Here is a 57,671-nt window from a genome sequence, read left to right as displayed (position 1 = left end):
ATGACACCAAGCATGTTTGCTACCCTCATCTAGAGCCTGTTCTGTCCGCACGGCGATGTTGTGCATCATCTGGACGGCGGCGATGGGATATTGCCCGACAGCGGTTTCACCAGAAAGCATTACCGCATCCGTACCATCTAAGATGGAGTTGGCAACATCGGTTGCTTCGGCGCGGGTGGGGTCAGGGGCGCTAATCATCGACTCTAGCATTTGGGTGGCTGTAATCACCGGCTTGCCAGCACGATTGCAACGGCGAATGATATCTTTTTGAATTAAGGGTACTTCGTGAATTGGCACTTCTACCCCTAAATCGCCACGGGCAATCATAATCGCGTCCGCAACCTTCAGAATTGAGTCAAAATTCTCTACTGCCTCTGCTCTTTCGATTTTGGCAATTAGGCGAATGGAAGCACCAGCAGCTTCAATCATTCGTCTAGCGGGTTCTAAGTCTTGTGGCGATCGCACGAAGGACACCGCTACCCAGTCTACACCCAACTGAATCCCAAAGCGGAGATCCAGCAAGTCTTTTTCGGTGATGGAACTGACAGGTAAAGGAGTTTGGGGTAGGTTCACTCCCTTGTGGGTGGAAATTAACCCGCCAATTTTCACTTGGGCGCGAATGTGATCGGCATCGCGATCGGTCACAATCAATTTGACGCGACCATCATTAATTAAAATTGGTTCACCTGGTCGCACCATTGCGAACAAAGTCGGCAAAGGTAGGGGGAGTTCGTCAATACTCTCACCCTTTTCTTGCAAAACAAAGGTGACTTCACTACCGGCTTCTAAATTTAACCCTTCCGGTGGTAAAGTTCCCAAACGAATCTTGGGACCACATAAGTCTTGCATAATTGCGATCGGCTTTTGCTGCTCATTACTAATCTGTCTGAGATAGTGAGCAGTTTGGGCATGGAATTCATAAGCCCCGTGGGAAAAATTCAGCCGTGCCACATTCATTCCGGCTTTTACCAAGGCTTGCAGCTTTTCAGGTGCAGATGTAGCGGGCCCAACAGTACAAATGATTTTGGTTCGACGCATAGGGATTGGGGGTTGAGGAGTAACTTGCAAATTTGGATGCTTTGTACCAATTCGTAATTCGTAATTCAGAGACTTCAGATTTTATTGGGGTTTCCCAGTTTAAATCTTTGCGTCATCGCACAAAACATCCAAATTTACACGTGCTTCATATCACTGGTTTGCTAAATAAAAATACTAGATTGCGTTTTATTTTCAGAGTATTTACCATTTGACCCAAATCCCAAATTGGGTACTGGGTACTGGGGATTAGAGATTGGGGAAGAAACTTAATTACTAATGCCCCATGCCCAATGCCCCATGCCCAATTCCCAATTCCTAATCAAACCACAGCCGCTGTCGGTGCGAGTTTTTCCTTCTGTGACATAGACAACATTAGGTCAATCACGCGATTCGAGTAGCCCCACTCGTTGTCATACCAGGCAATTACCTTGAAGAAGTTGGAGTTCAACTCAATCCCAGCACCTGCATCGAAGATACTGGAATGGGTATCTCCTTGAAAATCTGTGGAAACTACTTCTTCGTCTGTGTAACCCAAAATACCGGCTAGTGAACCTGCGGCAGCCTCCTTCATGGCAGCACAGATTTCCTTGTAACTGGTGGCTTTGGCAGTTTTGAAAGTTAAATCAACTACAGAGACATCGGGAGTCGGAACTCGTAATGCCATCCCAGTTAACCTGCCCTTCAATTCTGGTAAAACCAGTGCCACGGCTTTTGCTGCGCCTGTGGAGGAGGGAATAATATTTTGGGATGCACCTCGACCACCCCGCCAGTCTTTCTTGCTGGGCCCGTCTACAGTTGGCTGAGTGGCAGTCATGGCGTGAACTGTGGTCATCAACCCTTCAGTCAACCCAAAATTGTCATTGATGACCTTAGCGATGGGAGCTAGGCAGTTTGTAGTGCAGCTAGCATTGGAGACAATGATATCCTTGCCAGGATCAAATAGGTGATGATTGACACCCATTAACAGGGTAGTAACTCTATCTGGATCTTTGGTGGGAGCGGAAATTACCACTCGCTTTGCACCTGCCTTCAGATGGTTTGCAGCTCCTTCGTAGTCGGTGAAGAGTCCGGTCGCTTCCACGACATAATCTGCACCTGATTTTCCCCAAGGTAACTCTGCTGGATTTCTAACTGACACACAAGGAATGAAATGTCCGTCAATCAGAATGCCGTCTTCCTTAGCTTCAACCTTGTGCTTTAATTTACCGTGGGTTGAATCGTACTTTAATAGATAAGCGAGGTTATCTGGTGGTACTAGATCGTTAATGCCCACAAACTCGATATTGGGGTTATCGATGCCGGCGCGAAGCACAAGTCGCCCAATTCGACCGAAGCCATTGATACCAACTTTCAATTTAGTCAAGATTAAACCTCCCGTTGTGGAAGTTGAACAAAAGGAGAAAGTTAAAAGTCAAAATAGATTGCCTTTTACTCTTTACTCTCTGATCCTGACAGTCTCAGTCGGCTAAGGCATATTTACTTGGCATCTTTTAAGGATTGGGCATGGGGCATGGGGCATGGGGCATGGGGGATTGGGCATTGGGCATTGGGCATGGGGCATGGGGGATTGGGCATTGGGCATGGGGGATTGGGCATTGGGCACTTGTAATGAGCAAAGCCTTTGGCGCAGCCTCTCGTAGAGAAGTATTCAGTATTGTATTGGTTCTTCTCCCCTTGCTCCCCTCTGTCCCAATTCAAGTGGGTTGGACAAATCGCTTAATTTCACCACAGGCAATATAAGACTTGCCATCGGGTGCGGTTTTGACTTCATCAACGACGTAAAGCATACCTTCCTCGCGAACCGATCGCGGAAAACGCATGTTCCAATCCGGTTCATATCCGTCGGAAACTACCCTAGCACGTAGCTTACTGCCATCTTTAACACACTGAACTAAAATGCTGTCCCCTACAGTGTCAGTTGTGGGAAGATCGGCGGCACTGGCTGGGCCTTTGGAAGCTTTGCCTGTGTTAGTTGGATGCGATCGCCTAGGAGCAACGAAAATATCTGCTTCACCTGGTTGAGCAAAACGGGTGATATTACCACGTACACGGTAGAAAGTGGCATCAGTTGAGAGTTCCAATCCCTCAACAACATAGCGTGCCCCCTCGGCACGAATGGCGCGGGGAAATTGGACGTTTTTGGTTGAATCGTAGCCTTCGGACATGACCTTGACCCGCAGTTTACCGCCTTCACGAACGCAGTACAATTCAACACCTGAACCGACTTCATTCACAATCGGCATTGCGTACACTTCATCGCCAGCAGTGACACCGCGACCCGCCAAATCGCTGCGATTGCGCGTCATCGTCTGGTAAGTCTGATCGCGCATCTCTTTCCGTCCGGCATTGCCTAGAGCTTTTTGGGCGATGCGACCTGCAAAATACTCAAGCTGATCGATCTCTTCAGCAATTTCAAAATTCTCATTTAACCCTTTATCCCGCAAATCTTTCACCAGCGCACGCAGGATTTGTTCAGCTTCCTCATGTCTGCCATGTTCAGCTAGATTGAGTCCTGTCTCTTTGGCCTTAGCGATGTTGAGGCGACTCAGTTCAAGAATGATATGGCTTGTAGAAGCAAAAGCTGCTTCCTCAATGGTGCCAACTTTGGCGACGATATCGGCTGTACCTGATACGCTTTGAATCAGGTTATTCTGCACAACATCGGCGCTGTAATGCAACTTCATTACTGGTAAATTACCAATTTGAGCGCTTGATATCTCCAAACTCAAGCCGAGAAGTTTGTCTTCACCCTCGTAAAGCTCTCCCAAGGTGAGAACAGCTTGACCAGCGTCATTCTGGGTAACTTTAGCAAGACTTAAGGTATCAACAAGGCTGACACCATCAGCTAATTCCAGCGTCACCTTGAGATTCTGTCCCACTACTGCTCTGAGACTGTCTAGCTCAATACTAAACACTTCAGTTGCTTCATCGATGCTTTGAATGAAGTAGAAGTTGCCCGTGGCGGCTCTTGCCATCCCAATCAGCAGGTCTTCATTAAAACCCTGAGCAAAACCTAACGTAGTTGTAGTAATGCCTTCCTCAGCTTTTTGCCCCGATGTCGCTGTCAGTACCTTCGGGTCTTGAATGCCCATATTGGCGTGACCATCGGTAAGCAGGAGAACACGGTTGATTTTTTGCGGATCAAGTCGTGTCTTTACGTGTTCACAGCCTTTGAGCCATCCCCCTGATAAATTGGTAATACCACCTGCTCTCACCTTGCGGATAGAATTTTTCAGTGCGGCCTTGTCAGTCACAGCTTGGGGTGGTACAACACTGTTCACTTCATCGTCGTAAACAACCACTGAGAGAATGTCATCTGGCTCAAGTTGATCGACCACAGACTCAGCGGCTTTGAGCGCGTGATGCAAGGGAGCGCCGGCCATCGAGCCGGAACGGTCAATTACAAGAGAAAGGTTAAGGTTACGTCGGGGAGATTCAGCTATATCAGCACGAAAACGTAGCAGGATATTAGTCTTTAATGAAGATCCTGTGGGGAGGATAGACTGGTCAAATTCGTAACTTGTCTTAATCATTTTTTATATCCCTCAAAATTGTCTGTGATAAGCTACAAGCCCTATGATGACGAGATAGTAAGTGCTTTCCTTAGTTTACCCAAAAATTAGTTTGTTCAGTGTCAAAATAGAATTTAATGTAAGATTTTATAGTTTTGATATCTCGTCAGTAATCGCTTTTTTGGGAAAAGTTTGTGATCTACTGACTTGATCCTTCTCGACTCTCCGGTACTAAAAGGCGATCGCACTGGTCACTATTGCGGGAAACTGAAAGCAGATATATTAGGAGAGGAGAACCTAATGAGTTGGACTAAAGTTCTTGCAGTCGCAGCACTTTCCCCAGGTGCGCGAGAAGTGGTGAAAGTTGGGAACCGGAAAATTCTGCTTTTGAATCACGAAAATCAGCTTTATGCTGTAGATAACACCTGTCCTCACTTAAAATTGCCTCTGAAAAGTGGCAAAATCAATGAAAGTGGGGCAATTGTTTGTTCTTTCCATCGCAGTGCTTTTGACCTGCGGACTGGTGAGGTAAAAGACTGGTGTTCCTGGCCACCTGGTGTAGGTAAGGTACTGTCGTTGGTTTCACAACCAAAGGCACTACCAGTGTTTCCAATTCGTGTGGAAGAAGGTAGCATCTGGGTTGATGTACAAGAGGAATAGCACCCTCTCCCTGAATTTACCGAAACAGTACTGAGTAAAAAAGCATTGAAGAAGAATTCAGAAGTCAGAATTCAGGAGTCAGAATCAAGACGCTCGCGGACTCGCTCTAAGCGAAGCCATGCCGCAGGCTTTACGCTGCGCTATCAGTCGGGGATTCAGACCCGCGACTGACTGAAGACCACTAAATTTTCAATTTAGTGGGGGTGCAAAAACGCCGATTATTCATCCACCAGTCGTACAGAATTCATTCTGAATTCTGACTCCTGACTCCTGAATTCTGTTCGATAAAAACCCCAGCAGATGAGTTTAGCTGGGGTTTATATCTAAATTTACCTATTGCAGAGATATAGAAACCATTGAATGAGAAAATAGAACATCTTCTCAAGCAGTTTGAACACTTTGCTGTGATGTAATGTTGGGTTGTGTGTTACCGTTGCCGGCTTCTATAGAAGCTGTAGCACTTTGAGATTGTCCTAAATTCACTTTGAATACCTTGCTTTGCTCTTGCTCAAGCTTGGGTAAAGTCAAAATTAAAATCCCATCTTTCAAGTCTGCCTTAACTTGTTGATTCTGAACTTTGCTTGGTAGAGCAATTACTCTGGTGAAGTTGCCATACCGGAATTCAGAATGAACTTTAGCATTAGATTGGGAATGTTTTTCGTAACGATGTTCACCTGTAATTGAAACTGCATCTTGAGTGACTTGAATATCCAAGTCTTTAGCTTCTACGCCTGGAATCTCAACTCTTAATAGCCACTCTGAACCATTGTCGTATAATTCAACAGCAGGAACCCATGCTGTTCTAGGTGATGGAGAAGAAATATCTGAGTTGCCACGCTCGGCTGCTGTAAGCTCAGAGAAAAGTTGATCCATTTGACGACGCAGAATCTCCATTTCACGGAATGGTTCCCAACGAATGAGTGCCATATCTGAATCTCTCCTTAACTTTCTAATTCAATTTTGGGTAATCAAACAAAGTTTTAGAGGTATTTAGAGGTTTTAGATATTTAAGCAATCATCGAACCTCTATTTTGTTTAGAGAGGAGCTTTATTTGCTTTGTTTCTTCTCTCTAGTAAGTAATTTAATAAAATCAAAATCTAAAAACAGTCGGGTAAACCGTACAGACATAGGTTGGATTTACCGTATCAAACAAAAGAAGGGTGAAAAGTTTGAGAATAGTTGATATCAAGGTAAGTAGGCAATAAGAAATTAAACTATAATTACGTAATGTAAAGTTAATTAAATTCACTTGTATTCAAAGGCTCCAGGCTATTCTAAGGGCTAGAGCCGCTGATTTTTCTCTTGACGGTGACGCTGCACGTAGCCAGGATTTACGCAAAACTATAGGTAGTAGAGACACGCTGTCTTGTAGAGAAACGGCTACTCGTGCGAGAGAGAACGCTTTTAGCGTTAGCGCAGCGGTAGCGACGTTCGCGCAGCGTCTCGCAGAGAAGGAGCGTCACCTGCAAGGTATGGCCCCTATAAGCCTCGTTAAGGCTTACCCACCTTTGGCTACGGGCGGGCGAGACGCCCACCCCACAATATTGGATAATTTATTTCTTGGAGTTCCCTTATATCGTGTATCTTTCTATTCCGATTTTTCCACCGCAGAGATTTGGCAGTATTAACCACTTCTTCTACTTAATCTGCAACTTTTCCATACACCTTGGGCTGAAGTATGGTGGTAAGCAACGATGATTTTATTTACAATCTGGTAACAGAGTTTTGCTTTCTGATTTTATGTTCAGTTTGATTCAACAAATTAGTCTTGATTGAAAATTAACTTAGGAACTGATATGGATGCTCAAAAAATCAAAATTTTATTAGTTGATAGCAACTTAGAGAATTTACATTTTTTATCAGACATCCTTCAGCACCAAAGTTATCAGGTGCAAAGTGTCATTTCGAGACAATTGGCAATTAATACAGCGCTTGCTTTTCTCCCTGATTTGCTTTTGCTAAACGTTCTTATGCTAGATATGGATGGTTATGACATTTGTCAACATTTGAAAGCTAACAATAAAACTCAAGATATTCCAATAATATTTTTCGGTATTTTAGATGAATTACCTGAAAAGATAAATATCTTTGATTTAGGCGATATTGACTATATTACTCAACCATTCCAAACTACAGAAGTTTTATTACGCGTACAAAATCAACTCACCATCCAAAGACTGAAAAAACAGTTAAAAGAGCAAAATGCTCAACTGCAACAGGAGATTGAAAAGCGTCAACAGATTGTAGCTAATTTAAATATTTGTAACAGACAAATAGAAGATATTTTTAAAGAAATTCCCCCTAACATTAGCAAAGCCTTTTGCAGAGAAGTTTATCAAAGCGAATGCCTTTTAGTCGAAGCTGCCCTGAAGAAGAGTGAAAGTCAATATCGCCACCTAGTAGAAACATCCCAGGATATGATTTGGTCGGTAGATATTGATGGACTAATTACCTTTGTTAACCCGGCAGTGAAGCAGATTTATGGCTACGAACCCCAAGAAATGATCGGGCGTGCCTTGACTGATTTCATCTCGCCTACACAAGTTGCTCAAGATAAAGTAGCCTTTGACTGCGTTCTTCAGGGAAAACCGATCTTTCAACATGAAACTAGCTGTGTAGCTAAAGATGGTACCTTACTTTATCTGATGTTTAATGCGATCGCATTACACAATGAAGAAGGTCTGGTTATAGGTATGACAGGCACTGCTAGTAATATTACACAGCGTCGAGGAGTAGAAAAATTACTCCAAGAAAGCACGATTAAGCTCCGCAATCATAATCTAGTGCTAACACAACTGGCGCAAAATCAAACACTTTATCAGGGTGACTTAAAAGCAGCTTTGTGTAAAATCACTGAAACGGCTGTCAAGAATATTGGGGTGGAGCGAACCAGTATTTGGCTCTATGACGAAACAGGCATGAAAATTCAGTGTTTTGATCTATTTGAGGCCAGTCGCAATCAACATAGTGAAGGACTTTCCTTATCAGCAGCCGACTATCCAGCTTATTTTGCAGCTTTGCAGCAAGACCAACCAATCGCCGCGGATGATGCTCATACAGATTCTAGAACTAAAGAATTTTCTGCGTCTTACTCAAGATTAAACATCACTTCTATACTCGATACACCCATTAGGCTGGAGGGAAAGACTGTGGGAGTTTTATGTCTGGAAGCAGTGGGAGTTACTCATCATTGGACGCTAGAAGATCAAAATTTCGCTCGCTCTCTGGGCAATTTAACATCCTTGGTGTTGGAGGCAAAAGAACGCCAACGCGCAGAAGCAGCGCGACGGGCTTCTGAAGAAAAGTTAGCATCAGCTTTTCGGTCATCTCCCGATCCAATTGCCTTAATTACTGTTCTCAATAAACGCTATGTCGAAGTTAACGACAGCTTTTGTCGATTTTTTGGTTATTCTCGTTCTCAGGTGATCAATCGCACCGATCAAGAATTGAATATTTGGGTGAATCCAGAAGAATATAATTTTCTCACCCATATCTTGCAACAAACAAAAGCCATCCGCAACTATGAGATTGATGTCTGCACTTCAACAGGAGAAATCAGGACAACACTTTTGAGTGCGGAAATGATCAAGATTTATGGGCAATGGTACGTACTAGGCACCGCCAAAGATATTACTGAACGCAAGCAGGCAGAAAATGAAAGTCGTTTGTTACTGTTGACAACCCAAGCCATCACTCGCAGTAGTAATGTCAACAGCGCCTTAATGGTGGTATTGCGCTTAATTTGTCATACCATTGGCTGGGATTTTGGTGAAGCGTGGACACCTAATGAAGACAGAACTGTTTTAGAACACAGTCTGGGCTGGTACGGTGAGCAGAGCAGCTTAGAAGAATTCTGCCGCCAAAGTCAAGCCGTGAAATTTCCTTTGGGAGTGGGACTACCAGGAAGAGTTTGGCAGAGCCAGGAACCAGAATGGATAGAAGATGTTTCTAAAGTTACACAACCAATTTTTTTGCGATCGCGACAAGCAGCCAAAGTAGGATTAAAAGCTGGTTTTGGTGTTCCCATAGTCTCTGGAAAGCAAGTATTAGCAGTTTTAGTATTTTTTAAACGTAGTTCAGTATTGGTAGATCGACGTTTGCTTTTGCTAGTCAGTGCTGTTGCTGCTCAGTTGGGTGGGTTGATTGAGCGCAAAACCCTAGAACAAGAACTAGCACTCAGAGAAGCTCGCCTCAATGCCTTTTTTAGTAGTGCCCCCGTTGGCATGAATATCGTAGATAATCAACTGCGGTTTGTGCAAATCAACCAACTGCTAGCGGAGATTAATGGACTACCCCAGCAAGATCATATTGGCCAGAGAATTTATGAAGTCTTACCCCAGATGTCCCCCCTAGTAGAACCAATTTATCAACAGGTTTTATTGACAGGTAAACCCATTCTCAATCAAGAATTAAGCAGCGCATCAATTCAACAACCAAATGTTATCCGCCACTTCTTAGCTTCTTATTTTCCGATTCCTGGAGAAGACGATCGCCCCTCTGGTGTCGGCACAGTTTTAGTAGAAATTAGCTATCGTAAACAGGTCGAACAAGAACTGCGTTTAGCTAACGAACGCCTACAATATCTGCTCACCTCTAGCCCTGTAGTCATTTATAGCAGCAAAACATCAGAGGATTGTAGCACGACCTTTATCAGTGAGAACGTTAAAGAAATGGTGGGCTACGAAGCGCGTGTTTTTATTGAAAATTCTAGTTTCTGGCTTCATCACGTCCACCCACAAGATATTAAACTCATCTCAGAAAAATTTAAGGAGCTGATTGAGCAGGAATACATTTCCTACGAATACCGCTGGTTACACGCTGATGGAACTTATCACTGGTTCTACGAAAAGATGAGGTTAATTTATGACGAAGCTAACTATCCTATAGAATGCGTTGGTTATTGGGCAGACATTAACGATCGCAAATTAGCAGAACTAGCTTTGCAGTCAGGTCAGCAGCGATATCAACTTCTAGCAGAAGCCTCACCAGCTTGTATATTTCACGCTGACGTAGATGGCAATGCCTTATATTTTAATCAACGCTGGAGTGAGATTACTGGATGCAGTTTAGAAGAATCTCTGGGAACAGGTTGGGCAAATGCCGTACATCCAGACGACCGAGAACAGTTCTTGTTGTTATGGAATCAAGCAAGAACCGCTCAAAAAATGTATAAGTACGAGCATCGTTTTTTGCGTGCTGATAGTGCAGTCGTCTGGGTAATTTGTCAGGCTCTACCAGAATTTGGCGAAGATGGAAAAATTAAAGGTTACATCGGTACAATTACAGATATTACCGAGAGAAAGTTAGCCGAAGAAGCCCTGCGTGAGAGTGCAGAACGCGAAAGAGCGATCGCCCAAGTGATTCAAAGAATGCGCCAAACACTGGATTTAGAGACGATATTTGCGGCTACAACCGAAGAATTACGCCAAGTACTCAACTGCGATCGGGTTGTTGTCTATCGTTTCAATCCCCAATGGAGTGGCGAATTTGTCTCCGAGTCGGTGGGTAACGGTTGGATTTCTCTAATAGAAGAACACAACAATCATCCACATCTCACAGAGGGTGTCTTACAAGATGGCCATTGCCTAGCGAAAATTTTGGATAGCGCGGATAACCAACTGGAAGATCCTTATTTGCAAGCAACCCAAGGTGCAAGTTTCCGCTGTGTCCCAGACATTTACAACGCTGAGTTTCATCCTGCTTATATCAAACTCTTAGAGCGCTTTCAGGCAAAAGCCTACATTATTGTCCCCATTTTGTATGGTACTCAGCTTTGGGGATTACTGGCGAGTTATCAAAATTCCGATTCCCGCCAATGGAAATCAGAAGAAATCAACATCGTAGTTCAAATTGGTAATCAGTTAGGTGTTGCTTTACAGCAGGCACAATTACTAGCGCAAACTCAAAGGCAGTCACAGGCATTGCAAGAAGCTGTGATTATTGCTGATGCTGCCAACCGCGCCAAAAGCGAATTCCTCGCCAACATGAGCCACGAACTGCGTACCCCACTCAATGCCATCCTTGGTTTTACCCAAGTCATGAGCCATGATCGTAATTTATCTACTGAAAATCAGCAAAATCTAACAATCATCAATCGGGCCGGCGAACATCTCCTCAACTTGATTAACGACATTCTGGAAATGTCTAAAATTGAAGCCGGCAGAATCACATTAAATCTCAACAGTTTTGACTTAATTCGCCTGTTGGAAAATCTCAAAGAGATGTTGCGCTTCCGTGCCACATCTAAAGGATTAGAATTGGCCTTTGAATATACATCTCACCTTCCCCAATACATCCAAGCTGACGAAAGTAAACTGCGTCAAATTTTGCTTAACCTCCTGGGAAATGCGATCAAATTTACCGATACTGGAAAGGTGATGCTGTATGTAGGCATGGGGCAGGAGAAGTGGGGAGCAGAGAGCAGCGAACAGGGGGAAAATTCCTCTCCTCTGCACCCTTCCCCCTGCCCCTCTACCTCTTGTCCCCAATCCCTAATCTTCGAGGTAGAAGATACTGGTCGCGGTATTGCCCCAGAAGAAATTGACTTGCTATTTGAAGCTTTTGGGCAAACTGAAACCGGAAGGAAATCTCAACAGGGAACGGGATTAGGTTTAGCAATCAGCCGCAAATACGTGCAACTAATGGGGGGAGATGTTAGCGTTACCAGCACTGTTGGCGAGGGAAGTAAATTTACTTTTGATATTCAAATTGGTCTAGCCGAAGCTAGCGAAATCCAGATCAAAAAAACTAGACGCCAAGTTATTAGTTTAGCGTCTGCCCAAAGCGAATACCGCATCTTGGTGGTTGATGACTCTACAGACAGCCGTTTAGTGCTAATGAAAATTCTGACATCTATCGGTTTTGCAGTCCAAGAAGCGACCAATGGTCAAGAAGCGATCGCACTTTGGCAGACATGGCAACCACAGCTAATCTTAATGGATATGCGGATGCCGATTATGGACGGCTATGAAGCCACAAGAATTATTAAAGCTAGAGAAGAAACCTCAATCGAAAATTGCAAAACCATTATTATCGCCTTAACCGCTAATGCCTTTGAGGAACAACGAGAGGTAATGATCAAAGCGGGTTGTGATGATTATATTAACAAGCCTTTCCGCGAGGAAAAATTATTAGAAAAATTGAGCGAATATTTAGGAGTTCAATATATTTATCAAGAAGAAAGCTATCAGATAGTAGATGCAACGCAACAGGAAATAGAATCAATGTTGACCTATACAGATTTAGTGACTCTATTCGCGGAAATGTCGCCGGAATGGGTGAAAGAAGTGTACACCGCCGCCGCCCAATGTAGTGATGATCTGATTTTAGAATTGATTGAGCAAATACCTTCAGAAAATGCAGTACTGCAAACTTTTATTAAAAATTTAGCTCATGATTTTCAGTTTGAGAGAATTATGGAATTGACGAGTATTTCAGGAGTATTATCCAGTCAAGAAGAATTGTAGATTGGGTAGCAATAATATCCTCGCTAGCCACCCTTCAAAGGGGGAATAAGAGCAAACCTTTTTGAATTAAGCCCCCCTTCCCTTTTTAAGCTACGGTGTATACACAAGTCAAATTACCCCCCTTAATCCCCCCTTTCCAAGGGGGGAAATAGAAAATCTAGTTCCCTCCCCTTTGCAAGGGGAGGGTTAGGGTGGGGTAAAACTGACGCGAAAAAATAGGTGAGTAAACTATTTGAGACTTGTGTATACACCGTAGCCTTTTTAAGGGGGGTTGGAGGGATCTCTCATCTATAATCTTGACTTTGAATACTTCCCAAACGAGCAGCATCACGAATGTTATATTCGGGTCGAGTAAAGCGATTTAACTGCATCTCAAAAAAATCTCGATTAGCTTGTAAATGCTTGGGATTTTGGTCATCTAAAGGATATAAAAGTGCAGTTCGCAAAGCTTGAATTACCGCAGAAGTAACACAGTACATTGACCGTTGAAAACTAACTCCCAACTGAATCAACATATCTTCTTCACCCCGGCAATGTTGGCTGTAGTAATCAACAAGATATGGTGGTAAAAAATGCAGCATATCTTGCATTAATAATGTGGGGGGGATGCCAGCAGTACCGACTGGGAATACATCAGCGTAAAGAATACCATAGTGAAAGTCTTTTTGGTTTTCTGGTACTTGACGCGCTTGAGCATTATAAGATTTTGTGCCGCGGAAGGGTGCGGTGCGGTAGAAAACAGCTTCGACGTATGGTAATGCGGCTTCATATAGCCACATGAAACCCTTGGATTTTGGCACAATTTCGTAGCATTCGCCACGAATATAAACGTGATGGTAAATGGGACGACCTGCGATCGCAAATATACCATTAACTAAAAAATTCATCGCCTCTGGGACGCTGCTAATCGTACCTTCGTCATAGCGGTCGGACATTTCAAAGAATACCGGGGCCATGATTTCCCAGAATAAGCCCAGATTAGCGTAGTATGACATCTGGCGGCACTGTTCCAAAAACATATCGGGGAACAGCTTGTAAAGTCCCAGCATGACGGGGTTCCCTTGGAAGTAAGCTTTAATTGCTCTGTCGGCGTTGGCTTTGTATTCGTCTGAATCTAGGTAAGGGTCAAATTGTCCACCCATACCTCTATGCCACAACATCGCCCGCATACAGGCTTCAGCAAATTCCATGTTAATGCGATCGTGGAACAAGTGATGCAATAACTTCGGCATTTTGAAGGTTTCACCCTTCTCGATAAATGCCAAAAGTTCTGGATGTGCAGTAGCTTCGCCACGCCAAATTCGCAAATCGGCATCATCACCAGCATAATGATTATGCAATTCTAAATACTCTTTGGGTAAGAAGTATTTAAAGAAGGGAAGCGGGTTTAAAAATTCGCGTTCGGCAATATAAAGTAGGTCACGCCAGTAGAAATCCATCGGCACAGCATAAGCTTTATATAAACCGATGATTTGCATCAAATTTTCTGGGGTATCGGGTAACATTGCACCGCCTGCTTCTAAGCGGTGAATTACTTCAGAAAATTCATGTTTGGAAGGAGGTAATTTAATTGCTGTTTTAATTGCTGTCATGGTAATTCTAAATTTGTAGAGACGCGATTTATCGCGTCTGAGGGATAGGTTTTGAGATGCGATAAATTGCGTCTGGGCGGATAGGTTTTGAGACGCGATAAATCGCCGTCTCTACAAGTGTTTTGATTTATTTCCTATTTCAGCGCTACTTCAGAGATTACGGTTTTTTCTAAGGAGGGAATTGCAGCCACCATTGTTGTAGTTGTAGATTCACTCCAACGCACTAACCAAGTGGGTTGTACTCCTAAAAAGATGATAAAGGCTGCCAAAATTAAAGCTGGGATTTTCTCAGACCATAGGACTTTGGGATAGTAAGCTAAGTTATCCAGTCTGCCAAAACAGGTGCGGTTGAGGAGAATGACAAAATAAACTGCGGTTAATCCACTAGCTACTACACACAAAATTGTCGGGATGGGAAAAGCAGAGAAACTGCCTTGAAAGACGAGAAATTCGGCGATAAATCCTGTTAAACCGGGAATACCTGCGCTAGCCATTCCACTTAAAACTAATAAAGCGCTAATTAAGGGTATACCGCGTATGGGACTCATTAAACCATTGAGTTTATCTAACTCACGTGTACCAACTTTCGCTTCTACGACTCCCACCAAGTGGAAGAGAATCGCCAGGATGATGCCGTGGCTGAACATTTGGGCTACTGCACCCACGAGTGCTAAAGGAGTACTAGCAGCACCAGCTAGCAAGATATAGCCCATGTGACCGACGGAACTGTATGCTACCATGCGCTTGATATCTTTTTGAGCGATCGCAATTACTGCCCCATAGATAGCGCTGATTGCTCCCCAAATTGCCAAAGTCGGTGCAATAATACTCCAAGCATGGGGAAACATACCCAACCCAAATCGCAACAGTCCATAAGTTCCCAGCTTTGCTAACACGCCACCGAGAAGAATGGCAATTGGTGCTGAAGCCTCAACATAAGCATCGGGTAGCCAAGTATGGAAGGGAATTAAGGGAATTTTAATGCCAAAACCTAAAACTATTCCTGCTAGTAAAAGGATTTGTTTTGCTGTTGACAGATTTTCTGTAGAGACGGCATCAAAAGCAAAATTGGTAGAACCACTCAGCCATACCATACCCAAGAATGTTGCCAGAATTAAGGCTCCCGAAACAGCAGTATAAATCAGGAATTTCATCCCAGCATAACCCCGTTTTGCTCCTCCCCAAATGGAAATTAGTAAGTAAAAGGGGATTAATTCTAGTTCGTAGAACAGGAAGAATAGCAGCAAATTCTCTGCTAAGAAAGCACCTGCAACTCCTCCACTAACTAATAAAATCATGGAGTAGAACAGTCGGGGGCGTTCAGTTTCTTTACTACTACTGTAAACAGCAATCCAGGTGAGTAGGCTATTTAATACCAACATCAAGATAGAAAGCCCATCAACACCTAATTGATAGCTCAAACCAAGGGTTTCATTCCAGGGTAAATACTCTTTAAATTGCATCCCCGGATTACTAATATCAAATTTTAGCAGGATAAAAAGGTTCCAGAAGAGAACTATTCCCGAAAAAAGTAATGCTATTAAACGAACGCGATAATTAGGAATATTTAGAGGTAATACTGCTATGAAAATAGCAGCTAAAATTGGCAGCCAAATCAAAACACTTAACATGGTAATTTTGTCCTTTTTCTTTTGCTTTTTGTCCTTTATGACCTACTCTTAGAGGATGTTTTAAAAGTCATGTTGTTGGTATCAAAAATTTTAGCTCCCCCCAAATCCCCCGATAAATTGGGGGACTTTGATTCCGGTTCCTACGGTGTACACACAAGTCTAATTACCCCCCTTAATCCCCCCTTGTAAAGGGGGGAAACCGGAAAATCTTGTTCCCTCCCCTTTGCAAGGGGAGGGTTAGGGTGGGGTAAAATCTTGGTTAATCAAGCTATTTCAGACTTGTGTATATACGACTTTTTAAGAGGGGGATTAGGGGGATCTAAAAGTGCCTAAAATTACAGCAAAACACTTCTTAAACAACCTCTTAGCCAATGACCAATGACTAATGACAAAGGACAAAAAAGCTAACCGACTACGCTGATTTTCCCAGTATCTAAATCGTAATAACCACCGACTATTTTCAGCTTTTCTGCCTTGATTAGATCAGATAAAACTGGCGATGATTTCAATCTTTCCACTTGTGCCAAAATATTTGCTCTACAAGCGTTTTCTAACTTATCTCCTGATTCTTCTTTTGATTTTTCTACACTTGGTTTAATCGCCGCAAGCAAACTTCCAATTTGACCTGGAACTTGAGCACCTTTAATTGCGGCATCTACTGCACCACATCTTTCATGTCCAAGTACCATGATGACTTTGCAACCTAACACTAAGCTGCCAAATTCTAGGCTACCAATTTGCTGTGTTGTGGCAATATTACCAGCTATACGGCAGACAAATAAATCTCCAAGTCCCTGGTCGAAGACAATCTCTGAAGGTACTCGTGAATCTGCACAACCGAGAATAGAAGCAAAGGGCTTTTGACCTTTGGCAACTTCGGCTAAACGTGATTGAGTTTGGTGGGGATTGCGACGTTTTGCTTTAACAAATCTGTCATTCCCATCTAATAATTCTTGCAGTGCCTTATCAGGTGTAATATCATCTTCTACTGGCGCTACAGGGGCTTTTTTTTCGGCTGCAAGTAAGTTTGAGCTAAGTCCGGCTGTCAATACACCTGTACCGATCGCACCTGCACTAAACTTCAATAAACCTCTTCTGGAAAAATTGATTTGGGGATTTTGTATGTTCATGGAATTCTCCTCACAATATTAAACTGTTAACTTTTAGTAGGATAGTTATTGCTACCCAATTGTCGAGATTTGAAAAACAAAATTTAAAAACTGCACTCCCCAAAATGGCCAAGCTACCCACATTCCTAAAGCGCTCACTCCTAATAGGACAGTGAGGGCATAAAATTGAGCTTGTCCAGAGGTGCTGTATTTAAGACCTTCGCCCCCTAATAGCGAAAATAAACCGACAAAATTAACGATGCCATCGACTACAAAGCGGTCAATTGTATCGGCAAGTTGGGAAATTTTGGCAACTCCAAAAATTATGGTCATTTTATAGAGTTTGGGTGTGTAAAAGTCGTATGCCAATAAGTCTTGTAAGCCTTTCCAAGGCAGGCGAATCGGTTTAGGAATATTGCCTAAATAAATCACGCCAGTGATACTGCAACCGAAAATACTCGACCAAATTAAAAGTAGTGCGACATCTTTATTTAGAGTTGCCCAATTGGGTAAAAGTGATAAGCTTTGCAACATCAAAGGAAGATGTAGACTAACGCCAAGTAAAATCATCATTGGCAGAATCATCGGCCAGTGTGCTTCAGGCGATCGCTCACTCATTTGTGTAGCTTTACCACCAAAAAGTAAACCAAATTCTCTGGTTAAACTCACGGCTGTTAAAGCATTTACCGCGATCACTACTCCCACTAACCAAGGCTGCGTTTCCCACAACCCATCTGCTAGTTCCATCAGCGCCCAAAAGCTACCCAGGGGTGGAAAACCAATTAATCCCAAAGTCCCGACGATAAAAGCGATCGCAGAAATCGGGCGACGCTTCCACAATCCGCCTAATTGGGTGACATCTTGGGTAATGCTATTCCAGATAATTCCCCCAGTACTCATCACCAACAGGGCTGCGGATATAGCATGGGTGAGTACTAACAATAGCGCTGCTTCGTATTGTTGCACTCCCACGGCGATAAATACTAAACCCATGTATGCACTGACAGAATAGGATTGGCAGCGTTTAAGATCAATTTGAGCGATCGCAATTAACGAAGCACCCACGGCTGTCACCGCACCAATGACAACCATCGCCGAGGAAGCTATGGGCGATATGCTTAACACAGGTTGCAATTTAATTAGCACCCATGCACCACTAGCTACTACTACCGAGTTCCGCAAAATTGTACTGGGAACTGGGCCTTCCATCGCTTCATCTAGCCATAAATGCAGGGGAAATTGGGCACATTTACCCATCGGCCCAGCAATTAAAGCTAAACTTACCAGTGCCATAGTTGTCGGGTTGACGTTAGCAGTAGCCGCCCATTCAGCTAATTCTGTGTAATTCCAAGTTCCGGCGAGGGGCCATAATGCCAATACGCCTATCAGTAAGAATAAGTCTCCCACCCGCTTGGTTAAGAAAGCGTCCCTTGCACCTGAGACTACCAACGGCTGGCTAAACCATAAGCCAACTAGCAGGTAGGTTCCCAGGGTAAGGATTTCCAAAATTACATAGCTGAAGAACAAGTCATTACACAGAACAAGGGCACATAGTCCCGCTTCAAACATTCCTAATAAGGAATAGAAGCGTCCCCAACCCCAATCCATTTCCATGTAGCCGATGGCATAAATTTGCGCCAGCAAATTTAACCCAGTAATCACAACTAAAGCGCCAACACTAACTGAGGATATTTCCAAAGCAATAGTGAGGTCTAAACCAGCTGTAGATAACCAAGGTATAAATACTTCTTGGGCTGGATAATTCCAAGTTGCTTGTAAGGCGATCGCACAATGCACAAACGCCAAAAATGTCATCACCAAGTTTAGATAACCCGCCGGTCTTGGCCCCGTTTTCCGAATGATCCCCGGTGACCAAGGCACTGCTAACAAGCCGCCTATTAAGGCATAGCAAGGAACTAGCCAAACAGTCTCAAGTAGAAACTGAGCCATCAACTTAACCTCTAAATTTGTATCAAAAAGTTGGGGTTTGGAATCAACTAGCGTTGATCCCTGTTAACCCAGCGATGTCTACGATGAGCTACCCCTAGGCAGATAAGACAAATTTATCTTTATTTAATTTTGTTAGAAACAGCTTACCGTTATATTTGACAAAATGGAATTACTTTATCTAAACAAATCTGAGATAATTCCTCTAAATAAAACTTATATAATCAACTATTTGAGTAATGAATAATAGGTATTGCTTTTTATCTATGAATTAACTGTTGGTTTCATCAATACTCATTGTGAATTTTTACTTATTGACATAAATGACAAAAGACGCAACTGATTGCGTCTTTCTCTACAAGTCAGCTAAATGCAGTTTACACTCTAGTAATTTTGTCAATCTGCCAAACAACAGAAATAATTGCAGGCGCTTGGTCAAATTGGCTGATGGGGGCGGGTTTCATGTCCCGGTAGTCTAGTAGTTGGACTACGATGAGGTAAGCGATCGCTAAAATGATCGAAATCGCGCCTGTAAGAATAGCAATTAATTTTGAACGTTCCATTAGTATTTCCTGTAATGCAAGTTGTTATGCAGTGCCTATATCCACATAATAAACTCGGCTATTGTTTCTGGGTGTGAGCGAACCGCACTTTAGCACATAAAATATTAATAACCTGAAAGCGACATTGAGCTATTGCCATGACAATGAAACAAGCTATCTTTGACGCTATTGAACAACTGCCAGAGCAACACCTAAAAGACGTGTTGCAGTATGTTCAACAACTTGCACGTACCCAAAAATCACCAGCATCTAACCCACACACCCAAAGCAGCGATCCCCTGGCAAATTTCATCGGCGCAGTATCTCACGGTTCTCTAGCTGCCAACTTAGACGACGAACTCTATGGGGGATAAGCTTTTTATTGATACATGGGGCTGGCTCACGCTCCATGACAAAAGCGATCGCTAAAATGAGCGAAATCGCGCCTGTAAGAATAGCAATTAATTTCGAGCGTTCCATATTTTCGGGATGATTTTACTAGTTTTGTGGGATGGGCATCTTGCCATTAGTGTCAACTTAAGCTATGGATGGCTTCTCACTTGGCTTGAGTACCCGTCGGAAACTGAAGTTCCCGCCTAATAAGTAAAGTCTACTGAAGTAGACTCAAGATTTTTCGGGATATTTTATTTAGTCATCTAAAGATGACTTCGGCCATGAGCCAGGAATTTCAATTCCTGGTGGACTTCTCGCTTGGCTTGAGTACCCGTCGGAAACTGAAGTTCCCGCCTAATAGGTAAAGTCTACTGAAGTAGACTCAAGATTTTTCGGGATATTTTATTTAGTCATCTAAAGATGACTTCGGCCATGAGCCAGGAATTTCAATTCCTGGTGGACTTCTCACTTGGCTTGAGTACCCGTCGGAAACTGAAGTTCCCGCCTAATAGGTAAAGTCTACTGAAGTAGACTCAAGATTTTTCGGGATATTTTATTTAGTCATCTTTAGATGACTTCGGCTATGAGCCAGGAATTTCAATTCCTGGTGGACTTCTCACTTGGCTTGAGTACCCGTCGGAAACTGAAGTTCCCGCCTAATAGGTAAAGTCTACTGAAGTAGACTCAAGATTTTTCGGGATATTTTATTTAGTCATCTAAAGATGACTTCGGCCATGAGCCAGGAATTTCAATTCCTGGTGGACTTCTCACTTGGCTTGAGTACCCGTCGGAAACTGAAGTTCCCGCCTAATAGGTAAAGTCTACTGAAGTAGACTCAAGATTTTTCGGGATATTTTATTTAGTCATCTTTAGATGACTTCGGCTATGAGCCAGGAATTTCAATTCCTGGTGGACTTCTCACTTGGCTTGAGTACCCGTCGGAAACTGAAGTTCCCGCCTAATAGGTAAAGTCTACTGAAGTAGACTCAAGATTTTTCGGGATATTTTATTTAGTCATCTTTAGATGACTTCGGCTATGAGCCAGGAATTTCAATTCCTGGTGGACGTGCAGTTTCACGTTAAGTTGACACCAATGGCGAGACGCCCACCCTACAAGAATCATCCCTTGATTCAGCAACGCCTTAATTTTTAACGTTCCATCAGTATTTCCTGTAATGCAAGTAGAATAACTGTATTGAGTCATCAATGAGAATTGCGTAGGCGCAGCCCACCGTAGGTATCGCTATGACTGCAACCACAAAAAAATTTACTTTTGCAGAGTATCTTAAGTATAACGATGGCACGGATACCCAATATGAATTGGTAGATGGAGAATTAATTCCCATCAGCCTTGGCACTGGCAAGCACGGTGGCATCTCCAAGTTTTTAGAACGAAGCTTTGATGATGAAAGCGCCAAAATGGGACAGAATTGGACAGCACAAAAGTTTTCTGTAGGAGTGTGTTCTCCACGCAAAGGACGCTGGGACACCTCACGAATTCCAGATGTAGTAGTATTACCAACACAGCAGTGGGAAGCACTTTCTAATCGAGAAGCTGTAATCGAACTCAACGAAACTCCCCCCACATTAGTGGTAGAAGTCGTCAGCGAATCTACACAAACCACAGACTATCGCAGCAAACGTTCTGAGTATGCTGTTCTGGAAATTCCCGAATATTGGATTGTTGACCCAATTCAAGAAATAGTAACAATATGCACCCTAGTAGAAGGGTTCTATGATGCTGTTGTATTCCGAGGACAAGAACGCATCATCTCTTTTACTTTTTCACAGTTGGATTTGAGTGCCGAACAAGTCTTGGCAGGACGGAAGTGAACTCTCAATTACTATTACCCAGCCAAACCGTATTGGCTGTACTTCAACAATGAGCCTCAGAACCTCAACATTGACCTTCTGAAGCTCGACGTTGACCTTCTGAGCCTCGAAGTTGCACGTTTGATCCTCGAAGTTGCACCTTTTAACCTCAATGTTGACCTTCTGAGGCTCGACGTTGACCTTCTGAGGCTCGAAGTTGCACCTTTTATCCTCGAAGTTGCACCTTTTATCCTCAAAGTTGCGCCTTTTATCCTCGAAATTGCACCTTTTAGCCTCAACTAACAAATATATCTAACCATTCATGAATTTACAGGGGTGAGCGTGTAGTAAAATTTGCTCACCTCCGTAAAGTGGAACATGGCTTTAGACTTCTCCGGTCAAAATCTTCGAGGACGCAACTTCAAAGGTAGAAAAGACTTTGTGGGTGCAAACTTTAGCTATGCCGACATCCGAGGTGCAAACTTCACCAACGCCAACCTGACAGGGGCAAACTTCAGCCATGCCAAAGCTGGACTGCAACGACGTTCGGCAATTGGTTTAGTTATTATCTCATTCTTATTGTCGGGACTGTCAGGATTTCTCTGGGCTATCAATGGTTACTTGGTGTCGCTGATATTTAGCTCATCCAGTGACGACTCCATTGGGGGCTGGGTTGCTCTAATCACATTGATTGCCTTTTTCTTCATCACAATTCGCCAAGGAATAATAGCTGGTTTAGGAGCCGGAGCCGTCGCCTTCGCCGTCGCCTTTGCCTTCGCCTTCGCCGTCGCCTTCGCCGTCGCCTTTGCCTTCGCCTTAGTCGGAGCCTTCGCCGGAGCCGGAGCCTTCGCCGGAGCCGTCGCTTTCGCCTTCGCCTTCGCCGTCGCTGGAGCCTTTGCCGTAGCCGGAGCCTTCACCGTCGCCTTCGCCGTCGCTGGAGCCTTTGCCGTAGCCGGAGCCTTCACCGTCGCCGGAGCCGGAGCCTTTGCCGGAGCCGGAGCCGGAGCCGGAGCCGGAACGTTATTTAGTATCTACATCAGCTGGCGAGCTATGAAAGGAGATCAAAAACACTCCTTAATTCGCAATATTGCGATCGCCTTTGCTGCAACAGGAGGTACAAGTTTTCGTGGCGCTAATTTAACCAATGCTGATTTCACCCAAGCTACGCTCAAAAGTACAGATTTCCGAAAAACTATTCTTATCTGTAGCCGTTGGTATCAAGCCAAAATGCTTGACCGTGTTCGTTCTGGCTCAACTTATCTGCAAAACTCACAAGTACGTCAACTGCTAGTTACAGGACAGGGACAAGACAAAAACTTTGACCGTGAAGACCTGCGGGGTATCAACTTACAAAAAGCTAACCTAGCAGATGCCAGCTTTATAGGCGCTGATCTCAGTGAAGCAAACTTGCAAGATGCCGATTTGTCAAGAGCAAAGCTCAAGCAAACGCAACTAGACGGCACAGATTTAACAGGTGCAACCCTCACCGGCGCGTACATCGAAGATTGGGGCATTACAAATACAACTAAATTGCATGGGGTGAGGTGTGAATATGTCTTTATGCGCTTACCCACCAAAGAAGACCCCGATCCTCTCCGCAAACCTGATAATAAACAAGAGATATTTGCAGACGGGGATTTTGCCGACTTTATCAAGCCAATTTTTGACACCCTCGACCTTTATCATAATCAAGGCGTTGACCCCCGTGCTGTTGCCATAGCCTTCAAAAACCTTGCCGAAAATCATCCCGAAGCCGAGTTAGAAATCGTGGCAATGGAGAAACGCGGCGATGATAAAATCTTGCTCAGAGCCAAAACCGCCGCAGGTAGCGATAAATCTCAACTGAGTGCAGAATATTTTGATGACTATAATCAACTCAAAGCTTTATCGCAGAGTCAGCAATTATTGCTGGTAGAAAAAGATCAGCGCATTATTAGTTTAGAAAATATGGTAGATACTGCTCTCAAGCAGCCGAAATTTTATACACAAGGAGATACAAATATGTCTGATATCAGTGGCATCAATATTGAAGGCAGCAGTAATGTTAGCGGTATCGCTGGCAATAGTTCTATTGCTAATCTAGGAACCATTAGCGGTAACGTGAGTATTGCCCTCAATCAGTTACCTGATGCAACCGATGCCGAGAAACCAGGAATCAAAGAATTATTGTCGCAGTTGCAAGATGCGATCGTCCAATCCACATATTTGTCAGAAGAAGACAAAACCGAAGCGCTAGAACAGGTGAACACTTTGGCAGAAGCGGGTAAAACTCCTCAAGAATCCACTAAGCAAAAGACGGCAAAAACAGCCATCACCATGTTGAAAGGGATATTTACAGGCTTACCTGCTGTTGCTTCTCTGGTAGAAGCGGGTAATAAATTATTGCCTGCGATCGCAAAACTATTCGGTTTGGGATAATTTAACGTGAGGTCTTTTAAATAAAAAAATCCTTAAAAGGATGTTTTAAAAGTTATTTGGTCGGTAGCAAAACGTTTTAGATCCCCCTAAATCCCCCTTAAAAAGGGGGACTTTGATTTCGGTTCCCCCCTTTTTAAGGCTACGGTGTACACACAAGTCTGAAATAGCTGAAAAACCCAAGGTTTTACCCCACCCTAGCCCTCCCCTTGCAAAGGGGAGGGAACAAGATTTTCCGGTTTCCCCCCTTTGCAAGGGGGGACTAAGGGGGGTAATTCGACTTGTGTGTACACCGTAGCCTTAAAAAGGGGGGTTAGGGGGGATCTCTCTTGCGTAAGTCCTGTTCCAATTGCGATTTACCTGGCCACGATCGCATCTACTTTCTTCATTCTCAGGTAGTTTTGGAATGTAGAGTTTAGTTTTTCCAAAATGTCTTTAACAGAAGAAATTCTTTCCCAATTACCCGGCGATGTTTTAGGAGGATTGCGCCAAAGCGATCGCACCCTCACATCTCTGCGCGAAAACACCGCACCAGTACCAACGTTAGTTAAAGAAAATCAACAGCCTTTAGGCGCTGTAGACTTCGATGTGCTTATCTGCGGTGGCACTTTAGGGATTTTAATTGGTTGCGCCTTGGCGGTGAAGGGACTGCGGGTAGCGTTGCTGGAACGCGGTATTTTGCGGGGGAGGGAACAAGAGTGGAATATCTCTCGCAAAGAACTAGATGTATTTGTGGAATTAAACTTGCTGACTGAGGAAGAATTAGAGAGTGCGATCGCCACTCAATATAACCCAGCGCGAGTTAGTTTTGCTGGCGGTACAGAAGTTTGGGTAGAGGATGTTTTGAATATCGGTGTAGATCCAGTTTATCTACTCGCTACCTTGAAAACTAGATTTCTCGCCGCCGGGGGAAAGTTGTTAGAAAATACACCCTTTAGCGAAGCAGTGGTTCATCCCGATGGGGTGATGGTAAATAACCAATTCAAAACTCGGTTATTAATCGACGCGATGGGACATTTTTCACCCATCACGCAACAAGCACGCCAAGGCAAAAAACCAGATGCGCTGTGCTTGGTTGTGGGAAGTTGCGCCCAAGGTTTTCCGGAAAATCACTCAGGCGACTTGTTGTTATCATTTACATCCTTGCAGAATCAATGTCAGTACTTCTGGGAAGCTTTTCCAGCTAGGGATGGCAGAACCACTTACTTGTTTACCTACATGGATGCAGAACCCCAACGTTTGAGTTTAGAAGCTCTATTTGAAGAATATCTGCGTCTCTTACCAGAATATCAGGGAGTGGAGTTGAGCAAACTGAAATTTCAACGAGCACTATTTGGTTTCTTTCCCACCTATCGCCAAAGTCCGCTAAAAACTCCTTGGAATCGCATTCTTCCAGCCGGAGATAGCAGTGGTAGTCAATCGCCCTTGAGTTTTGGTGGTTTTGGGGCAATGGTGCGTCATCTGAAGCGTTTAACTTATGGCATTTCCGAAGCGCTGGAAACAGAACAATTATCTGCAAAAGCCTTAGCACTGCTGCAACCCTATCAGCCGAGTTTGACTGTTACCTGGTTGTTTCAAAGGGCGATGAGTGTGGGTGTAAATCAAAAAATTGCCCCAGATCAAATTAACCAATTACTCTCGGCAGTATTTCAGGAAATGCAACAGTTAGGTACACCAGTGCTAAAACCATTTTTACAGGATATAGTGCAGTTTTCGGCACTAACCCAAACACTGTTAAAAACTGGTTTATATCATCCTGTAATAGTTGCCAAGATAATTCCGCAAGTAGGTTTGGCAAGTTTGCTAGATTGGATGTTACATTACAGTAATTTAGGTGTATACACTGCCTTGCTTTCGCTAAGTCCAATGCTAGAAACATGGATTAAGAATCAACCAAAAGAACAACAATATTATTGGCATCGTTTGATTGATGCCTGGAAGTATGGTTCTGGCGGTGATTACTCAGATGAAACTTAGAATAATATCGGTGTGAGGATAACATGATGGAACGGAAATCATCAGGAATTAAATACTTTGCAGTGCTGATTGGATTCCTGCGCGATCGCCAAGGATTTCTAGAGGAAATTCGCCAAGGTACGAGATTACCAAATAAAATCATTTCGCTGCTGGTTTGCAGTTCCTTATTTCTCGCTGCTTATGGCGGAATCATTGGTGCATACCATAGCTGGATGCAAGCTTTGTCTTCTGCCATTAAACTCCCAGCCCTTTATTTAATTACACTCCTAATTTGTATCCCGACGTTGTTTTTTGCTAATATTATTTTTGGCTCAAAGCGGACTTTTGCACAGCATTTAGCATTAGTATTGACTGCTGTTTCAATTACGAGCGTACTTTTATTTAGCTTTGCACCAATCACTCTGTTTTTCTTAATTACCACCAATAATTACCAATTTTTAATTCTGTTAAATGTATTTATCTTTGCATTAACTGGATTTGTTGGAATTTCGTCTTTATATCAGGCTACAAATATAGTTTTAGAACAAGATGATGAAGGTACAAAGACACGCCGGAAAATTGTAAAATTTTGGTTATTTCTTTACGCTTTTGTAGGCAGTCAGTTAGGATGGACTCTCAGACCGTTTTTTGGCACACCTGATTCTGTCTTTCAACTATTCCGCGAAAGAGAAGGTAATTTTTATCTGAGTGTGATTCAAGCTATTAGCTATCTTTTGGGAATCCGTTAATTAGTCATTAGTAATTCCACAAAATATAAAAATATAAAATTATGTTGGACAAGAAAAATCGCGGGATTCAACAATTTGGTGTACTGATTAGTTTATTGCGCGATCGCCAGTCTTTCTTAGAAGAAATTCGTCTGGGGATAAGATTACAAAATAAAATCAGTTCTTTATTTGTAACCAGTTCCATTTTCTTTGCAATCTATGGTGCAATTATCGGTGCATCTAACAGTTGGGGACAGGCATTATCTGGTGCTATTAAGCTGCCAGCATTTTATTTATTAACACTGATTATTTGTTTCCCGACTTTGTTCTTTTTTAATGTTTTGTTTGGTTCCCGGAGTAGTATTCAACAGCATTTTGTTGTGTTGCTCACCTCTGTGTCAGTGATTAGCGTGCTTTTATTCAGCTTGGCACCAGTTACGCTATTTTTTCTGATTACTACACCCGATTCTTATCAATTTTTTAAACTATTGAATGTGTTAATTTTTGGCATTACAGGCATCTTTGGCGTTAAATTCCTTTATGAAGGAATGCAATTACTTTCTCAACAAGATGAAGTTGGCAAAAAAACCCGCACTACTATTTTAAGATCCTGGTTATTGCTTTATGCCTTTGTTGGTATGCAGCTAGGATGGTTTCTCAGACCATTTTTTGGTGCCCCTGACTCTAAATTTGAGTTATTTCGGGCAGTAAAAGGCAACTTTTATTTGGATATTGTAGCGGCGATTTCCGAAATTTTAGGTTTGCGTTAATCTCAGATTTCAATAATTAGTCTCGTTGCCTATGGGACAATACGGTTCAGTTAAGGTTACTGGTGTAGATAACTTGTCTTTGAAGACGCGATGAATCGCCGTCTCTACAAGTGTTTTGGGCTTATCTGAACTGTATTGACCTATGGGAAGGGGCAGGGCAAATAGCTACGTGCAAGTACTCAGCACTCAGTATGGTAGAAGTGCAATCCGTACTACTCTACTTTTCAAGATTCCAGCCCAACGCTACAGCTATTTCAGCAGCTAATTCTAGGGGATTGAATGGTTTAGCGATCGCACTGATAATTCCCATCTGGGCATAGCGACGGCGATCGGAAGCCTGGATTTTGGCAGTTAACAAAATTACCGGAATCGCTTTAGTTAATGGATTGGCTTGTAATTTTTCAAAGGTAGTGATGCCATCCATCTTTGGCATCATCACATCTAGTAAAATCACATCTGGTTGGCGAGTTTCAGCTTTAATTATGCCTTCTTGACCAGAACTCGCTGTCTCGACTTCCCAACCTGCGACTGTTTCCAAGCAAATCTTGGCAACTTCTTGAATATACTGCTCGTTATCAACCACTAGAATTTGCTTTGTTGTCATCACTGCTATCCTTTTGTTGGTTGTAAGTAATTCGCTGAAGTAACTCCATTACCTGTTGTTCAGATTCCTGAGTGCTAACACGCCCTTTAGTCAAAAATTCTGTATTTGGACTGAGTTGGCTATTTATACTTGGATCGTAACAATTATGAATCATGGGAATATTGGAAGGGTCTTCTAAATCAGTATTTTGGAAAGTCTCAAATAACGGCAGAGTAACGTAAAAAGTGCTACCTTCGCCCAATGTACTTTCAGCCCAGATGCGTCCGCCGTGCTGTTGCATAATACTTTTACAAATTGCCAAACCTAAACCAGTACCATCATGATTGCGTGAATCTGAAGAGTCAACTTGTTGAAAACGCTCAAAAATACTCTCAAGTTTGTCAGTTGGTATACCGCGTCCAGTATCTTTGACTGTCAATAAAATTTCATTCCCTTGTTGTTGCGCCGCTAAGGAAACCGTAGAGCCAGCAGACGAAAATTTAATCGCGTTACTGAGTAGATTAGTCAAGGTTTGGACAATGCGATCGCAATCTGCCAATACTTGACCAGATAAGGGACAAATAGATACTTTCACTCCTGCTTTGTCAGCTAGAGGCTGCATAACATTTACTGCTTGAGTGATCAGGTCAACAATATTGCAGATTTCTGGTTCCATCTTTGCCTTACCCGACTCGATCCGCTCAATGTCTAGGATGTCGTTAATTAAGCGTACTAGGCGTTCGGTGCTATCAGTAGCAATTTGCAGCAAACGTTTTCCCTGCTCCGAATCTGTTGGCAGCAAACCACTGGTTAGCATTCCTAGAGAGCCGTGAATCGAAGTTAAAGGCGTGCGGAGTTCATGACTAACAACAGAAATAAATTCATCTTTCATCCGTTCAATTTGCTTACGTTCTGTGATATCCCGCAAGATAACCGTATAAAATATTTCATCACCCATATCTATTTTGGAGATGGAAGCCTCCGCAGGAAATTCAGTCCCATCCTTACGGCAACCATAGATTTCACGCCGTTCTCCCATCCGTCGGGCAATATTGGGAGATTGGCCAAAGTCAAGCACATATTGACGATGCTTGTGGAAAAAACGCTGCGGTAAAAGTAAATCAAGGCCCTGTCCAATCACTTCCTGGGCAGAGTAGCCGAAAATCTTCTCTGCCCCTTGATTAAACAAGGTGATGCTTTGAAAGCCGTTGGTGGAAATAATTGCATCATCAGCAATATCTAAAATCCGTGCAAATCTAGCTTGAGAAAACCGTAATTCTTCCTGTGTCCGCTGACGCTCATTAAGTTGTGATTGCAACTGTCGATTCACGGAAATTAACTCGGCAGTGCGCTCTGCTACTCTCAATTCCAATTCGTTAATAGCTTGTAAGTTGTGAGAAGCGGAGGATGAGGGTGGTAAAGGGGACAAGGAGGACAAGGAAGAATTTACTTCCCCTGCTCCCCCTGCTCCCCTTACTCCCCTCCCCCCTCTGCCCCCCTACCTCCCCACCCTGCGTCACGCGCTGCCGCAATTTCACCCGTTCTAAGCGATTGACAATGCGGGTTACAAGTTCTGGCCCGACAATGGGCTTGCTTACAAAGTCATCAGCACCAACGCTAAACACCTGATTTACTATCTCGGCATCGCTATGCACAGTGAGAAATAAGATAGGTAACTCACTCCAGCGCGAATCGTTGCGTACTAATTGACAAAGTTGTATACCATTTGTATGAGGTAATTCCACATCCAGAATCAGCATATCTGGCGCAACTGCTTCTAAGGTTTTCCAGAACTGACGCGGATCTTCAAGAGCGATCGCCTTGAGTCCCCAAGGACTGAGTAAAGTTTGCAACAATGCCTGAATTTGCGGATCGTCATCTACAACCAATATTTTAGTTTCTGTATATGGTTCATTTTGCAGCGGTTGCGTCACTGTTTCTAATACCTGTGGGGTTGATGATGCAGATATTACCGCTGTGTTGTTTCCCTCAATTTCTCGACGCAATAACCTTACCCAACTTTCGAGGTTGCTAATCTCAAATTTACTCAAGGTTTGACCAGAACTCAGCAGCAGTTCGATATTGCGTGCCAATTTTGAGCCAAGAGGCAAGCCAAAAGTACCTAAAGATCCTGCCAAGGTATGCGCCTCTTTGGCTGCACCAGAGAGCAATTCGGGATTTGAAGTATTTTGATTTAAAGTTGCGATCGCCTCCTCCAGCAACCTCACCTGCTCGTCCACCCGCCCTTGAAATCGTTGCCAAATTTCCGCAACTGCCATTAGTGCTTGCTGCTGTGATTTGAGATTAGGCACTGGGGAATGGGAAGAAGCAGAGGGGCAGGGTGAAGGGTGCAGAAAAGAGGAATTTTCCCCCTGCTCCCTACTCCCTACTCCCTCTTCCAGTGATTTCAGACGATAGCCAATACCATAAACTGTTTCAACCAAATCACTGGCGGCTCCGACAGCTTTAAGTTTGTGTCGTAATCCTTTTATATGGGTACGAACAGCTTCTTCTTGTGGAGTATCTTCATAAGACCAAAGATGTTCTAAAATCATGCCGCAGCTAAATACCCGCCGAGTATTTCGCAAGAATAGCTCTAACAGAGCATACTCTTTTGGAGTAAGTGGCAGTAGATTGCCAGCGTAGATCACTTCACAACTACTAGGATCTAGTTGCAACTTACCATATTCCAGCACAGGTTTCGAGTTTACGCCCTTGCGACGCAATAGCGCCCTAATACGAGCAATTAACTCTTCTTGGTCAAAGGGTTTAACTACATAGTCATCTGCACCAGCATCTAATCCGATCGCTTTCTCATGACCACTATCGCACCCTGTCAATAACAATATTGGCATTTGCAGACCATTAGACCGGATTTGACGACAAAGACTAATGCCATCCCGCTTGGGCAACACTACATCCAGAAGGATTAAATCATAATCGTAAGTTTGAATAAAATCCCAAGCCGCATCACCATCAGTGGCAATTTCAACCGCATAGTTTTGGTTAGTCAAAACGGCACTGAGTGAGTATGCATTTAACTGATCATCTTCTACAACTAATATTTTCATGTTAAAAGCTTTCCAAATTAAAATGGATACAGCAGTTAATAAGCAATCAACTTAAATTGCAAAATTAATCTAATATCAATGCAAGATTTTAAAACATCTTCCAAAAGGTTTATCTTTCTGGTTCATATTCATTAACAAATATCAATATTGATTAATGCTTAATTGAATTATTATAGCTACCTGCTAAACTATTCAGGCGTCATGAGTCAGAATGAACCTTATACAACTGGCGGATGAATAAGCAGAATGCTATATATTTTTAACTCAAAATTTTATTTAATAAATCATAAAGGCTTAAAAAAATCACAAAGCCGAATTCTGCAACACAATCGTATTTAATGGCTAAATCAATTGTTTCAACAAAACGGCTTGGCAGCCAGTTAATCCACTGGTTGCTTGAAGAAGACCGAGGAGAGAAGGAAGGCCCTTACCGCAAAGAAGAATCACATCGTCAGCATCCTTGGTGGCAGGTGATGTGCTTGACTGGTGTAGATTATTTCTCGACCCTTGGCTATCAACCTGGGATTGCAGCACTGGCGGCTGGCGCTCTTTCTCCTATAGCAACCCTGATTCTGGTTTTGCTGACGCTCTTTGGAGCATTGCCAATTTATCGACGCATTGCAGCCGAAAGCCCTCATGGTGAAGGATCGATCGCAATGTTAGAGCGTTTGCTTCCCTGGTGGCAAGGTAAATTACTTGTGCTATGCTTACTCGGTTTTGTGGCAACTGACTTTATTATTACCATTACTCTTTCAGCGGCTGATGCCACAGCGCACATAATCGAAAATCCGCTGACACCAAATTGGCTTCATAATCAGACGATCGCAGTAACCTTGATATTAGTTGCATTACTAAGTGCAGTTTTCTTGAGAGGTTTCCGAGAAGCTATTGGTATTGCAGTAGTTTTGGTAGGAGTTTATCTGCTGTTAAACTTCATTGTCGTTGGCGTCGGTTCGTATCAGATCCTAACTCACCCTGGAGCGATCGCTAACTGGCAGACTGCACTTTTTGCCCGCCATTCTAACCCTTTGCTCCTAATCGGGATTTCTCTGCTTATATTCCCCAAACTAGCACTGGGATTGTCAGGCTTTGAGACCGGTGTTACCGTTATGCCGCTGGTTAAAGGCAGCAATAACGACACTCCGCAGCATCCTAAAGGGCGGATTCGGAATACACGCAAGCTGCTTACCACTGCTGCTCTGATTATGAGCTTCTTTTTGCTTACCACCAGCTTTATAACGACTTTACTGATTCCAGTGGCAGAATTTGCATCTGGGGGCAAAGCCAATGGACGCGCCCTTGCTTATTTAGCACATCTATATTTAGGCAATGGCTTTGGCACAATTTACGATTTAAGTACTATTTCGATTTTGTGGTTTGCAGGTGCATCTGCAATGGCAGGACTGCTGAATATCGTGCCTCGCTACCTACCACGTTATGGCATGGCACCCAATTGGGCACGAGCAACGCGACCTTTAGTATTAGTCTACACAGCGATCGCTTTTGTAGTCACAATTATCTTCAGAGCAAATGTGGAAGCCCAAGGCGGGGCTTATGCAACTGGCGTGCTTGTGTTGATCACCTCAGCCGCCTTTGCCGTCACCTTATCAGCCCACCGTCACCGACAGAAGCGGGCAAGAACCGTTTTGGGGATCATTACACTGTTATTTTTATATACCACTATTGTCAATATCATCGAAAGACCAGAAGGGATTAAGATTGCGGGCTTCTTTATCGGCACAATCATTTTTACCTCACTGGTTTCTCGTGTTTGGCGTTCAACAGAACTGCGAGCAGAACGGATCGAAGTTGACGAACTTGCTGGCCAATTCCTTGCCGAAGAGAGCCAAGGAGCAATACGACTGATTGCAAATCGGTTGAATACGGGCGATGTCCTAGAGTATTTTATGAAAGAGAAAGAGGTACGCGAAGACAACCATATTCCACCCAACGATCCAATTCTGTTTCTCGAAATTATGGTGTCAGATGCCTCGGAATTTGCCGATGTGATCAAAGTAAAAGGGGTGCAAGTTGGTGATTATCGCATCCTCCGGGCTGAAAGTGCAGCAGTACCTAATGCGATCGCCGCTTTACTACTTTATATACGTGACCATACAGGTAAAATTCCCCATGCTTACTTCGGCTGGGTTGAGGGAAATCCTATACAATACTTACTGCGTTTTATCTTGTTTGGTGAAGGTGATATTGCTGTAGTCACCCGTGAAGTACTCCGTCGGGCTGAAAAGAATCCCCATAAGCGTCCTGGTATTCATGTTGGGGGTTGAGTCAAAAGTCAGTATTTCTTCTCCTAAAAGTAATATCTTCCGAAAAACCTTTAAGATACATCACTCTCTCTTTCCATTCTTGGAAATAATACTTAGATTTACATCACTTTCAGCCTTCACTAAACCGTATTGGAATATAAAGAATATACAAAGCTCAGTACTTGTATATACATTTCTCGGCGAATAATGTGAAGAGTATGCAAAGATGCTTATTTAAGCATAGACATCTCCTCAAGGGTGACGTATAAAAAATGTCGAAAACGTCAAATTTTGGCGATTTCTTTATGCTCTAAAACAGCAGTTTGAGAACTTAAAATTACTAAAAAAATCGATTTAGGAAAGTAAGAGTTATGGCAAATATCGTTGGAACAAACGGTAATGATACCCTACTGGGTAGTAACGGTGCGGACACTATTAACGGTAAAGCAGGCAACGATATCATCACACCTACCTATGGCAACGATACCATCACAGGTGGAGGCGGCAAGGATAAAATTGTCTACAGCTTAAACAACTTACCCAACTACGACACCGATATTATCACTGATTTCAATGGCATAGGTAAAGGAACAAACCCTACGGCAGCAGTCATTGCGGAAGTGGATATTATAAAATTCCAAGGCGATATTTTAACTGCGAAAAATCTGCTGCTCACCCAGAATGGTAACAACCTGGAAATCACTTTTGAAGGAGAGCTTGGTAATGCCAAACTGATCCTGCAAAACTTTGCCCTGGAAAACCTGGAAAACCTCAGCAAATCTACAGGAGCCACTGTAGACTTGGGCAATATTTTGTTTGATGGGCAAACTACCATTACTGACAGCTTTGATGTCTTCGATGCCAACTCCACCCAAAGTACTATCTTCAAGAAAAATACAGTCACCTTCCTTAACGACCTAAACAACAATGTTATCGGCTTTGACAACTCAGATGATGTGATAAATGGTCAAGGGGGTAATGACACAATAGATGGTTTAAGTGGCAACGACTTGCTGCGGGGTGGTGCAGGGAATGATATCCTCAATGGCGGTGCGGGGAATGATACCCTCAACGGTGGTGCGGGGAATAACACCCTCAATGGTGGCGCTGATGACGATTATTTGAATGTTAATAATTTAAGAGGCGATAACCTGCTTTCTGGAGGTAATGGCAATGATTCTCTTAGTACCTTTCGCTCATCTGGCAAAAACACCCTCAACGGCGGCGCTGGTGACGATACCTTGCAAACTGAATTTTCATCAGGCGATAAGCTACTGAATGGGGGCGATGGCAATGATTCTCTCTCCATCCTTGACTTTGAGTACTACGAACCCGGTGTCCGCTCGTCTGACAAAAACACCCTCAATGGTGGTGCTGGTGACGATACCTTGAGTGCTAGTGGCTCATCAGGTGACAACCTGCTCTCTGGGGGCGATGGTAACGATTCTCTTAGTGCCTTTGGCGCCTTTGGTAATAATACCCTCAACGGTGGCAAGGGCGATGATATTCTCATAGGTGACGGTACCAGTGGCTATGGCGTTGATATCCTCACAGGTGGCGGTGGCAAGGATAAATTTGTTTACAGCTCCTTAACCTACAGCAGCACTGATACTATCACGGATTTCGGTGGAGTAGGTAAAGGCATAAATCCTTCGGCAGCAGTCATTGCCGAAGTGGACACTCTAAATTTCCAGACTGATGGCTTCACTGCCGAAAATTTGCTGCTCACCCAGAATGGCAACAATCTGGAAATCACTTTTGAAGGAGAGTTTGGTGGAAGCAAACTCATCCTGCAAAACTTTGCCCTGGAAAACCTGGAAAACCTCAGCAAATCTACAGGAGCCACTGTAGACTTGGGCAATATCTTGTTTTATGGACAAACTACTATTACTGACAGCTTTGATGTCTTCGATGCCAACTCCACCCAAAGCACTATCTTCAGGAAGAACACAGTCACATTCCTTAATGACTTAAACAATAATGTTAACGGCTTTGACAACTCAGATGATGTGATCAATGGTCAGGGTGGTGATGACATTATTGACGGCAAAAGTGGCAATGACTTGCTGCGGGGTGGTGCGGGCAATAATACCCTCAACGGTGGTACTGGTGACGATCGCTTGTTTGTTGACTATTTAGTAGGAAATAACCTGCTTAATGGGGGCGATGGCAATGATTCTCTCGTTGCCTCTGGCTATGAGTTCTACAACAGCTACCTCGAAAAAGGCGACGACCTTCGCCCAGAAGGCAATAATACTCTCAACGGTGGTGCTGGTGACGATACCTTGAGTGCTAGCGGTTCAACAGGTGATAACCTGCTCATTGGAGGCGATGGCAATGATTCTGTCTCCGTCTCTGGCTATTACTCATCACCTGGCGGCGACTACTTCCGATCCTCCGACAATCGCTCCTCTGGCAATAATACCCTCAACGGTGGCGCTGGTAATGATACCTTGAGTGCTATTGGTTCATTAGGCGATAACCTGCTCTCTGGAGGCAATGGTAATGATTTTCTTGATATCTCTGGCTTTGCCGAAGTAAATAACGACTCCTACTACGACTCTATCTCCTCTGGCAATAACACCCTCTATGGTGGCGTTGGTGACGATACCTTAGATGCTAGCGGTTCAATAGGCAATAACTTACTCTTTGGGGGCGATGGCAATGATTCTATCTATACAACCACTGCATCTCCATCCCTATTGTTTAACTTCTCTTCTTTAGTGACACAAACGGTAAATGGGGGGACAGGTGACGATTTCTTGTCCGTCGATTACCGCAATGCTACAGAGGGGATCACTTCGACTTTTGATGCCACTACTAATACTGGAACAATTACGGTGGGCACGAGTAGCGTTAGCTTCAATAATATTGAAAGATTAAAGGTCTTAGGGACAGCCTATGACGACAATATTGTGGGGAGCAATGGCAACGATAGGCTCTCTGGGAACTATGGGAATGACACACTTTATGGAGGGGATGGTACTGATACCTTTGCTTTCAATAGTTCCAATGAAGGTATTGATACTATTTCTGATTTCAACGCCACTTATGAACTTATTCAAGTATCGGCTGCTGGTTTTGGTGGCGGGTTATCAATAGGTTCACTTTCAGCTAGCCAGTTTACCCTCGGAACATCTGCAACGACGATCGCTCAACGATTTATCTACGATAATTCTACAGGTGAACTGTATTTTGACCAAGATGGTAGTGCGTCTGGGTTTACTCAGGTAAAATTTGCACAACTTTTGGGTGGTGTGACACTAACCGAAAATAATTTTGTGGTTGTTTAGCGTTCCAGCATCATTCTAGGCACGGAATGCAAGGTTCTCTCATAAGCGCCTTGCATTCGATTGTTCAATGCAATCTCTGGGTTATATAGGAATCCGCTTTGATTTCTGAACTAATTTGCGTGGTGCGCGAACGCGCACCGTGTCGCAGACAAGCGCAGCGCAAGCGCGATAGGCAGGCAATAGGCAATCTTGCTACAGTCAAGAAGGCTTCTTAGTTGTACGGAGTTTTTTCAGAAATCAAATATGCGTTTTATATAGATAGTAGATGTTGAATTTTTTTCTGAACTTTCGGCATGGTTGCGGATGGTGTTACAAGTTTTATTGGCTAAATCAGATCATGTCTGCGTTTGTTATTCTTGCTTAGATAGAGATGTCTAGTATATGGTCATGCGATCGCAACTCATTAGCCTTAAAGTGGTAACGACAACTTTTTGTGGAATTGCGGTCAAGCAAGGATAAATCCTCTAATCAATTTTTTGCTTTTTTTGCTGCCATTCTGAGTAGTTTTTGGATTGCCCAAACTTTTAACCGAAGGATCAACCTTTTTTAATATTGTGGCGGGATAATTTTGATGGCGATGTCTCGATTAAGTTGTACGATGGGAACAAACTTATCCAAAACATTTCTTCCCGTACTGCTAGCGATGGAGTTTATGAGTGGACACCACGTATTTCGGTAAAAGAAGGCTACTTTGTTCGCATTTCTAGCTGGAAAGACCGGAATATTTTCGGGCAGTTGCAACTGTAGCAGAATGGGAAAATGAAATGGATAACTAGCTAAACGCAAACCTCTCAACAAGGTTGACGGTGTGGCATTGATCGGAATTGTTATTGTTTCTCACAGTAAACAACTAGCCTTGGGTGTGCGGGAACTCGCCGCGCAGATGGTTCAAGGCCAAGTTCCCATTGCTGTTGCAGCAGGTATTGAAGATCCGGAAAATCCATTGGGTACAGATCCTATCCAAGTTTATGAAGCGATCGCTTCTGTATTTTCTGATGATGGTGTTTTGGTATTAATGGATTTGGGTAGTGCTTTGCTGAGTGCAGAAATGGCAATCGAGTTTCTGCCAGAAGCACAGCAGCAAAAAGTGTATTTGTGTGAAGCACCTCTAGTAGAAGGTGCGATCGCTGCTGTGGTAGCTGCGGCGGCTGGTAGAGATATTCACCAAGTTATGGCGGAAGCACGCGGCGCACTCTTAGCTAAAGCGACTCAATTGGGTGTAATTAGTAGGCCGTTGTCAACTATCACCCCAGCAACAACTAATGTAGAATCACCAACGCGAGAAATCCGGCTGATTGTCAGCAATCGCTTAGGATTACACGCCCGTCCCGCAGCGCAGTTTGTCGCAACCGCAGCTAGGTTTCAATCCCAAATTCTGGTGCGGAATTTAACGAGAAATACTGAGCTAGTTAGGGGCGACAGTATTAACCAAGTCACAACTTTAGGAGTGCGTCAAGGACACGAACTGCTGATTACTGCCACTGGTTCAGATGCAGATGAGGCGATCGCAGCATTACAGACATTATTCGCAAATAACTTTGGTGAAGATAATGTTGCCTTGAATTCTCCGCCAGCATTTCATCATGAAGTTACCCCAGCAACTCACGGCGAACTTTCAGGAATTGCAGCTTCTCCAGGAATAGCGATCGCACCTGTTGTTCATTATCAACCCACTCACATTTCTATTACGGAATATCACGTAGATGACCCTGATGCAGAGTGGCAACGAGTACAGGCAGCAATTAACACTGCTAGACAGGAAATTCAAGCGATTTTTTCACAAGCATCTCTGCAAATTGGTGACGCTGAAGCCGCCATCTTCGATGCCCAATTACTATTTTTAGAAGATCCAGTACTGTTGGAAGCGGCTCATCAGCGCATTTTAGAAAACCATATAAATGCTGAAGCAGCTTGGCAAGCTGTAGTAGATGAAGTAGCGACTTCCTACCGCACACTTGAAGATTCTTACCTGCAAGAGCGAGTTGACGATGTTGTGGATGTCGGGCAAAGGGTACTACGATTACTAGCTGGGAATGCTGCGGCTAACCTCCATCTTGAGTCACCGGCGATTTTGGTAGCGACTGATTTAACCCCCTCAGACACCGCTGGACTAGATCCGACAAAGGTGCTGGGTATTTGTACAACTTCTGGTAGCGCCACTTCCCACAGCGCAATTATCGCCCGGACATTGGGCATTCCCGCAGTTTTGGGAGTAGATGCCCAGGTGTTGCACTTGGCAGATGGTACACTTATGGCACTTGATGGTGAAAGTGGCAGAGCTTGGGTAGAGCCAGAATCACATATCCTGGATTTACTGGCAGTAAAACAGTCAGCTTGGCAAACTGCTCAACAGGAAGCACGAGCTACAGCGCACCAACCAGCAATTACTCGTGATGGTCGGCAAGTTAGCGTCTTTGCTAACATTGGTAGTATAAATGATGTCCAAGTTGCTGTGGCTAGTGGTGCAGAAGGTGTGGGACTACTTCGCACCGAGTTTCTATATCTAGATAGGACAAGCGCCCCCACTGAAGAAGAACAACTAGCAGTGTATCAGGCGATCGCCCAAGTTTTAGATAATCGTCCGCTAATTATTCGTACCTTAGATGTTGGTGGTGATAAGCCACTTCCCTATATCAGAGTCGGGTTTCCAGAAGCTAACCCTTTCTTAGGTTGGCGGGGAATTCGTTTCTGTTTAGATCATTTGGATTTGTTCAAAACTCAGTTACGGGCAATTTTGAGAGCCAGTGTGGGGCATCAAATTAAGATTATGTTGCCGATGATTGCTACGGTGACGGAGGTACGTGCAGCAAAGGCAATTTTGAGTGAAGTGCAAGCTGAATTAAATCAAGCTGGTATTTCCTTTGATGCAGCGATGAAAGTGGGGATTATGGTAGAGGTTCCCTCAGCAGTTGCGATCGCAGATCAGTTAGCAACTGAAGTAGACTTCTTTAGTATAGGGACTAACGATCTGAGTCAGTACGTCATGGCTAGCGATCGCACTAATCCCCGCGTGGCAAATTTGGTTGATGCGCTACATCCAGCCGTGTTGCGAATGGTGCAGCAAACTATCCAAGCTGCCCATACGGCGGGAATTTCCGTAGGATTATGTGGAGAATTGGCAGCAGATACTTTAGCAACACCAATTTTATTAGGCTTAGGGCTGGATGAGTTGAGCGTGAATCCTCAAGGTATACCTGGAGTGAAGCAAGCGATCGCTCGGTTAAGTATAGTTGAAAGTGAAGCGATCGCGGCATCAGCATTACAACAAGATTCCGCAGTTCATGTCAGAGAGCTAATCTCAACTTCAATTACTCCCCCTGCATAATTAATTCGCAATTAATTATGACGCTGTGAAAACGTCATTACGAATTACGAATTACGAATTAGTTAAAATCTTATTCCCAGTTGCCCATTAAATCCACGAATAGAATTGTAACCAGCGCCGACAAAAACGTTATCAGTAGCACCTACCTGAACGCCACCTGAAACTGCAACACCTTTATCCTCTGAATAAAGTCCAACTCCTACATAAGGTGAAATTACAGGTAAACTGATAAATTTCAAAACATCTACTCCCGTAGCACCATCAGGGCCAGTTCCAATCTCAACCCCGAAATCCAAAGCCCTAGCACCTACAGCATAAGTTACATCACCATCTTTTCCACCAACTGAAACCCAAGGTTGCGGTATAAGTTGAGCCGATGCTTGACTTGGGGCAAATAAAGCTAACAAACTTATGGATGTAATTAATGTTTTAGCAATAATCGTTATTTTCACGTTGTTCTCCTACACTAACTGCTGCATCTTAATTGTTTTCTCACAACTACCCTTGCTTCAGCACTACTGTTCACCAGGGTTTGTCTATGATGGCTAATCGTGACGGATTAAACCTCATTTGAGTGCCCGATGAGTTCAAGCATTATTTTGATAATGTTATATTAATTACATCGGTATGCAGCTACAATTTTTAATTATCAGGTATATTTGCTGATTACTTATCAAAAAGCCTAATTGCTTTCTCAAAATACTTAAATGCTTTCACAAAAAGCTTAAATGCTTTCTCAAAAGGTCATTTGACTTATACCAATTCTCTATGAAGATGCACATCATAATACCCCCCTGTAGTCCCCCCTTGGCAAGGCTACCGTGTATACACAAGTCTAAAATCGCCGAAAAACCCAAGATTTTACCCCACCCTAACCCTCCCCTTGCAAAGGGGAGGGAACTAGATTTTCTATTTCCCCCCAATGCATCGGGGGGATTAAGGGGGGTAATTAGACTTGTGTATGCACCGTAGCTTGGCAAGGGGGGACGGCGATAGCCGGGGGGTGAATTATATGCAGCTTCACAAAGAAACGGTATTACTCATTTTGGTGTTTTTTGCAAGCAAAATGCCATTTAATTTACTCAAAAGTTGACACATCTCGCAGCAAACTAGGAATTTCCCCTTGAGATAAAGGAAACTCCAGCAAGGTTTCTCTAACACCCAAATACCCAGATTCAGCAAACGACAAAAGCATTCGTGAAAGCGCTAGCCAAACCTCCGATTCGTATTCCCAATCACGATAACGCGAAGCTTTACCAGCAATTGAACGTAGCGCCCAGAAATAAGAGTTTCGCACTACCGAACCACCCTTCTTAAACTCTGGCAAATCTTCGTGATGGATTAAAAGGATTTTATTTTCAATTCTGGCTCTCATAACAATTTTAGATTTCGGATTAAAAATAAATTTTAAATAGGGTGCGTTACAATCCGGTTCGGTTAAGGTTTTTTGATATTGTAGAGACGGCGATTCATCGCGTCTCTTGCCTTAACCGTAGGGTTCGTTACGACTTTAACCTAACGCACCATGTTGTATCATCGCGGTGCCTCGTTTTTACCAAAAAGCTGCTCTTTGTCTCTGTGTTCTCTGCGCCTCAGTGGTTCAATAGATAACTTTTGAACCGCAGAGTCACAGAGAACGCAGAGGTTTTACACCTAAAAACTGGCGTTTAAACCCACACGAAAAGTGAATCCAGGGCTATATATGCGATTAACTCGCTCATATTGCTCACCTAGTAGATTTTCTAAGTAAACTGTCAATCCGACATTGCTAGTTAAAGGTACACGTCCGCTCAAATCTAAATTTACGAAAGATGGCGAAAAATCTGTAATCGTGTCACCAGGGTTTGTAAAGAAGGCTCTGCGAGTGCCACTATTGTAAGTAACATACAAATTAGCCTGCCAACCTGAATTTTCATAACCCACGCCAGTTTGCAGTACAGAGTAGGGAATCAAACCTAACTGTAAGCCTCTCTCTGAGCCTGTTTTTATTTGAGCATCAGTATAAGTGTAGTTGAGGAAAGTTGACCAACCAGCCGCAATTCTTAATTGCAATGCAACCTCTAAACCATTGGTATCAACTAGTCCAATGTTTTCCCATCTGCCGGCGATGACTCCCAAGCGATCGCTTATACTACTACCAAAGTAAGTAAACTGCCCAATCAGATTTTGAGAAAAATTGACATCTACTCCCGCACTCCAAGTAGAACCAGTTTCCGGTCTTAAATCAGGATTAGGTTCCCAACCATGAACTGTATCATAAACATACAACTGATCTAACCCCGGATTGCGCTGTCCCCCTGCCCAACTTCCCCGCACTGCTACTATTGGTGTGACGGCATAACGTAACCCAACACTAGGATTGAGATAATTTCCAAACTGGCTGTCAAAGCTTTGCCTTAGCCCTAAATCTATCAGAAAATTATCGCTAATATTCCAAGTATTGACAGCAAACAAAGCTGTATTGAATAAACTCCGATCTTCAGTTTCGTTATTGGCAATTCTCGCAGGATTTGTACTCAAAACATCACCGATTAAGTCGGTGTTTTTCAAATCTAATCCCCAGCGCAACTTATTATTGGAAGTAACTTTCCACTCATGATCTACTCTGGCTGTAAGTTGTTGTGTATCTAAAGATCCTGTACGGTAAAATGCGCCTGTAGGGCCATAAGTGCTGAAATAATCTTGGTTATAACCAATTGAGGTTGTAAGATTGGAGCTTTCACCATTACCTAGCCGAGTTTTCCAAGATAAGCCAACATTTAAACCATCGTGGTCTAATCTATCTCTTTGCAGAGGAAACCCAAAATAAATTAAGCCGCGACGACTGCTGAGTGCAGTAACATCTAAATTCAATGAATTTTTTTTATCTAAATCTAGTCCAATGCTACCAAAGTAAGTACTTGTAGCTGTGTCTGCATTCGATAAAAATCCCTGCTCATCACGATTTGCAGCACCTACAGGAACGCGGTAACGGTTATCTATAAAGAATCTTTCAAAGCTAAAGTTGTACTTAACTTTATCAGATGAACCACCATAAGTCACTTGCTGATTATTTAAACTCAACGAGCCAAACTCTGCGCTAGCGCTCAATTTAGGTTTGCCATAACCTTCCTTGGTGATGATATTCACAACTCCCCCAAAAGCTGAGGAACCATACAATGCGGAGGCTGTGCCGCTATATAATTCTACTCGTTCAATCGACTCTACCGGAATGCTATTTAAATCAGTTCCACCATGATAAGTGTTGACATTATTGTTAATTGGTCTGCCATTAATCAAAAATACAGACTGATTAATTGAAGCTCCGCGATAGTATGTACCTGTGTGAATATCTGCACCATGACCAACATCATTGATTGCAAAACCAGGCATTCTTTTTAAGATATCGGCTAGACTTGTAGCGCCCTGCTTTTGAATTTCTTCTTTATCAATTACGTAAGTTGGGGTAGATTGAGGTAGGTTATCCGGTTCTGCGATCGCTTCTATGGTAATATCTGTATCGTCTTGCTCTAGTTCTGGCTGAGTTTCTGGATTAACTTCACTCGGTGCAGATTGTTGAGTTAATAATTCGGCATTAGTCGCGGGTAGCTCGATTTCACTCAAACTCGGAATATCTGAAATAACTTCGGTTGATTTATCAGTATTTCTCTGCTTAATTTCACTCTCAGCAGCAAAGCCAGGAAAAGCTATCAGTAAACTCGGTAAAGCAACTGTTAGCAACAAAAAATCCTTTTTCACGTTCTCTTTCACACCAAGTAAAAACAGTCACCACGTAGAATTGTTGCTGTAATAGTAAAATCGTGTCAAAAGACACGCTGTCATATTTCCACGGTTCAGCTTAGACAGCAGGATGATAATTTAGTGCAACAGTGAGTGTTTAACACCCTTGCTTTTTAGCGTTGGTGTTCGCGTAGCGTCTCAGCATCGCTTACTGATGAAGATTGCATAGGGTGTTACAGACAGAGCAGTTTTCCTCCAGCCTCTTGCCCTACGCTTCAATTTATCAGACTTAAGGAATAGAGATTTTTATTACTAATGATAGAGCAAATAATATTATTTAATAAGCTAGATTTTAATATTAGTGATTTTAACGAATTATTAGTAACTTTAAGTTCCAACTAATTATTATTAATTATTCAAGAAAATCTAAGTTGATTATTTACTGAAAAACTAATTATTGAAAATTTACTTATGTATGTAACTTTATGGCCAGGGAATGTATATCCTTTAGGTGCAACTTGGGATGGGAAAGGGACGAACTTTGCTTTATTTTCGGAAAATGCAACAGGGGTAGAGCTTTGTTTATTTGATAATGATGACGAAGAAATTCGCGTGCCTTTGACAGAAAAAAACAATTTTGTGTGGCATGGCTACTTACCAGGAGTTGGCCCAGGTCAAAAGTATGGATTTAGAGTACATGGGGCATGGGCACCGGAGGTAGGTCATCGATTTAATCCAAACAAACTATTGATTGATCCCTACACCAAGGCAATTGACGGTGAATTTAGTAACGATCCATCTGTATTTGGCTACTCTTTAGACGCTCCAGAAAAAGACTTAGTTTTTTCTGAACTAGATGATGCCAAAATAATGCCAAAGTGTGTTGTAGTTGATCAATCTTTTGATTGGGAAGATGATAAACGGCTTAATACACCTTGGCATACAACTGTTATTTATGAAACTCACGTCAAAGGTTTTACTAAACTACATCCAGGTATTCCAGAAGAGTTACGTGGCACTTATGCAGGGTTAGCGCATCCAGCTGCAATTCAACACTTACAGCAATTAGGAATTACAGCAGTTGAGTTGATGCCAGTACATCACTTTTTATCTCATCCGGGACATTTAGAAGATAAAGGATTAAGGAATTACTGGGGTTACGATTCCATCAACTATTTTGCCCCCTATTCTAGTTACAGTGCTAGTGGGACTGAGGGACAACAAGTCACTGAATTCAAGCAAATGGTCAAAACACTTCATTTTGCTGGAATTGAAGTGATTTTAGATGTAGTCTACAACCACACTGGCGAAGGAAATCATTTCGGGCCAACGCTATCTTTGCGAGGTATTGATAATTCTGTATATTACCGTTTGGTTAAAGATGATCCTCGCTACTACATGGATTTTACAGGCTGTGGTAACTCTCTGAATGTGCGTCATGCTCAAGTTCTGAAGTTAATCATGGATAGCCTGCGCTATTGGGTAATAGAAATGCATGTAGATGGCTTCCGATTTGATTTGGCCTCGGCGCTAGCACGGGAATTATATGAGGTAGACAATCTATCAGCCTTCTTTGATATTATTCATCAAGACCCAATCTTAGCAGATGTGAAACTCATTGCTGAACCTTGGGACTTAGGAGAAGGCGGCTATCAAGTTGGGAACTTTCCACTGCGTTGGTCTGAGTGGAATGGCAGATATCGGGATACAGTACGAGATTTTTGGCGTGGTGTAGATGATAGTTTAGGACAATTTGCTTACTGTTTTACCGGTAGCCCTGACCTATATCAAACAAACGGGCGCAACCCAAATGCAAGTATTAATTTCATAACTGCTCATGATGGTTTCACGTTAAATGATTTAGTCAGCTACAACGAAAAGCATAACGAGGCAAACGGGGAAGACAGTAGAGATGGTGAAAGCCATAATAGATCGTGGAATTGTGGTGTAGAAGGTGAAACGGATGATCCAGAAGTAATGCGTTTGCGCGAACGGCAACGACGAAACTTTTTAGCAACCCTAATGCTATCTCAAGGTGTCCCAATGCTATTAGAAGGGGATGAAATTGGCTGTAGTCAAAAGGGAAATAATAATGTCTACTGCCAAGATAATGAAATTTCCTGGCGGCATTGGGATTTGCATAAAGCGAACTCGGATTTACTAGACTTTACACGTGAACTAATTAATTTTCGCCATCAGCATCCAGTATTCCGACGACGTAAGTGGTTTCAAGGTCGTCCCATTCACGGTTTAGGCATTAATGATATTGCTTGGTTTAATTCTGATGGCAGTGGAATGACTGAGAAACAGTGGCTAGTTAGTTATGCCAAAGTAATGGAGATTTTTTTGAATGGGCAGGGAATTGCTACTCCAGGGGATCGTGGTGAGCGGATTATTGATGAAAGTTTTCTGATATTTTTTAACGCTCACTATGAATTAATTGAGTTTGCTTTACCTAATGAATTTAAAGAAAAGGTATGGGAGATAGTAATTGACACAAATGAACCTCGCTTTTTAGATCGGGGAAAGTTAGTTTCAGGTTCTCAAAGTGTACCAGTTACAGATCGTTCTCTGATGGTGTTACGCCTGATCAGTTAGCAGTGTGAGGAGAAAAATACCACTTGAACTTTACTTTTAGAGGATGTTTTAAAAGTCCTCTGGTCGGTAGAAAAACCTTTTAGATCCCCCTAAATCCCCCTTAAAAAGGGGGACTTTGATTTTGTACAAGAAACTCTAGTTCTATTTATGGATGAGATAAAACGGTTAATCCTTTTTATCAATGACCTAATTTTACTGGCTAAGGCGGAGCATCTAATTTTTTGTAGTTAAAAGGTAAATGTTGTCCGAACTGTACCAATATAAATTTTGTCATTACTATTATCATTTTCGGGATTCGTGATGACAAATAAACCTGGAGTTATCGCTAGATTATCTGTGATTTGCAGGTGGTAAAAAGCTTCTAGATGTAAAGATGTATCCTCATCTTCAAAGGTATCGCCGAAACTATTATCAGTTACTTTAGGTGGTTGACCTACCACAAATCCGGCAAAGCTATCTTCTTGTCCAATATCTTTGATCGATAGTAGTAACGCCCATGTGGAGATAAAAGCATTTGGGGTTGCTGTTAAATCTTCTGCTGTCGCATGAATAAAACCAACTCGGCCCCCAAGGGTGATACTTGGGTTAAGTTGCCAAGCGGCTTCTGCACCAAAGGAATTCGCAGTAATGGCATCTGCCTGATTATTAAAAGGATTGTTAGTTAATTCGCTGCCGGTGCCGGTATTCACATTATTGTAAGAGTGGATATAGGTAACGCTAAGTGCTGTTGTTTTGGTGGGTTCAAGGGTGATTTGAGCGATCGCACCATGAGGACTAGCAAAAATTCCCCTCTCTGGATTGGCTGCATCGCTGGTAATATATGCCAATGACAGATTTAGAGAGTCATTTAAATTATGAGAAATACCGATACCTGCACCGCCACCTTGTCGTCGAATCGGATTTTCTCGTCCAAATGTAGAAATTGATCCGTCTCCACTACCGCTAAACAGAGGATTGACACTAGGAACAAAATCGCCTAATCCTCCTCCTAAAGCGTACAAAGTTATGCGAGTTTGCTTACCTAGTGGAAATTTATAATCTATCTCATCTATTTCCATCTCATTGTCATCGTCGCCATCAAATCCCAAATTGGCCATTTTAGTTCCAGTAAAATCTGACAATTCTGGTGTATTTCGACCTTGCAAGCGTATTTGCAAGTTGTCTTTGCCGGTAAAACTTGTCTCTAAGCTAAGACGGACGCGATCGCTCAACACTAAATTATCATTGATTGGCTTGGTTCTACTGTTGGCTTTTTTTCCACCAGCAACTCCAATCATCGCAAAGATAATCTCTCCCTCTAACTCAACTTGAGGCGAAAACTGTTGTGTTTGCAATGCATTCACTTTGTTTTCTAATAAATCGATGCGATTTCTGAAAGTTGCTAATTCTGCCGAAAACTCTGCTTGTAATTTTTGAATGGTAGTTAACGTTTTTCGATTTATTTTACCATTACTGATTAGCTCATTTATGTGTATAATGCAAGCATTTAATTTAGTAGCAAATTGATATCTATTTAGAGTTTGATTGTCAGGATTAGTGTTACTAACGCAATCATATTGCTCAATCAATGCTTGTAGTGTTTTAAATTCCCAACTATCAACACTAATATCCGACAATTGAGAAACTGATGTAATTTTGTTTAATTGATTATTTTCTATTGATACGGGCTTAGTCGTTGCATTAGCTTTATTTATGCTGCTCAAGATAAGGGAAATGATTAAACTAATCAAGCGAATTTTCTGCAAAAAAATTAAACCCATCAATACTATCTCCTGAAAATACTACCAGTTCGCAAAAATAGGGTGACAGATATAGCGATTCTCGTTTGTAATAGACTTTGACCTCTCTCCAAACCTCTCTCCTAAAAGGAGAGAGGCTTTGAATCTTACTCCCCTTCCCTTGTAGGGAAGGGGCTGGGGGTTAGGTCTGTATTGGTCTTTCAAGACGCGATTCATCGCGTCTCTACATGAGGGTTTTGGGGTTACTGTATTGCACTTAAGTCAGAAACCCTATAATTACGAATTACGAATTACAAATTATCCCAAGTCGCTGTTCACACAGATTTAATAGTGCTTCTGTAAAAGGACGACGTTCTGCAAATTGGGTGCTGATATATATATGCCGGACTAAAGTTAGAGCAGTATAGGATTGAATTGCAGTGAGGAATTCATCGCTTGTAAGCTGAATAAATCTTTCAGTTAAAACATTTTCATACTCTTGTAATACTTGGGAGTTACCAAAAGTACGAAGACTGTATTCTTGAATATGACCAATGAAGTTACCGATATCAAGCGCCGGATTACCTTCACAATATAAATCTAGGTCGATGAGATACAAACGAGAATTATTAATAATCACTTGATCGGGATAAAAATCACGGTGGATACCACAATGTTTTATTTCTGGCGTGTTTTTTCCTAAATGATTACTTGCTTCTAATATTCTCTCTAACCGGGATTCCCATTGTGGATATTGTTGCGTAACTAATGGAATCCGCTCATGCAAAATTCGTAGTTCATCTGACATAGTATGAGAACGGCGAGGAGCAATATTAGCTTGGTGCAATTTGTGAGCAGCTTCAGCAATTAGTTTTGCGGGTAAAATACTGTCAGTTTGTGATAAAAATTGAGTAGCAATAACCCCTTCAACTTTACGCTGCAACCACATTTGCCATTCAGGAATTACCCCAACAGGTTCAGGTACAGAAATTCCATCAGGACTATCATCACCAAATCCGGCTGACCATAGAGATTTCTGTAACTCATAACTATGAAAATCCGTTCCCTTAGCCCTAACCTTACCAATCAGCGTAATTATTTGTCCATCATCATGAATCAATTCATATTCAATCAAACAACGCCGCCCCAACTTATGACGAATAACCCGGACTTTTTGCGCACGACAATTTGCAGCGATCGCTAAACACCGCCCAAAACACTCTTCCACCCGCAACCGATCAACCGCATCCGCCAAAAAAGGCATCTTCCCATCACTAAATCCCATACTCTGCGTACCTCTGCGCTTACCTCAGCGTCCCTCTGCGTTTTAAACCCTCAAAGAACCCTGTACTTGATACAAAGCCGCATAACGCCCATTCTGTTGCATCAATTCCAGATGAGTACCTTGTTCCACCACCTGCCCATTTTCCAGATAAAGAATCATATCTGCGCGAGTTGCCAGATAAAGATCATGAGTAATTAAAAAAGTAGTGCGATTTTCCGACAACTGTTGCAGCGCATCAATCACAGCCTTCTCATTCCCCTTATCTAACCCCGTAGTCGGTTCATCTAAAATCAGGATAGGAGCTTGACGGATAGCAGCACGAGCGATCGCAATTCTTTGTCTTTGTCCCCCAGAAAGAGTTGCGCCTCTTTCCCCTACAAGGGTGTCGTATCCTTGTGGTAAAGCTTGGATAAACTCATGAGCGTTAGCTAAACGAGTCGCGTCTTCGATTTCGGCATCAGACACCCCGGCAATCCCGTAGGCAATGTTTTCTCGAATACTAGCAGCGAATAAGAGACTATCTTGCAAAACTACACTAATTTGTGGACGTAATGATGCTAATGTATATTCTCGAATATCCCGCCCATCAATCATTACACGCCCGTCTGTAGGGTCATAAAGCCGTAATAATAGACTGACTAATGTAGACTTACCACCACCAGAAGTCCCAACGATCGCAACTTGTTGTCCCGGTTGAATGTTTAAGTTGATTTCTTGCAGTAGAACTTGTCCTGATTCATAGGCAAAGTGGACGCGATCAAAACGCACTGTACCTCGGAAAATCGGGGCGGGGATTGCATCTGGCAAATCATAGACATCGGGTTGCTGATTTAATACATCTAAAATGCGCTCACTAGAAGCCGCAGCTTTCGCCAGTCGTCCGGTGTACTTAGCGAAGTTCTGAACTGGCTTAAAGGCATTCTTCAGGTAGGTGAGAAATACCAGCACATCCCCAGGTGTTAACGCATCTCGCAGCGCCAGCCAAGAGCCGTACCATAAAACGATCGCTGTTCCCAGTGCAATCACAGCATCAACAGTACGTTCCAAGTGAGCCGCCAGCCGTTGGGTTTTGACGCTTTCTTTGAGACTACGCTGATTTTGTTGAGCAAATACTCGTGCAAAAGCATCTTGCAAGGATAGGGCTTTCACTAATTTAATGGCAGCAATGGACTCAGCCGCCGTCGCCGCCACAGCACCTTCTTGGTGGCGTTGCTTCAATGAGGAATCTTTAATTCGCTGGCTGAGTCGGTTAGTAACTAGCCAAAATAACGGTAGTGTGAATAGTGAAAGTAGGGTCAGGCTGGAATTCATCCAAAACATCACCCCAATCATCCCAAATAGAGTCAGAATGCTGACTACTAGTGGTAATGCTGCCGTAATCATAATTTCTTGGAGACGGCTAGCATCGCTACTGACACGGATAATTAAATCACCGCTACGCGCTTTGGTGTGATAAGCCAAAGATAAATCTTGCAGATGGCAATACAAATGATTACGCACTTTCGCCATGACTCGGCTACCAACTGTTGCTAATCCGACAGTACTCCAATAGGCAGCAAGGGCGCGGAAGCCTGTAATAAGTAAGACTGCAACGGCTGAGAATGTCAGTAATGTTATCGCTTCTAAATTAGCAATGATGGGAATATTATTTATCTTATCGCCACGCAAGAGAACGTAATCAAAGACAAACTTGAGGGGCCAAGGTTCTAATACGCGGAGTCCGACATCTGCAATTAAAGCGATCGCAGAAATCAAAAGTAATCCGAACTGTGGACGAATGTCAGGCCAGAAATAAACCAGGATTCCCCACAAACCAGGAACAGCTTGTTTTGACATTTAGCGTTTCACCTCCATCGGCAATGGAGATGCTATATGGAGAATTTTTTGAGCGATCGCATCCCAAGTATGATGTGCGATCACCGTTTGCCGCGCCGCCTGTCCTAAAGTATGACGGAGAGTAGGCGATCGCCACAATTTTTCTAAAGCCTCTGCTAAAGCGATCGCATCACCTGGAGGACAAAGAATACCATTCACCTCTGTATCAATTAAGTCTGCCAATTGCCCAATCTGACTCACGACTACAGGCAAACCAGCCGCCATATATTCATATACTTTCAATGGTGAGAAGTAAAAATCGGATTGCGCGGCGTAGGGTGCAACGGCGACATCCATTGCTGCTAATAATTGAGGAACTTCATCAGGATTCACCGCACCTGTAAATTGAGTATGAGAATCTAATCCCCGTGCAGCTAATTCCATTTGCAGATTTTCCCGTTCCGGGCCATCGCCAACAATTAAAAGTTTGGCATTGGGAACACGTTGATACAGTAAACTAAAAGCTTCTGTGAGAATTGGCAATCCATGCCACGGTTTCAACGTACCGACAAATCCCACTGTAAAGGTTTCTGGGTGAGTTGTAGGACGAAGGGTAGAAAAGCGGTGAGGATTGACACCATTAGGGATGACATGAACTTTGCTACTGTCTACATAATTCATCAAGTAAGTTTTCACTGCATCTGAAACAGCAATCAGTGCTGTAGCTGCTGAAAAAACTCGATTTGCGACTTCTTCCGCACTTTGGCGATCAATCAAACCCCGATGCTGTGCTTGTTCTGTAATCAGAGGCGAATTTACCTCCAACAAACCCGGAATTCCCATAGCTTGGGCATACTCCATCGCGCTATAACTCCAAAGAGAATAACGTTCATAAATGAAGTCAAAGGGGCCAAATCTTTCCAAATTTAAACGTAAATCAGGATTGAGCGCTAAAGCAACTTGCTCTCGCATCGCCCGTTCTAATTTGGGGATAACTGGGAGTTGATGAACAACAACATTAGCTAAATCTGCGGGTAATTCTCCCCCAATCCGAGTAGCAAATAATGTGACTTGGCTACCTTGCTTTTGCAACGCTCGAATCACCTCTTGGACATGAATCGAACATCCTTTTTGACCAAATACAGGTATACCCGGATCGGCACAAATGTATGCAATTCGCATCTTCACACCTCCTTTACGCTTTTGCGCCTACTTTGCGAGTTCCGCTTGCGGTATGCGTGAGAAATAATTCCCGTAAAATTGCAGTATTGCAATGAATATCAAACTCAGACTCAATTAATTGTCTAGCCTGGGTTGACAACTTAACCCGCAAAGCAGAATTAGTCAGGAATTGCCCAAGTGCGATCGCTAATTTATCAGCATCATGTTGTGGCACAATCAACCCAGTCTCGCCATCACGCACCAATTCAGGAATACCCGTTACATCAGTACTTACACAGGGAGTTCCTAAAGCCATAGCTTCCAGTAAAACTGTTGGTAGTCCATCCCGATTACCATCTTTGCCAATAACATAAGGTGTAGCAAACACAGCAGCTTTCTGTACTAATTGAAACACCTCATTTTGTGGACGCGGGCCGACAATTTCCACAATAGATTGCAGTTCTAAATCTATAATTTGCTGACGCAAAGTCAATTCTAAAGAACCAGTACCGACAATTTGACACTGAAACTGATAATTTCTCTGCTTGAGAATGGCACAAGCATCAATCAAAACAGATAGCCCTTTCTTCTCAATTAACCGACCGACTGAGATAATTAATGGCGGACGTTCAGCCGGAGAAGAATATTGTAATTGTCGTAAATCTAACCCGTTGTAAATGCGCTGAACTTGCTTTGCGGGTAAATTATATGTATTGTGCAGATATCTGAGATTATAGTCACTGACAGTTACGACACTAGCCGCATCCTGTAGCTTACGTTGCATATCCTCAAATTCCACGCTTTCATGAAATATGTCTTTAGCATGAGCCGTAAAAGTATAAGGAATGCCTGTAAAGTGAGATGCTAGCCGAGCGACACTAGTAGCTACAGTGCCAAAATGAGCGTGTAAATGAGTAATGCCTTTGACTCGCGCTTCTCGCGCTAACCATGCGGCTTGGTAGACAGTGCTAGCTTGTTCACCTTGAGCGAAAGCCAGTTTTGGCCAAAAGTCAGGGATAACTTTACTTGCTTCTTGTAACTCTGCCCAAAAATAGCTAGCGGCTGTAGGTGCGAGACTATTGAGTGATTCACTAACCCGCCCTTGAATTGGCCTCCGAATGTAACTTACAGACGCACGGACTTGGGAAATAATATTTTGAAAGTGAGTATCACATAGTGGCCGTAAAGCGAAAATTTCTATATCTAAGCCAGCCGCTTCATGAGCCAAAATTTCATTGACGACAAAGGTTTCAGAATAGCGGGGATAACGTTTGAGAACATAACCAATACGGATTGACATAATTCGTAATTAATGAGGTAAAACTTTTGTCTTTGACCAATGACAAATGACTAATGACAAATAGCTGAGATGAGGATTTCATTAACGAATTGGGGAATGCGGGTAAGTCCTTTGAGATCGACGAAATTACGGACTTGTGATGTCTCTACCTCAAGCTTTAGCCAGTTCGTTAATGCAGTAGGTGTCAGTTGATGTGGGTGCAGTACATCGATTAAGCCTAGTGCTTGTAATCGTTCAGCACGTATTAATTGTTCTCGTCGGGGTTTGATGCGGGGTAAAATTAGCGATCGCTTTGCAAATGACAACAATTCACAAGTTGTATTGTAACCACCCATTGCAATCACACGTTCGGCTTGATTTAGTAACAGCGTTGGCTCGGCTAAATATTCCAACACGCGCAGATTGTCACGTTGCGCTGCATAGTTCTGGATTTTTTGCCGGACTTCTCGCGGCATAAACGGGCCTGTCAAAATGATACCGTTCATCTGCCGTGGTAGTTCAGCATGAGCAAATGTTTCTGCTAACTGCGCTCCGTCTTGTCCGCCTCCCACTAAGCATAATACCAATCGTTCAGATGACAGATTGAGCGATTTAAATGCTTGAACACTATCTAAATCCAGATGCTTGAGGCGACTGCGTTGGTCAAGATAGCCGGTGTAGCGGAATTTGGCAACAGTTTTTGGCTGGAAGTGATACTCTTTTGCTAGGTCATAGATGTTGCGATCGCCATACACCCAAACCTGATCGTAGTAAGTTTGAATCGCCTCTTCATTAGCTGCTCGCTTCCAATCTCGACGCACAGAAGCGGGTTCATCTAAGATATCCCGTAAACCTAAAATGCAGTGTGTTTTTCCTTGAATACGCAAGTAATTTAGGGTTGGATCTAGCTCTCTGACCGCTCCTCGCGGTACATTATCCACAATGAAAATATCAGGTTTAAATGTTTTGATGGTGGTGAGAATAACTTGCGATCGCAGTGTAATAATTTCCTGCAATGATAGATCCAATCTTCTGGCGTGATATTGCCCATCAATGCTTTTATGCAAAGCCGGGAGCGTCAAACAGTCTACCCCTGGAGGTGTTGGTACATTGCTGGCATCTTGAATGCCACTAATCATTAGAACATCGGTTTTTAGGGGTGAACATCCTAAAGTTTGAGCAATCAACAAATTACGGCGTTTATGTCCTAGCCCCATTGTGTCGTGGGAATATAAAGCAATACGCCACTTCCGAGTATTGCTAGATAAACTACTATCCTCTGAAGACAGGATACTACCCGATGTTCTTATAATTTCTCCAGAGTGGGGTAACAAGTTGTTCATTTGCACTCCTGACTAATTTTTCCCACAGTATCTAATCCCCTTTTTATCTAGCAATCTGAAATAATTCATTGAGAACACATGGTTCTATACCCAGAGCTAAAGTTTTCATTGATACTGATTTTGTTCCACCCTCTACCTTTCTTTGTTAAAAATTTTGTGTGTCACTTAACTTGAACTTAACGTAAGTTTAACCAGGGTTTTATGAGAAGACAATGAAGGTTACATGAGAACTTTCTCATGTAACCTTCACCAGATATCAAATATTGCCTATTCGCTTTCAAAAACTATTTTTACTCGTAACTCTAATTAAAAAACGCAGACCTTCATTTACTGCTTCCGAATTTGGAAACATTTCTGCAACATCAGGTTCTAAAATAACTGTCAATTTTTCAATATTATTAAAATTGTCTTCACTAACTATCACATTATTATTCGTCAAGCCATGCTTTGATTGAGTTTTATTCTGTATTATGCTTGTTTGGGAAAATACCGCATTTAATTTATTAACTAGTGATTCCCAACTACTAACTTTCAGGTTAAAATGAGCCTTTGCATTTCGTAATGTTTTAAACTGTTCTTTCAGAGTATCGACAGTATAAATATGCTTCGGAGATACCTGTTTCTCTGCATTCAGGTCTGACTCAACCATATCAACTACTTCATTAATAAGTCGGTCATGATTTTCGGCAATTTGAGCAGCAGCCCCTAAAATCCGAGAAGTTGCTTTTATCTGTACATCAGTCTCTTGTTTAAGGCGATCGGCAATACTGCGAATTTGATCTCCCAGCCCCACTTTACCTTGTTTTTGAGTAGCTGGGAGTGATTTTTTGTTCATGAGTATACTTATTTATTCAGAAAGTATGTCTTTAATTGCCAACCAGATGCGTTTAAACTTTTGTACTAAACCTATAGGATTGTTAGTTGTTTCTTCTTCCACCGAATCAACTAGAGATTGAATTCGATCCATACGCTCTGCGACAATGTAAAGACTGTTTACTGCTTCATCCTTACTTTCTAAAGATTCACGCAATAGCACAACCATCTGGGAAATTTCCCGTTTTAGTTTTTCATTCTCGGCTTTGCGACGAGTTTCCCATCCCTTAATACTAGCTTTGGAGCGACGCTCATGTTTGAGTTCTGCTTTAGTCTCATTGTATAAACTCAAATACATTTCTCGTTCAGAGTTTACTGCTTCATATTTAGTAATAAATTCAGTCGCCCTCGCTTTTTCTTCATTGTAGAGACAGAGCGTTTGCTGATGACTTTTTTGCTCATCAATATAAAAGTTATAATTTTGAGTTACTCGCTCTTTTAGCTCATTAGCTTCGAGTTGGCAAGTTTGAATCTCTCGCTGGTGAACATGAACTAGCTGCGATATTTTCGCTTTTTCTTCTTTATAAAGGCAGAGCGTCTTTTGATAATTTTCTTGTTCATCAATATAAAAGCGATAATTTTGAGTGACTTGCTCTTTTAGCTTATTCGTTTCGATTTGGTAAGTTTGAATTTCTTGCTGAACATGAACCAGTTGGGATGCAGCTTCCTCATTTTCTTTCGCACGTTGTTGCCATTTATCGCGTTCAGATGCAGCTTCCTCAAGGTTGAGGCGAACAGTCATTAATGAAAGTTTAAGCTCATGATAAGGAGTTGGTTCTTTCTGCTTTGAGCGAGGATTATTCACAGCGTTATCATAATTAGAATCTCTGCGATCTGCTCTCCTCATTGCCATAATTTAAGTTCCTATGTAAGTATAAATATTTAAATATAAGTATTCAGTTTAGCCGAGATGAACTCATTGAAGTGTGATCTTGGTTCTACTGATAATATGATCTCAATCTGGATTGGAATATCTTTTATTCTGTCTCAAGCGCTCAAATTCCCAGACATGCGATCTTAAAGTGGCTAAAAACATTGTGCTTTATAAGAAAGCTAGGCTCCAAAAAGTGAAGGGAAATAAGCCTTAAAGCCTCGTACCAAAGTCATCTCTATTTTGTCCGCAAGCACAACCCTGACTTTTCACGTCATGTGGAAAAGCTCATGAAAGACCTAACCCCCTAGCCCCCTTCCCGACACGGGAAGGGGGAAAATTCAAAGTCTCTCTCCTACAAGGAGAGAGATTTAGAGAGAGGTTTTCCAGATCCCGTGAAAAGTCAGAAGCACAACCCCGGTTAAAGTACGCTCTATAATCGTTAGCATTGAGACAAATGGCAATAATTTATGATTCAAGCCTTACGCAAACTAGTTACATTCGATGAATTTGTTGCTCAATATCCTGACAACACAGGAAAACATTATGAATTGCATGATGGAGTAATTGTAGAGATGCCGCAACCCACTGGCAACCATGAAGAGATAATTGTATTTTTAGTCCAGCAATTTATTCTAGAATATAGTCGCATCAGCCTACGCTACGGCATCCCAAAAACAGCATTAGTCAAACCGCCTGAAAGTGAATCGGCTTACTCACCAGATGTGCTGATATTAAATCTCCCTAATTTGGTAAACGAACCTCTGTGGAAAAAAGAATCTACTGTAAGCCAAGCGGAATCAATACCCTTAGTAGTTGAGGTAGTTAGTAGCAATTGGCGTGATGATTATTTAAAAAAAGCTGCTGACTATGAGGCTGTAGGCATCCCAGAATATTGGA

Annotated in this window: 37 protein-coding genes and 1 pseudogene (2 of these 38 only partly in view); 16 read left to right on the top strand and 22 right to left on the bottom strand. The window is 42.7% G+C overall.

What is annotated here, in order from left to right:
- Both pyk and gap read right to left on the bottom strand, forming a co-directional pair.
- Nucleotides 1–1,038, bottom strand: partial view of a pyruvate kinase gene (gene pyk, locus HUN01_RS12555; protein WP_181931549.1) — the 5' portion only. Its footprint begins 393 nt before the window's first position; the window shows 1,038 of its 1,431 coding nt (coding positions 1–1,038); the start codon lies at nt 1,036–1,038; the stop codon falls past the left edge of the window.
- Nucleotides 1,039–1,357: 319 nt separating this feature from the next.
- Entirely contained in the window at nt 1,358–2,401 is a 1,044-nt protein-coding gene (gap, locus tag HUN01_RS12550) for a type I glyceraldehyde-3-phosphate dehydrogenase (protein ID WP_181931548.1), read from the bottom strand.
- A 117-nt stretch (nt 2,402–2,518) separates the two neighbouring features.
- Here gap and HUN01_RS36065 point away from each other — a divergent pair, with 117 nt between their 5' ends.
- Nucleotides 2,519–2,647 (top strand): hypothetical protein, encoded by a 129-nt coding sequence (locus tag HUN01_RS36065; protein WP_257798126.1) that lies wholly within the window; start codon nt 2,519–2,521, stop codon nt 2,645–2,647.
- Between the two features lie 85 nt (nt 2,648–2,732).
- On the opposite strand, the gene HUN01_RS12545 is transcribed toward HUN01_RS36065, so the two are convergent.
- Nucleotides 2,733–4,571 carry a vWA domain-containing protein gene (locus HUN01_RS12545; protein ID WP_181931547.1) on the bottom strand — a complete coding sequence of 613 codons (1,839 nt, stop codon included), beginning with the start codon at nt 4,569–4,571 and terminating at the stop codon, nt 2,733–2,735.
- A gap of 279 nt (nt 4,572–4,850) precedes the next feature.
- Between HUN01_RS12545 and HUN01_RS12540 the strand changes: the two genes are divergently transcribed.
- Nucleotides 4,851–5,210 carry a Rieske (2Fe-2S) protein gene (locus HUN01_RS12540; protein WP_181931546.1) on the top strand — a complete coding sequence of 120 codons (360 nt, stop codon included), beginning with the start codon at nt 4,851–4,853 and terminating at the stop codon, nt 5,208–5,210.
- A 381-nt stretch (nt 5,211–5,591) separates the two neighbouring features.
- Here the strand turns inward: HUN01_RS12540 and HUN01_RS12535 are convergent, their stop codons facing one another.
- Entirely contained in the window at nt 5,592–6,137 is a 546-nt protein-coding gene (locus HUN01_RS12535; RefSeq protein ID WP_181931545.1) for an Hsp20/alpha crystallin family protein, read from the bottom strand.
- Nucleotides 6,138–7,007: 870 nt separating this feature from the next.
- On the opposite strand from HUN01_RS12535, the gene HUN01_RS12530 reads away from it, so the two are divergent.
- Nucleotides 7,008–12,677, top strand: a complete 5,670-nt coding sequence (locus tag HUN01_RS12530; protein WP_181931544.1) for a PAS domain S-box protein — start codon at nt 7,008–7,010, stop codon at nt 12,675–12,677.
- Between the two features lie 284 nt (nt 12,678–12,961).
- On the opposite strand, the gene HUN01_RS12525 is transcribed toward HUN01_RS12530, so the two are convergent.
- From HUN01_RS12525 to HUN01_RS12505, 5 genes are all read right to left on the bottom strand, one after another.
- Nucleotides 12,962–14,269 carry a CO2 hydration protein gene (locus HUN01_RS12525; protein ID WP_181931543.1) on the bottom strand — a complete coding sequence of 436 codons (1,308 nt, stop codon included), beginning with the start codon at nt 14,267–14,269 and terminating at the stop codon, nt 12,962–12,964.
- A 134-nt stretch (nt 14,270–14,403) separates the two neighbouring features.
- Nucleotides 14,404–15,900 (bottom strand): NADH-quinone oxidoreductase subunit M, encoded by a 1,497-nt coding sequence (locus tag HUN01_RS12520; protein ID WP_181931542.1) that lies wholly within the window; start codon nt 15,898–15,900, stop codon nt 14,404–14,406.
- Between the two features lie 404 nt (nt 15,901–16,304).
- Nucleotides 16,305–17,030, bottom strand: coding sequence for a carbonic anhydrase (locus tag HUN01_RS12515; RefSeq protein ID WP_181931541.1), 726 nt, complete (start codon nt 17,028–17,030; stop codon nt 16,305–16,307).
- 51 nt (nt 17,031–17,081) lie between these two features.
- A complete protein-coding gene (locus HUN01_RS12510; protein WP_181931540.1) occupies nt 17,082–18,959 on the bottom strand; it encodes an NAD(P)H-quinone oxidoreductase subunit F in 1,878 nt (625 codons plus the stop codon).
- A gap of 374 nt (nt 18,960–19,333) precedes the next feature.
- Nucleotides 19,334–19,519 carry a hypothetical protein gene (locus HUN01_RS12505; RefSeq protein ID WP_181931539.1) on the bottom strand — a complete coding sequence of 62 codons (186 nt, stop codon included), beginning with the start codon at nt 19,517–19,519 and terminating at the stop codon, nt 19,334–19,336.
- 137 nt (nt 19,520–19,656) lie between these two features.
- Between HUN01_RS12505 and HUN01_RS12500 the strand changes: the two genes are divergently transcribed.
- From HUN01_RS12500 to HUN01_RS12470, 7 genes are all read left to right on the top strand, one after another.
- Nucleotides 19,657–19,872 (top strand): hypothetical protein, encoded by a 216-nt coding sequence (locus tag HUN01_RS12500; protein ID WP_181931538.1) that lies wholly within the window; start codon nt 19,657–19,659, stop codon nt 19,870–19,872.
- Nucleotides 19,873–21,136: 1,264 nt separating this feature from the next.
- Nucleotides 21,137–21,724: a Uma2 family endonuclease gene (locus HUN01_RS12495; RefSeq protein WP_181931537.1), complete on the top strand. Its 588-nt coding sequence runs from the start codon at nt 21,137–21,139 to the stop codon at nt 21,722–21,724.
- Between the two features lie 120 nt (nt 21,725–21,844).
- Nucleotides 21,845–22,006 carry a hypothetical protein gene (locus HUN01_RS12490; RefSeq protein WP_181931536.1) on the top strand — a complete coding sequence of 54 codons (162 nt, stop codon included), beginning with the start codon at nt 21,845–21,847 and terminating at the stop codon, nt 22,004–22,006.
- A 75-nt stretch (nt 22,007–22,081) separates the two neighbouring features.
- A complete protein-coding gene (locus HUN01_RS12485) occupies nt 22,082–24,121 on the top strand; it encodes a pentapeptide repeat-containing protein (RefSeq protein ID WP_181931535.1) in 2,040 nt (679 codons plus the stop codon).
- 426 nt (nt 24,122–24,547) lie between these two features.
- The gene (locus tag HUN01_RS12480) at nt 24,548–26,095 is read left to right on the top strand and encodes an FAD-dependent monooxygenase family protein (protein WP_181931534.1); all 1,548 of its coding nucleotides are present in this window, start codon (nt 24,548–24,550) and stop codon (nt 26,093–26,095) included.
- A gap of 23 nt (nt 26,096–26,118) precedes the next feature.
- Entirely contained in the window at nt 26,119–26,823 is a 705-nt protein-coding gene (locus tag HUN01_RS12475) for an actin-binding WH2 domain-containing protein (protein ID WP_181931533.1), read from the top strand.
- 41 nt (nt 26,824–26,864) lie between these two features.
- Nucleotides 26,865–27,572 carry an actin-binding WH2 domain-containing protein gene (locus HUN01_RS12470; RefSeq protein WP_181931532.1) on the top strand — a complete coding sequence of 236 codons (708 nt, stop codon included), beginning with the start codon at nt 26,865–26,867 and terminating at the stop codon, nt 27,570–27,572.
- Between the two features lie 217 nt (nt 27,573–27,789).
- Here the strand turns inward: HUN01_RS12470 and HUN01_RS12465 are convergent, their stop codons facing one another.
- Together HUN01_RS12465 and HUN01_RS36740 are read right to left on the bottom strand one after the other, a co-directional pair.
- On the bottom strand, nt 27,790–28,176 hold the full coding sequence (locus HUN01_RS12465; RefSeq protein ID WP_181931531.1) for a response regulator: 387 nt from the start codon (nt 28,174–28,176) through the stop codon (nt 27,790–27,792).
- Nucleotides 28,148–31,226 (bottom strand): annotated as a pseudogene (locus tag HUN01_RS36740) (response regulator). Before HUN01_RS36740 ends, HUN01_RS12465 begins: the two are co-directional and overlap by 29 nt.
- 338 nt (nt 31,227–31,564) lie before the next feature.
- Here HUN01_RS36740 and HUN01_RS12450 point away from each other — a divergent pair.
- The 4 genes from HUN01_RS12450 (at nt 31,565) to ptsP (ending at nt 40,108) form a co-directional block, all read left to right on the top strand.
- Nucleotides 31,565–33,511, top strand: a complete 1,947-nt coding sequence (locus HUN01_RS12450; protein ID WP_181931528.1) for an APC family permease — start codon at nt 31,565–31,567, stop codon at nt 33,509–33,511.
- Nucleotides 33,512–33,861: 350 nt separating this feature from the next.
- Nucleotides 33,862–36,783, top strand: coding sequence for a beta strand repeat-containing protein (locus HUN01_RS12445; protein WP_181931527.1), 2,922 nt, complete (start codon nt 33,862–33,864; stop codon nt 36,781–36,783).
- A 552-nt stretch (nt 36,784–37,335) separates the two neighbouring features.
- Nucleotides 37,336–37,530 carry a hypothetical protein gene (locus HUN01_RS12440; RefSeq protein WP_238846230.1) on the top strand — a complete coding sequence of 65 codons (195 nt, stop codon included), beginning with the start codon at nt 37,336–37,338 and terminating at the stop codon, nt 37,528–37,530.
- 67 nt (nt 37,531–37,597) lie between these two features.
- A complete protein-coding gene (gene ptsP / locus HUN01_RS12435; protein ID WP_181932671.1) occupies nt 37,598–40,108 on the top strand; it encodes a phosphoenolpyruvate--protein phosphotransferase in 2,511 nt (836 codons plus the stop codon).
- Between the two features lie 62 nt (nt 40,109–40,170).
- Here the strand turns inward: ptsP and HUN01_RS12430 are convergent, their stop codons facing one another.
- From HUN01_RS12430 to HUN01_RS12420, 3 genes are all read right to left on the bottom strand, one after another.
- Nucleotides 40,171–40,560 (bottom strand): hypothetical protein, encoded by a 390-nt coding sequence (locus HUN01_RS12430; RefSeq protein ID WP_069074362.1) that lies wholly within the window; start codon nt 40,558–40,560, stop codon nt 40,171–40,173.
- A 626-nt stretch (nt 40,561–41,186) separates the two neighbouring features.
- Nucleotides 41,187–41,483, bottom strand: coding sequence for a hypothetical protein (locus HUN01_RS12425; RefSeq protein ID WP_181931526.1), 297 nt, complete (start codon nt 41,481–41,483; stop codon nt 41,187–41,189).
- Nucleotides 41,484–41,761: 278 nt separating this feature from the next.
- On the bottom strand, nt 41,762–43,846 hold the full coding sequence (locus HUN01_RS12420) for a TonB-dependent receptor plug domain-containing protein (RefSeq protein ID WP_181931525.1): 2,085 nt from the start codon (nt 43,844–43,846) through the stop codon (nt 41,762–41,764).
- A 453-nt stretch (nt 43,847–44,299) separates the two neighbouring features.
- Here HUN01_RS12420 and glgX point away from each other — a divergent pair, with 453 nt between their 5' ends.
- Entirely contained in the window at nt 44,300–46,426 is a 2,127-nt protein-coding gene (glgX, locus tag HUN01_RS12415; RefSeq protein ID WP_181931524.1) for a glycogen debranching protein GlgX, read from the top strand.
- Nucleotides 46,427–46,653: 227 nt separating this feature from the next.
- On the opposite strand, the gene HUN01_RS12410 is transcribed toward glgX, so the two are convergent.
- The 8 genes from HUN01_RS12410 to HUN01_RS12375 all read right to left on the bottom strand — a co-directional run bounded on the left by HUN01_RS12410 (nt 46,654) and on the right by HUN01_RS12375 (nt 56,753).
- The gene (locus HUN01_RS12410) at nt 46,654–48,186 is read right to left on the bottom strand and encodes an iron uptake porin (protein WP_181931523.1); all 1,533 of its coding nucleotides are present in this window, start codon (nt 48,184–48,186) and stop codon (nt 46,654–46,656) included.
- 262 nt (nt 48,187–48,448) lie between these two features.
- Entirely contained in the window at nt 48,449–49,429 is a 981-nt protein-coding gene (locus tag HUN01_RS12405) for a phosphotransferase (RefSeq protein ID WP_181931522.1), read from the bottom strand.
- A 42-nt stretch (nt 49,430–49,471) separates the two neighbouring features.
- A complete protein-coding gene (locus HUN01_RS12400) occupies nt 49,472–51,265 on the bottom strand; it encodes an ABC transporter ATP-binding protein (protein ID WP_181931521.1) in 1,794 nt (597 codons plus the stop codon).
- Nucleotides 51,266–52,426: a glycosyltransferase family 4 protein gene (locus HUN01_RS12395; protein ID WP_181931520.1), complete on the bottom strand. Its 1,161-nt coding sequence runs from the start codon at nt 52,424–52,426 to the stop codon at nt 51,266–51,268.
- A gap of 13 nt (nt 52,427–52,439) precedes the next feature.
- Entirely contained in the window at nt 52,440–53,705 is a 1,266-nt protein-coding gene (locus HUN01_RS12390; RefSeq protein WP_181931519.1) for a glycosyltransferase, read from the bottom strand.
- A 50-nt stretch (nt 53,706–53,755) separates the two neighbouring features.
- A complete protein-coding gene (locus HUN01_RS12385; protein WP_181931518.1) occupies nt 53,756–55,027 on the bottom strand; it encodes a glycosyltransferase family protein in 1,272 nt (423 codons plus the stop codon).
- A 277-nt stretch (nt 55,028–55,304) separates the two neighbouring features.
- A complete protein-coding gene (locus tag HUN01_RS12380; protein WP_181931517.1) occupies nt 55,305–55,862 on the bottom strand; it encodes a hypothetical protein in 558 nt (185 codons plus the stop codon).
- 12 nt (nt 55,863–55,874) lie between these two features.
- Entirely contained in the window at nt 55,875–56,753 is an 879-nt protein-coding gene (locus HUN01_RS12375) for a hypothetical protein (RefSeq protein ID WP_238846228.1), read from the bottom strand.
- A gap of 488 nt (nt 56,754–57,241) precedes the next feature.
- On the opposite strand from HUN01_RS12375, the gene HUN01_RS12370 reads away from it, so the two are divergent.
- Nucleotides 57,242–57,671: the 5' portion of a Uma2 family endonuclease gene (locus tag HUN01_RS12370; protein ID WP_181931516.1), read on the top strand. Its footprint extends 197 nt past the window's final position; only the first 430 of its 627 coding nucleotides appear in the window; its start codon is at nt 57,242–57,244; its stop codon lies off the right edge, out of view.

Origin of the sequence: Nostoc edaphicum CCNP1411 (assembly GCF_014023275.1) — a bacterium.
Classification (GTDB): domain Bacteria; phylum Cyanobacteriota; class Cyanobacteriia; order Cyanobacteriales; family Nostocaceae; genus Nostoc; species Nostoc edaphicum_A.
Note: the sequence above shows the minus strand (reverse complement) of the source record. Positions and strands in the feature narration are given on the sequence as shown.

Coding starts and splice junctions, on each gene's coding strand:
- HUN01_RS12545 (WP_181931547.1), bottom strand. CDS start 4,571: ATGATTAAGACAAGTTACGAATTTGACCAGTCTATCCTCCCCACAGGA.
- HUN01_RS12540 (WP_181931546.1), top strand. CDS start 4,851: ATGAGTTGGACTAAAGTTCTTGCAGTCGCAGCACTTTCCCCAGGTGCG.
- HUN01_RS12535 (WP_181931545.1), bottom strand. CDS start 6,137: ATGGCACTCATTCGTTGGGAACCATTCCGTGAAATGGAGATTCTGCGT.
- HUN01_RS12530 (WP_181931544.1), top strand. CDS start 7,008: ATGGATGCTCAAAAAATCAAAATTTTATTAGTTGATAGCAACTTAGAG.
- HUN01_RS12525 (WP_181931543.1), bottom strand. CDS start 14,269: ATGACAGCAATTAAAACAGCAATTAAATTACCTCCTTCCAAACATGAA.
- HUN01_RS12520 (WP_181931542.1), bottom strand. CDS start 15,900: ATGTTAAGTGTTTTGATTTGGCTGCCAATTTTAGCTGCTATTTTCATA.
- HUN01_RS12515 (WP_181931541.1), bottom strand. CDS start 17,030: ATGAACATACAAAATCCCCAAATCAATTTTTCCAGAAGAGGTTTATTG.
- HUN01_RS12510 (WP_181931540.1), bottom strand. CDS start 18,959: ATGGCTCAGTTTCTACTTGAGACTGTTTGGCTAGTTCCTTGCTATGCC.
- HUN01_RS12505 (WP_181931539.1), bottom strand. CDS start 19,519: ATGGAACGTTCAAAATTAATTGCTATTCTTACAGGCGCGATTTCGATC.
- HUN01_RS12500 (WP_181931538.1), top strand. CDS start 19,657: ATGACAATGAAACAAGCTATCTTTGACGCTATTGAACAACTGCCAGAG.
- HUN01_RS12495 (WP_181931537.1), top strand. CDS start 21,137: ATGACTGCAACCACAAAAAAATTTACTTTTGCAGAGTATCTTAAGTAT.
- HUN01_RS12485 (WP_181931535.1), top strand. CDS start 22,082: ATGGCTTTAGACTTCTCCGGTCAAAATCTTCGAGGACGCAACTTCAAA.
- HUN01_RS12480 (WP_181931534.1), top strand. CDS start 24,548: ATGTCTTTAACAGAAGAAATTCTTTCCCAATTACCCGGCGATGTTTTA.
- HUN01_RS12475 (WP_181931533.1), top strand. CDS start 26,119: ATGATGGAACGGAAATCATCAGGAATTAAATACTTTGCAGTGCTGATT.
- HUN01_RS12470 (WP_181931532.1), top strand. CDS start 26,865: ATGTTGGACAAGAAAAATCGCGGGATTCAACAATTTGGTGTACTGATT.
- HUN01_RS12465 (WP_181931531.1), bottom strand. CDS start 28,176: ATGACAACAAAGCAAATTCTAGTGGTTGATAACGAGCAGTATATTCAA.
- HUN01_RS12450 (WP_181931528.1), top strand. CDS start 31,565: ATGGCTAAATCAATTGTTTCAACAAAACGGCTTGGCAGCCAGTTAATC.
- HUN01_RS12445 (WP_181931527.1), top strand. CDS start 33,862: ATGGCAAATATCGTTGGAACAAACGGTAATGATACCCTACTGGGTAGT.
- HUN01_RS12425 (WP_181931526.1), bottom strand. CDS start 41,483: ATGAGAGCCAGAATTGAAAATAAAATCCTTTTAATCCATCACGAAGAT.
- glgX (WP_181931524.1), top strand. CDS start 44,300: ATGTATGTAACTTTATGGCCAGGGAATGTATATCCTTTAGGTGCAACT.
- HUN01_RS12410 (WP_181931523.1), bottom strand. CDS start 48,186: ATGGGTTTAATTTTTTTGCAGAAAATTCGCTTGATTAGTTTAATCATT.
- HUN01_RS12405 (WP_181931522.1), bottom strand. CDS start 49,429: ATGGGATTTAGTGATGGGAAGATGCCTTTTTTGGCGGATGCGGTTGAT.
- HUN01_RS12400 (WP_181931521.1), bottom strand. CDS start 51,265: ATGTCAAAACAAGCTGTTCCTGGTTTGTGGGGAATCCTGGTTTATTTC.
- HUN01_RS12395 (WP_181931520.1), bottom strand. CDS start 52,426: ATGCGAATTGCATACATTTGTGCCGATCCGGGTATACCTGTATTTGGT.
- HUN01_RS12390 (WP_181931519.1), bottom strand. CDS start 53,705: ATGTCAATCCGTATTGGTTATGTTCTCAAACGTTATCCCCGCTATTCT.
- HUN01_RS12385 (WP_181931518.1), bottom strand. CDS start 55,027: ATGAACAACTTGTTACCCCACTCTGGAGAAATTATAAGAACATCGGGT.
- HUN01_RS12380 (WP_181931517.1), bottom strand. CDS start 55,862: ATGAACAAAAAATCACTCCCAGCTACTCAAAAACAAGGTAAAGTGGGG.
- HUN01_RS12375 (WP_238846228.1), bottom strand. CDS start 56,753: ATGGCAATGAGGAGAGCAGATCGCAGAGATTCTAATTATGATAACGCT.